The sequence below is a fragment of the Candidatus Terasakiella magnetica genome, from assembly GCF_900093605.1.
GTDB lineage: Bacteria > Pseudomonadota > Alphaproteobacteria > Rhodospirillales > Terasakiellaceae > Terasakiella > Terasakiella magnetica.
This window is the reverse complement of record NZ_FLYE01000044.1, coordinates 1-57,671: the sequence shown is the minus strand read 5'-3', so window position 1 is coordinate 57,671 and position 57,671 is coordinate 1. Positions and strand designations below refer to the sequence as shown.

Annotated in this window: 51 protein-coding genes (1 of these 51 running past the window's edge); 21 read left to right on the top strand and 30 right to left on the bottom strand. The window is 46.5% G+C overall.

Annotated features, from left to right (window positions below; genetic code table 11):
- Together MTBPR1_RS12455 and MTBPR1_RS18310 are read left to right on the top strand one after the other, a co-directional pair.
- Positions 1-664 carry the 3' portion of a hydrogenase maturation protein gene (locus MTBPR1_RS12455; RefSeq protein ID WP_240492896.1) on the top strand. It extends 848 nt beyond the left edge of the window, so only the last 664 of its 1,512 coding nucleotides appear in the window; its start codon lies beyond the left edge, outside the window; its stop codon occupies positions 662-664.
- On the top strand, positions 661-813 hold the full coding sequence (locus tag MTBPR1_RS18310; RefSeq protein WP_240492895.1) for a hypothetical protein: 153 nt from the start codon (positions 661-663) through the stop codon (positions 811-813). The genes MTBPR1_RS12455 and MTBPR1_RS18310 overlap by 4 nt, the downstream gene beginning before the upstream one ends.
- 30 nt (positions 814-843) lie before the next feature.
- Here the strand turns inward: MTBPR1_RS18310 and MTBPR1_RS12450 are convergent, their stop codons facing one another.
- Positions 844-3,957, bottom strand: a complete 3,114-nt coding sequence (locus MTBPR1_RS12450; RefSeq protein WP_069189343.1) for a PAS domain S-box protein — start codon at positions 3,955-3,957, stop codon at positions 844-846.
- A gap of 6 nt (positions 3,958-3,963) precedes the next feature.
- Positions 3,964-5,103 carry a substrate-binding domain-containing protein gene (locus MTBPR1_RS12445; RefSeq protein WP_069189342.1) on the bottom strand — a complete coding sequence of 380 codons (1,140 nt, stop codon included), beginning with the start codon at positions 5,101-5,103 and terminating at the stop codon, positions 3,964-3,966.
- Positions 5,104-5,243: 140 nt separating this feature from the next.
- Between MTBPR1_RS12445 and MTBPR1_RS12440 the strand changes: the two genes are divergently transcribed.
- Complete coding sequence (locus tag MTBPR1_RS12440) at positions 5,244-6,269, top strand: hypothetical protein (protein ID WP_069189341.1); 1,026 nt, start codon at positions 5,244-5,246, stop codon at positions 6,267-6,269.
- On the opposite strand, the gene MTBPR1_RS12435 is transcribed toward MTBPR1_RS12440, so the two are convergent.
- The 8 genes from MTBPR1_RS12435 to napF all read right to left on the bottom strand — a co-directional run bounded on the left by MTBPR1_RS12435 (position 6,266) and on the right by napF (position 15,758).
- A complete protein-coding gene (locus tag MTBPR1_RS12435) occupies positions 6,266-9,265 on the bottom strand; it encodes an FAD-binding and (Fe-S)-binding domain-containing protein (protein WP_069189513.1) in 3,000 nt (999 codons plus the stop codon). The two genes, MTBPR1_RS12440 and MTBPR1_RS12435, sit on opposite strands and share 4 nt — an antisense overlap.
- A 263-nt stretch (positions 9,266-9,528) precedes the next feature.
- Entirely contained in the window at positions 9,529-10,149 is a 621-nt protein-coding gene (locus MTBPR1_RS12430) for a NapC/NirT family cytochrome c (protein WP_069189340.1), read from the bottom strand.
- An 18-nt stretch (positions 10,150-10,167) separates the two neighbouring features.
- Positions 10,168-10,596 carry a nitrate reductase cytochrome c-type subunit gene (locus tag MTBPR1_RS12425; protein ID WP_205631247.1) on the bottom strand — a complete coding sequence of 143 codons (429 nt, stop codon included), beginning with the start codon at positions 10,594-10,596 and terminating at the stop codon, positions 10,168-10,170.
- Positions 10,597-10,616: 20 nt separating this feature from the next.
- Positions 10,617-11,534 (bottom strand): quinol dehydrogenase ferredoxin subunit NapH, encoded by a 918-nt coding sequence (napH, locus tag MTBPR1_RS12420; RefSeq protein ID WP_069189339.1) that lies wholly within the window; start codon positions 11,532-11,534, stop codon positions 10,617-10,619.
- Entirely contained in the window at positions 11,531-12,349 is an 819-nt protein-coding gene (gene napG, locus MTBPR1_RS12415) for a ferredoxin-type protein NapG (RefSeq protein ID WP_069189338.1), read from the bottom strand. The genes napH and napG overlap by 4 nt, the downstream gene beginning before the upstream one ends.
- 43 nt (positions 12,350-12,392) lie before the next feature.
- Complete coding sequence (napA, locus tag MTBPR1_RS12410) at positions 12,393-14,903, bottom strand: nitrate reductase catalytic subunit NapA (RefSeq protein WP_069189337.1); 2,511 nt, start codon at positions 14,901-14,903, stop codon at positions 12,393-12,395.
- A complete protein-coding gene (locus MTBPR1_RS12405; protein ID WP_165602671.1) occupies positions 14,900-15,196 on the bottom strand; it encodes a chaperone NapD in 297 nt (98 codons plus the stop codon). Before MTBPR1_RS12405 ends, napA begins: the two co-directional genes overlap by 4 nt.
- 49 nt (positions 15,197-15,245) lie before the next feature.
- Entirely contained in the window at positions 15,246-15,758 is a 513-nt protein-coding gene (gene napF / locus MTBPR1_RS12400; RefSeq protein WP_083223074.1) for a ferredoxin-type protein NapF, read from the bottom strand.
- A 195-nt stretch (positions 15,759-15,953) separates the two neighbouring features.
- Between napF and MTBPR1_RS12395 the strand changes: the two genes are divergently transcribed.
- Positions 15,954-17,402, top strand: a complete 1,449-nt coding sequence (locus MTBPR1_RS12395) for an ATP-binding protein (RefSeq protein ID WP_069189335.1) — start codon at positions 15,954-15,956, stop codon at positions 17,400-17,402.
- Positions 17,403-17,405: 3 nt separating this feature from the next.
- On the opposite strand, the gene MTBPR1_RS12390 is transcribed toward MTBPR1_RS12395, so the two are convergent.
- The 3 genes from MTBPR1_RS12390 to MTBPR1_RS12380 all read right to left on the bottom strand — a co-directional run bounded on the left by MTBPR1_RS12390 (position 17,406) and on the right by MTBPR1_RS12380 (position 19,525).
- Positions 17,406-18,068: a response regulator gene (locus MTBPR1_RS12390; protein ID WP_069189334.1), complete on the bottom strand. Its 663-nt coding sequence runs from the start codon at positions 18,066-18,068 to the stop codon at positions 17,406-17,408.
- A gap of 186 nt (positions 18,069-18,254) precedes the next feature.
- A complete protein-coding gene (locus tag MTBPR1_RS12385) occupies positions 18,255-18,848 on the bottom strand; it encodes a TIGR04282 family arsenosugar biosynthesis glycosyltransferase (protein ID WP_069189333.1) in 594 nt (197 codons plus the stop codon).
- A gap of 5 nt (positions 18,849-18,853) precedes the next feature.
- Positions 18,854-19,525, bottom strand: a complete 672-nt coding sequence (locus tag MTBPR1_RS12380) for a TIGR04283 family arsenosugar biosynthesis glycosyltransferase (protein ID WP_069189332.1) — start codon at positions 19,523-19,525, stop codon at positions 18,854-18,856.
- Positions 19,526-19,618: 93 nt separating this feature from the next.
- Here MTBPR1_RS12380 and MTBPR1_RS12375 point away from each other — a divergent pair, with 93 nt between their 5' ends.
- Positions 19,619-20,230, top strand: coding sequence for a ribonuclease HII (locus MTBPR1_RS12375; RefSeq protein WP_069189331.1), 612 nt, complete (start codon positions 19,619-19,621; stop codon positions 20,228-20,230).
- A 38-nt stretch (positions 20,231-20,268) separates the two neighbouring features.
- Here the strand turns inward: MTBPR1_RS12375 and MTBPR1_RS12370 are convergent, their stop codons facing one another.
- The 4 genes from MTBPR1_RS12370 to MTBPR1_RS12355 all read right to left on the bottom strand — a co-directional run bounded on the left by MTBPR1_RS12370 (position 20,269) and on the right by MTBPR1_RS12355 (position 24,535).
- Positions 20,269-20,979, bottom strand: a complete 711-nt coding sequence (locus MTBPR1_RS12370) for an amino acid ABC transporter ATP-binding protein (protein WP_276204548.1) — start codon at positions 20,977-20,979, stop codon at positions 20,269-20,271.
- A 132-nt stretch (positions 20,980-21,111) separates the two neighbouring features.
- Positions 21,112-22,215, bottom strand: coding sequence for an amino acid ABC transporter permease (locus tag MTBPR1_RS12365; protein ID WP_069189330.1), 1,104 nt, complete (start codon positions 22,213-22,215; stop codon positions 21,112-21,114).
- 1 nt (position 22,216) lies between these two features.
- The gene (locus MTBPR1_RS12360; RefSeq protein ID WP_069189329.1) at positions 22,217-23,413 is read right to left on the bottom strand and encodes an amino acid ABC transporter permease; all 1,197 of its coding nucleotides are present in this window, start codon (positions 23,411-23,413) and stop codon (positions 22,217-22,219) included.
- Between the two features lie 99 nt (positions 23,414-23,512).
- Positions 23,513-24,535, bottom strand: a complete 1,023-nt coding sequence (locus MTBPR1_RS12355; RefSeq protein WP_069189328.1) for an amino acid ABC transporter substrate-binding protein — start codon at positions 24,533-24,535, stop codon at positions 23,513-23,515.
- 512 nt (positions 24,536-25,047) lie between these two features.
- Between MTBPR1_RS12355 and MTBPR1_RS12350 the strand changes: the two genes are divergently transcribed.
- From MTBPR1_RS12350 to MTBPR1_RS12340, 3 genes are read left to right on the top strand one after another with little or no spacing between them, the layout of a single operon-like run.
- A complete protein-coding gene (locus tag MTBPR1_RS12350) occupies positions 25,048-25,920 on the top strand; it encodes an S-methyl-5'-thioadenosine phosphorylase (RefSeq protein ID WP_069189327.1) in 873 nt (290 codons plus the stop codon).
- A 23-nt stretch (positions 25,921-25,943) separates the two neighbouring features.
- On the top strand, positions 25,944-27,038 hold the full coding sequence (gene mtnA / locus MTBPR1_RS12345) for an S-methyl-5-thioribose-1-phosphate isomerase (RefSeq protein WP_069189326.1): 1,095 nt from the start codon (positions 25,944-25,946) through the stop codon (positions 27,036-27,038).
- Positions 27,039-27,044: 6 nt separating this feature from the next.
- Positions 27,045-27,749, top strand: coding sequence for a class II aldolase/adducin family protein (locus MTBPR1_RS12340; protein WP_069189325.1), 705 nt, complete (start codon positions 27,045-27,047; stop codon positions 27,747-27,749).
- 22 nt (positions 27,750-27,771) lie between these two features.
- Here MTBPR1_RS12340 and MTBPR1_RS12335 read toward each other — a convergent pair whose 3' ends face one another.
- Positions 27,772-28,140: a response regulator transcription factor gene (locus MTBPR1_RS12335; RefSeq protein ID WP_165602670.1), complete on the bottom strand. Its 369-nt coding sequence runs from the start codon at positions 28,138-28,140 to the stop codon at positions 27,772-27,774.
- Between the two features lie 146 nt (positions 28,141-28,286).
- On the opposite strand from MTBPR1_RS12335, the gene MTBPR1_RS12330 reads away from it, so the two are divergent.
- The 7 genes from MTBPR1_RS12330 to pheT all read left to right on the top strand — a co-directional run bounded on the left by MTBPR1_RS12330 (position 28,287) and on the right by pheT (position 33,940).
- Positions 28,287-28,739 carry a PaaI family thioesterase gene (locus MTBPR1_RS12330; RefSeq protein ID WP_126465217.1) on the top strand — a complete coding sequence of 151 codons (453 nt, stop codon included), beginning with the start codon at positions 28,287-28,289 and terminating at the stop codon, positions 28,737-28,739.
- Positions 28,736-29,143: a PaaI family thioesterase gene (locus MTBPR1_RS12325; protein WP_069189323.1), complete on the top strand. Its 408-nt coding sequence runs from the start codon at positions 28,736-28,738 to the stop codon at positions 29,141-29,143. The genes MTBPR1_RS12330 and MTBPR1_RS12325 overlap by 4 nt, the downstream gene beginning before the upstream one ends.
- A 28-nt stretch (positions 29,144-29,171) precedes the next feature.
- Entirely contained in the window at positions 29,172-29,567 is a 396-nt protein-coding gene (gene apaG / locus MTBPR1_RS12320) for a Co2+/Mg2+ efflux protein ApaG (protein WP_069189508.1), read from the top strand.
- A 174-nt stretch (positions 29,568-29,741) separates the two neighbouring features.
- Positions 29,742-29,939, top strand: coding sequence for a 50S ribosomal protein L35 (gene rpmI, locus MTBPR1_RS12315; RefSeq protein ID WP_069189322.1), 198 nt, complete (start codon positions 29,742-29,744; stop codon positions 29,937-29,939).
- Between the two features lie 34 nt (positions 29,940-29,973).
- A complete protein-coding gene (gene rplT, locus MTBPR1_RS12310; protein ID WP_069189321.1) occupies positions 29,974-30,330 on the top strand; it encodes a 50S ribosomal protein L20 in 357 nt (118 codons plus the stop codon).
- Positions 30,331-30,455: 125 nt separating this feature from the next.
- Positions 30,456-31,532 carry a phenylalanine--tRNA ligase subunit alpha gene (gene pheS, locus MTBPR1_RS12305; RefSeq protein WP_069189320.1) on the top strand — a complete coding sequence of 359 codons (1,077 nt, stop codon included), beginning with the start codon at positions 30,456-30,458 and terminating at the stop codon, positions 31,530-31,532.
- Positions 31,529-33,940 (top strand): phenylalanine--tRNA ligase subunit beta, encoded by a 2,412-nt coding sequence (pheT, locus tag MTBPR1_RS12300; protein ID WP_069189319.1) that lies wholly within the window; start codon positions 31,529-31,531, stop codon positions 33,938-33,940. The genes pheS and pheT overlap by 4 nt, the downstream gene beginning before the upstream one ends.
- A 67-nt stretch (positions 33,941-34,007) precedes the next feature.
- Here pheT and MTBPR1_RS12295 read toward each other — a convergent pair whose 3' ends face one another.
- From MTBPR1_RS12295 to MTBPR1_RS12260, 8 genes are all read right to left on the bottom strand, one after another.
- A complete protein-coding gene (locus MTBPR1_RS12295; protein ID WP_069189318.1) occupies positions 34,008-36,092 on the bottom strand; it encodes a response regulator in 2,085 nt (694 codons plus the stop codon).
- Entirely contained in the window at positions 36,092-36,643 is a 552-nt protein-coding gene (locus MTBPR1_RS12290; protein WP_069189317.1) for a heme NO-binding domain-containing protein, read from the bottom strand. The genes MTBPR1_RS12295 and MTBPR1_RS12290 overlap by 1 nt, the downstream gene beginning before the upstream one ends.
- Before the next feature lie 147 nt (positions 36,644-36,790).
- The gene (locus MTBPR1_RS12285; protein WP_069189316.1) at positions 36,791-37,963 is read right to left on the bottom strand and encodes a response regulator; all 1,173 of its coding nucleotides are present in this window, start codon (positions 37,961-37,963) and stop codon (positions 36,791-36,793) included.
- 11 nt (positions 37,964-37,974) lie between these two features.
- Positions 37,975-39,186 carry an HDOD domain-containing protein gene (locus tag MTBPR1_RS12280; protein WP_069189315.1) on the bottom strand — a complete coding sequence of 404 codons (1,212 nt, stop codon included), beginning with the start codon at positions 39,184-39,186 and terminating at the stop codon, positions 37,975-37,977.
- 90 nt (positions 39,187-39,276) lie between these two features.
- Positions 39,277-40,662 carry a sensor histidine kinase gene (locus MTBPR1_RS12275; RefSeq protein ID WP_069189314.1) on the bottom strand — a complete coding sequence of 462 codons (1,386 nt, stop codon included), beginning with the start codon at positions 40,660-40,662 and terminating at the stop codon, positions 39,277-39,279.
- The gene (locus tag MTBPR1_RS12270) at positions 40,662-41,861 is read right to left on the bottom strand and encodes an FIST signal transduction protein (protein WP_069189313.1); all 1,200 of its coding nucleotides are present in this window, start codon (positions 41,859-41,861) and stop codon (positions 40,662-40,664) included. The genes MTBPR1_RS12275 and MTBPR1_RS12270 overlap by 1 nt, the downstream gene beginning before the upstream one ends.
- Positions 41,854-43,701 carry a sensor histidine kinase gene (locus MTBPR1_RS12265; RefSeq protein WP_069189312.1) on the bottom strand — a complete coding sequence of 616 codons (1,848 nt, stop codon included), beginning with the start codon at positions 43,699-43,701 and terminating at the stop codon, positions 41,854-41,856. Before MTBPR1_RS12265 ends, MTBPR1_RS12270 begins: the two co-directional genes overlap by 8 nt.
- Positions 43,702-43,704: 3 nt before the next feature.
- Positions 43,705-44,865: an ABC transporter substrate-binding protein gene (locus tag MTBPR1_RS12260; protein WP_126465214.1), complete on the bottom strand. Its 1,161-nt coding sequence runs from the start codon at positions 44,863-44,865 to the stop codon at positions 43,705-43,707.
- 171 nt (positions 44,866-45,036) lie between these two features.
- Between MTBPR1_RS12260 and MTBPR1_RS12255 the strand changes: the two genes are divergently transcribed.
- Positions 45,037-45,999, top strand: a complete 963-nt coding sequence (locus tag MTBPR1_RS12255) for a DNA-binding response regulator (protein WP_069189310.1) — start codon at positions 45,037-45,039, stop codon at positions 45,997-45,999.
- Between the two features lie 24 nt (positions 46,000-46,023).
- Complete coding sequence (locus tag MTBPR1_RS12250) at positions 46,024-47,787, top strand: tetratricopeptide repeat protein (protein WP_069189309.1); 1,764 nt, start codon at positions 46,024-46,026, stop codon at positions 47,785-47,787.
- Between the two features lie 15 nt (positions 47,788-47,802).
- Here the strand turns inward: MTBPR1_RS12250 and MTBPR1_RS12245 are convergent, their stop codons facing one another.
- Positions 47,803-49,788: an HD domain-containing phosphohydrolase gene (locus MTBPR1_RS12245; RefSeq protein ID WP_083223070.1), complete on the bottom strand. Its 1,986-nt coding sequence runs from the start codon at positions 49,786-49,788 to the stop codon at positions 47,803-47,805.
- Positions 49,789-50,050: 262 nt separating this feature from the next.
- Between MTBPR1_RS12245 and MTBPR1_RS12240 the strand changes: the two genes are divergently transcribed.
- Positions 50,051-50,752, top strand: a complete 702-nt coding sequence (locus MTBPR1_RS12240) for a response regulator transcription factor (protein ID WP_069189308.1) — start codon at positions 50,051-50,053, stop codon at positions 50,750-50,752.
- On the opposite strand, the gene MTBPR1_RS12235 is transcribed toward MTBPR1_RS12240, so the two are convergent.
- Positions 50,749-53,397 (bottom strand): ATP-binding protein, encoded by a 2,649-nt coding sequence (locus MTBPR1_RS12235; RefSeq protein ID WP_069189307.1) that lies wholly within the window; start codon positions 53,395-53,397, stop codon positions 50,749-50,751. The genes MTBPR1_RS12240 and MTBPR1_RS12235 overlap by 4 nt on opposite strands.
- The gene (locus MTBPR1_RS12230; RefSeq protein WP_069189306.1) at positions 53,394-54,416 is read right to left on the bottom strand and encodes a BMP family ABC transporter substrate-binding protein; all 1,023 of its coding nucleotides are present in this window, start codon (positions 54,414-54,416) and stop codon (positions 53,394-53,396) included. The genes MTBPR1_RS12235 and MTBPR1_RS12230 overlap by 4 nt, the downstream gene beginning before the upstream one ends.
- A gap of 175 nt (positions 54,417-54,591) precedes the next feature.
- On the opposite strand from MTBPR1_RS12230, the gene rlmF reads away from it, so the two are divergent.
- From rlmF to MTBPR1_RS12220, 3 genes are all read left to right on the top strand, one after another.
- Complete coding sequence (gene rlmF, locus MTBPR1_RS12225) at positions 54,592-55,512, top strand: 23S rRNA (adenine(1618)-N(6))-methyltransferase RlmF (RefSeq protein WP_069189305.1); 921 nt, start codon at positions 54,592-54,594, stop codon at positions 55,510-55,512.
- Between the two features lie 81 nt (positions 55,513-55,593).
- Positions 55,594-55,779, top strand: a complete 186-nt coding sequence (locus MTBPR1_RS17995) for a hypothetical protein (protein WP_126465212.1) — start codon at positions 55,594-55,596, stop codon at positions 55,777-55,779.
- A 116-nt stretch (positions 55,780-55,895) separates the two neighbouring features.
- Positions 55,896-57,122, top strand: coding sequence for a KamA family radical SAM protein (locus MTBPR1_RS12220; RefSeq protein ID WP_083223069.1), 1,227 nt, complete (start codon positions 55,896-55,898; stop codon positions 57,120-57,122).
- 220 nt (positions 57,123-57,342) lie between these two features.
- On the opposite strand, the gene MTBPR1_RS12215 is transcribed toward MTBPR1_RS12220, so the two are convergent.
- The coding region (locus MTBPR1_RS12215) for an IS3 family transposase (RefSeq protein WP_165602669.1) at positions 57,343-57,671 on the bottom strand (329 nt) is incomplete at its 5' end.

The window sequence follows — 57,671 nt, the reverse complement described above, 5'->3', positions numbered from 1 at the left end:
CGGCTATCTCCATTTCCCTTTCCATAACGGCGCGATGAATACGGATCAATGCCAACGTTTACTTAAAGCCTATAAAGAGGCCTGTGCCACAGAGGCCTACACAATCGTGTTGATGGGTGGGGAAGATTTCTTTTCAAACGGCATTCATCTTAACGCCATTGAAGCCGCAAAACGCCCCGCAGAAGAAAGCTGGGCCAATATCACTGCCATGGATGATCTCTGCGAAGCGATCATCACCACAACTGATAAACTCACCATTGCCGCCCTTTCTGGTAATGCGGGGGCGGGTGGTGTCTTCTTTGCCCTTTGTTGTGATAAAACCTTTGCCCGACAGGGCGTCATTTTAAACCCGCATTATAAAAATATGGGCAACCTGTTTGGCTCTGAATATTGGACCTATCTTCTGCCCAAGCGCGTTGGCGTGGCTCAGGAAAAAAAGGTTATGGAGCACCGCCTGCCCATTGGCACGGTTGAAGCAGAAAGCCTTGGGCTGATTGATGACAGCTTTGGTAAAACTATCGCTGAATTCAGAAATCAACTGGCAGGCCGCATTACCCAGATCGACATAAATAAAANATCATTGCTGATAAAAAAGAAACCCGCATACGAGATGAAGCTGAAAAGCCACTTGCGAGTTATCGCGCAGATGAGCTTGAGAAAATGAAACTCAATTTCTTTGGCTTTGATCCAAGCTATCATGTGGCGCGCTATAAGTTTGTCTTGCGCGAGCCTAAATCTTTTACACCGCTATATCTTGCTAAACATCGCCAGCGCGCAAAAGACGGGGATGTAATTGAGGAAATTTCACATTAAAAGCACAACTGACACAGAGCTGAATTTAAATCAATCTGCCCGCGTGTAGGTCTGAATGATTTTATAAAGATCATTAATATTAAACGGCTTGGGTAAATAATCGACAAAACCTGCCTCTTTACCGCGTTCAATATCCTTATGCATGGCTTGGGCTGTTACCGCTACAACCGGAATATTTTTTGTTTCAGACTGATTGCGCAAAACTTCCATCATTTGCCAGCCGTCCATACCGGGTAAATTGATATCTAGAAAAATCAAATCTACATTCGCATTTTCAAGATACTCCAACCCTTCTTCGGCAGTGCGAATGATCTCTAATGAGATTTCCCCATAAGGTAAAAGAGCCTCTTCCATGAGCTTACTGTTGTTGGGGTTATCTTCCACATAGAGGATTTTTGCATCGCGTTCCAATTGCAGGATTGATTTTTCTGGCATCATTGAGGGTTTGCGACGTCTCTCTATTTCTTCCAAGTTATCTTCTTGGAAAATCGGAATTCTAAACCAGAAATGGCTCCCTTTACCCAACTCACTTTCAACGCCCATGCGCCCGCCCATAAGACCGACCAGCTTATGGGTAATGGTCAGGCCAATGCCTGTGCCTTCCACACCGGACATTTCCGCATTCAAACGGTTAAAGGGTGTAAAGAGCTCTTCGATTTCATCGGGGTGAATGCCCGGACCATTATCAACAACATCAAACTGAAGCATATTTTCATCAGTGCAAATTTCACAGCTGAAACGCACCTGACCATTTGGCTTGTTATATTTGATGGCATTACTGCCTAAATTCACGAGAATTTGTTTTAAACGGGTGTAATCGGCCTCAACCTGAACTGCGTTATCTTCAGTAATCTCATTAATGACCTCAATGCCATATTCAGTAGACAGGCCTTCAAGCAGGTCTGAAGCATCCCCCATCACCCGCCAAGGTGTGACGGCTTCTAAAGAGACCTGAACTTTGCGCGCTTCAATCTTGGCGAGATCAAGGATTTCGTTGATCAAATCCAACAGGTGCTGGCCTGCCTTCAAAATCTGGTTGACGAATTCTTTTTGCCCCTCATCCAGCTCAGTTTTTCGTGGCATCAAAAGAAGTTGAGCAAAGCCCAAAATACCATTAAGCGGCGTGCGCAGCTCATGGCTCATGGAAGACAGGAATTCTGATTTGGCCTGACTGGCATTTTCGGCCTCTTCCTTGGCAAGGCGCAACTCTTGAGCACGAAGATATTCATCCGTCACATCACGCCCGGAGCCCCGATAGCCCAAGAAAGTTTTTCCCGTATCATCAAAAATGGGTTTTCCGCTGATGCGAAACACCCGTTCATCCCCATGGGTATTTACAATGGTATATTCAAAGACTCTAAAGGCTTCATGGCGCTCCAAAAGGGCTTGATGTTCGCGCCATTTCTCACCCTCATTTGCCATGCGCTCAGGCGTGACCAACTCCATGCGGGTCTTGCCTAAAATATCCTTTGGCCCAAAGCCCGTTACTTTCAAGGCCCGTTCAGACATAAAGGTGAAACGGAGGTCGTCCCCCATCTCCCAGAACCAGTCAGAAGAAGCCTCGGCAATATCGCGAAAACGCTCTTCACTTTGGCGCAGCTCCGCCTCAATATGGCGTCTTTCGGTAATCTCTTCTTCCATGGCGCGTGTGCGATGCATGACGCGCAGTTCTAACTCTTCATTGACCCGATGGAGTTCTTCTTCAGCCAGTTTGCGCTGCGTTAAATCCAGACCTTGAGCTAAAATGGTTGCAACCGAATTATCCTGATGAAAGGCAACGGGTGAAATACTCCAAGACATATGATAGTCTTGCCCGCTTTTGGGGTTATTCTGTGCCATTTCCCAGTTATCAATCACGGCACCCTTTAAAGACCGATCCAAGACACTGTCTTTGTCTTTTTCAGCCAAGCCGATCATGGCGATCACCTTTTGAACGGCCATACCTTCGACTTCTGTCTGGGTGCGCCCAAAAATTCTCTCCGCTGCCCGGTTAAACTTGGTAATACGCCCCTCCCCATTCCACGCAATGATCGGGGAGTTCGCCAACTCAATCAGGTTTGTCAAATAACGTTCATTTTCATGAATGGTCGTGACCATTTCACTGACCACACCACCAATATGGTTAAACTCCTGCACCGGACCGGGGGTAAAACGTGCATGGTGGCGATGCTTTTTGATATCTGCGACATAATCAATCAAATGATCCGTACTGCTGCCAATCAGACGGCGCACCATATAAGCAATGAATAAGGCCGTGAGCAAAGCCCCGACGATCAGATAAACACCCCCTTTTGAATAAACATCAAAGAGAGAGGCCACATTATCACGGCGCAGTAACAAAATAACAGACAGCTGCGCGCGATTTTCTTCCTTAACACCCATATTAAAACGCTGGGCAATATGATCATTAACCTGAACTGTTTTACCTGCTGAAATTTGTGAAATTTCTCTTATTTTTGCGGCTGTTTTTTCATCAGGATTGGGCCCAAAGGAATGAACAAGCACATGATTATCTTGCAGCAAAAGCAACTGATCAACACCAGAGGCCTCTTTAAGCTCTTTGGCAAACAAGAAATTCTCACTAATGGCTATCGCGCTGTGAATGGCACCAATGACCCGGCCCAGCTCGGCCTCAATCACAGGCACACTAAACAACAAAGCGTTGGTTTGTTCAGCATCATTAAGCTGCACCAAGGTCCATTTCTGAAACGCCTTGGAAGATTGCGTGATCAACATTTCTTTTTTGGCATTGATCACACTTAAAGGAGAGCTCACATCCCCTAACAACACACCGTTTTCACCACTGAGCATCAAGACATCAAGGTTCTGTGTCTCTTCATGTTGCAAAATAGAGAATAAGCTTTCTTCAATAGCCTCGCGCTCATTGCTATTGATCGCTTTAATCAGCTGTTCAGAATCGGACATGGCCGACAAACGACTCGCCGCGCGGCCCAATTTTTCATCTAGGCTAAAATTAATAATGCGATGGCGAAAATCAAAGGACTGTTGGATTTCATGATCAATTAGATCACGTGCTGAAAAATAGCTCGAAATCGCAAAAAGGGTAGACACCATTAAAACGCCGCCAAAAGACAGCGCTAAAATAAAAGTCGATAAATGAAGGCCCTTTTTTGCTTCACTCATAATAGTCTAACGTCCACCAAACCTGACGACTTGATCCGTCTGGGTCTTAAAGTGATCAGAATATCGAAAGGCGCGTTTGCGCAAGGCTTCAATGTGACCCGCTGACATACCCTTTTCGATCAACTCCATATCCCCAGAATAAACTGTCGGAACAGAAGCGCCCATGCCTTGTAAATCCATAGCAATCGCATCCGCCATGGCAACACCATTATCATCATTCATGCGCATCACGGTAAAATCAAGTTCGCCAGCCGCAATGGCTTTAAGCTCATTACCGCCACCACCCCAGCCATTGACCGTAATTTGATCCAGAATGCCAAGTTCTTTTGCTGCATCAATCACCCCAAGGGCAATATCTGTTGAACAGGCATAAATAAAGGGTGGCTTATTCTCTTTCGCCAACACATTCAAAGCCGCCTTTTTGGACTTTTCACGATTGAAATCCAGATAAAAGGAATCGCTTACCTTTGCTTGCCCCTCACGCAAGACATGTTCCATAAACGTCCCGCCGCGCACAGAACTCACATAACCACGCGTCCCATAAAACAATGCATAATCGGTTTTCTTTGGGAAAGTTTTTAAGAATTTTTCAGCAAGTAAAACACTGCCCACTGCATGGTCAAATCCTACATATAAAAATGGCTGTTGTTTGGCCCAGGCGCGCACAGGGGTGGTGATATTTTGTAAAATCAGCTTAGGTCGACCGCGCTGCATAATGCGTTCAATGATTGTGCGGTGGCGAAAAGCATCCAGTGTAAAGACAAGATAATCAGGATCTTTTTGCAAAACCTGTGCAATTTGCCGTTCTTGTAATCTCACACCAACCCCAGGCTCAGTAAAGCTTGGGTGGATTTCATAAGGTAAGTTTAACTCCTGCAAGCGCGCTTCAAAGGACGATACGCTGCGCCACCAATAATCGCTAACCTGCTTACCCGGATAGACGACCGCCACTTTCACAGGCTTTTGAATATTTTGCACTTCAGAAGCTTTAGCGCGCACTCGTTGTGAAAATTTATCTGTCTTTTCTCGTTGCTCAGGATTAGCTGACATATATTCATGATAGGTCCAATAATCAGACCCGTTTGATCCTGCAAAACCCTCCCCTGCCCATACGAGCAAAAGAGATATACAGAGTATACGTATCATCTCTACCTCCCAAAAAAGCACATTTAAATGCCAATTCTTATTATTTTATATGAGTATAACCCGAAATTGCATTGCAGGGAGTCAGTTTTTTATTAAAATGCTACAATTACTTGGCGCTTTTATATGAGCAGGCCCTACAGATGACAAAACAACACGGATCAATCAAACTGGCTTGGCAGTCCCCAAATGCACGCAAAGCGGCTTGGGCAATTGCGCTGTGCAGCTTTGCCTTGGTTGTTTTGCTTGGCAGCTTGTTGCGCGAACAAGAAGAAAAGCTTCGTGAAAACAGCCTGACTAAATTTGCACGCACCCTTTCCTCCACAGCCCTAAGTGCAGGGGGAGAGGCCGATGATATGTTGCTTAAGGTCAATGACCTGCTCAATGTAGAATCTGTCTTGGGCGTGCGTCTCCTCCAAGGGCGCGATATCCCCTTAAGTGTAGGCGAGACACAAAGTGACTTTCCCCCGCTGACCTCACAAGAGTTTCAGCTGACCCATTGGGATGATACCAAGAGCGTGGTTGATATCGCCATTCGTTTAGAGCCCGAGCTGGATTTTGACTGGATTGTGCTGCGCCTAGATGGGGCAGATTTGATGCCTCACCCGTTATGGGGAACACTGATCAACTGGGGTGTCGCACCCCTTTTTGCCTTTATCCTCGCGCTTGTCTGTTTATGGCTATATGGCAGCTACAGCATCAAACCCTTACACCGCATTTCTGATTTTCTTAAAAGCAATAATGGAAAATTTGCCAGTACCCCTGTGGCGCAAGACATCACCAAATCCAAAGACGACGTAGCCCTTTTGGCAAAACAGATTGAAGCCATGCGCATTGAAATTAGCGAGGCCAAAGGTAAGTCTGATTTTGAAGCCCGCTTTCTTCATGAAACACCTTATGCCTTGCTGCGCTGTTCGGTAAATCGCAAGGTGCTTTATTCAAATGTGGCTGCGCGCAATCAAAGCGCCCTTTTTGGCGATGACACAAAAGAGTTCGTCGCCCCGGCCCTTTCTGAACTGGTGCGCAAAGCTTTTTACGAGACAAAACAAGTCTATGGCGATATCCGCTGTGGCGACACCATCATCACCTTCAGGGCCATCCCGGTTTTAGATGCGGGCTATGTCAATCTCTACGGCGAAGTCAGCCGCCATATTGACGAAGACGTTTAGGTTTTCGCCAATTCAAGTAAGACCTGAACCGGATGGCGGGGTTTGAAATTGCCATAACGTTTTGTTTGGCAACGACAGGAAAATCCTGTTGCCAACATACGCTCTGCACCCACTTTGGCCGCCTTGTCTTTCCAGCTTAGAGCAAACAGCTTTTTCGACATGTCTTCATTTTCCACCTCATGACCAAACATGCCTGACATGCCGCAACAGCCTGTTTTTTCAATGCGCAAACTTTGGTTAAAGGCGGCAAAGATATCGCTCCATTGGCTTGGTGTTTGGGGCAAAGACGTCTTTTCCGTACAATGGGCAAACAGGGCATATTCTTGGGACGAGCCTGTTTGAGGTAAGCTCAATGCGCCTGCTCTTAATTTACCATGCAGCCATTCATGAAATTGATAAACCGTATAATCCGGGCGATTTTCAAGACGCTGGTTATATTCCTGGCGCATCATCAAGGTAACAGCGGCCTCAATCCCGACCATCTCAATACCCGTGGCACTGACAGATGCATAATAAGCATCATTTTCTGTGGCAAGCGCATCAAACTCTTTTAAGAAGCCTTTCACATGCAATGGTTTACCATTGGGGCGATAGGGCGCAACAAACACCTGATAGCCCAGCTCAACCAGTAAATCATAATGCGCTATCACGACTTCGCTATCATAATGGGTTGTAAAGGTGTCTTGCACCAAAATGACCGACCTTTCCTTGGCCTCCTTAGAAAGGGCGCTCATGGCACTCAGGTCAAAAGCAGGGGCTTTGCGTTTACTCAGTTCTTTTTCCACTTTTAAGGAACTGACTTTAGGCAAATCAATTAAGCCAAAACCATTTTTCATAAAGGCTTTTACAGGGGGCAAGGCCTGCATGAAATTGCTTAAGCCTGCAAACTTCTGGGTCAGCGGTGCCAGCTTTTCCAACAGGGCAACCAGATGATCACGTCGTGGACGGTCATAACGTTCATGATAGGCATCAAGGAACTGAGCCTTCATTTCAGGGATATCCACCTTGACCGGACATTGGGTCGCACATGTTTTACAAGACAGGCACGTCTTTAAGGCCTCATAAACATCAAGGTTAAAGTCTTTACCTTCCGCCAAGGCTTTGGGTGCATCAGGCTTTTCAGCCATGGTGCGCAAACGCATCCATTCTCGCAACAAGCCTGCGCGCCCTTTTGGTGATTGCACCCGATCACGCGTGGCCTTGTAACTTGGGCACATGGGATCAAACGCATCCCATGTAAAACAAGCGCCATTACCATTACATAAGGTCGCTTTTGGATAAGCCGCCTTGATCTTGTCATCTAAGGTGCGATCAACCTGTCCACGCAACGTGGCCTTATCAATGGGCGTCAGTTCCACCTCAGGCATGGTATAAGGCGTGGCGATTTTACCGGGGTTAAACAGGTTATGCGGATCAAAAGCCGACTTGATTTTGCGCAGCTCGTCATAAAGTTCGGGTCCAAAGAATTTTGGTGAATATTCCCCACGGAAGCCTTTTCCATGTTCGCCCCACAACAGGCCGCCATATTTCTTGGTCAGGTCTGCCACACCGTCTGAGATTTCACGCAGTTTGGGCTCATCCATCACATCGGTGAGATCAAGGGTCGGGCGCACATGCAAGCAGCCCACATCGGCATGACCAAACATACCGTAATCCACCCCATGCCCATCAAGAAGCTCGCGAAACTCACGAATGTAAGGTGCGAGATTTTCTGGCGGCACGGCGGTATCTTCCACAAATGGAATTGCGCGGCGTTTACCTTGCAAGGCCCCGAGCAGACCCACTGATTTTTTGCGCATTTCCCACAGCGCTGAAATCTGCGCCGGGTTTGAGGTCGCGCGCCAGCCCGTGGCTTGACCCTCTAACTCTAAAGCATCATCCAAAAGTTTTTCAAGCTTGGCAATTTGAGCATCAACTTCTTCTTGGGAATTGCCCACAAACTCGACAAAGTTCATCCCCATGACAGGGGGCTCACCTTCTTCACCGCCCAGCATATCGCCCACTTGCGTCCAGATGATATCTTGCTGGGCCATACTCATAATCTTGTCATCCACCACTTCCACAGCAGCCGGATCAGCCTGTAAAATCAACTGCACCCCTTCCAAGGCTTCATTGAAGGTGGAATAACGCACCGTTACCAGCCCTTTATTCTTCGGCAGTGGGATCACACGAAACGTTAGTTTTTGCGTTAAACAAAGCGAACCTTCAGAGCCTGCCAGCAGATAAGACAGGTTAAAGGTGCCGTTATTATCTAGGGCATGTTCAAGGTTATAGCCTGTCAGCCCACGGTTCATTTTTGGAAAAGTCTGATCAATCAGTTCTTCATTTTCAACAATGGAATTGTAAGCTTGGCGATGGATATCTCCAACAATATCTTCGCGCGCCATAACCTCTTTCATCTCAGGCGCACTTAAGGGCTTGGACGTCCAGCTTTGACCACCAGAAAGAACCACACCCATCTCATGAATATAATCAGATGTCTTACCATAAATGCGCGAGCCTTTGCCCGATGCATCGGTCCCTGTCATGCCGCCCAATGTGGCGCGTGATGATGTGGACACCGCAGGGGGAAAGAAAAAGCCACGTTCTTTTAAATATGCATTGAGCTGATCAAGCACCACACCGGGCTGGATGGTGACCAGTTGCGCCTCTTCATCAAACTCAAGGATGTTATTCATATGTTTGGAGGTATCAACCACCACACCGTTATTAAGTGATTGACCGTTTGTGCCCGTGCCGCCCCCGCGCGGGGCAAAGGAAATGCCCCGAAACTCTTCTTGGGCACCGAGTTTGGCAATCACATTGAGGTCGTCTTCACAGACCGGATAGACCACGGCTTGAGGCATCACCTGATAGACACTATTGTCCGTTGCGCTGAGTAAACGGGTGGGATAATCCGCATAAACCTCACCTGTAAAAGATGAGTTTTCCAACGCTTTTAAAAAGCGCACAGTCACATCATCAAGGGCGCGATCGGGTGTCAATATCGGGAGCATGTTCATATATCCATCACACAACGTCATCCTCGCATGGGCAAAGATCTTTTTTCAATGAAGAGACTCCCAATCAAATTGGGAATGACGCCTTAGTTTTAAACCTGTTGCAATGGATATACGCTTGTTCAGCATTTTTTTAAACAGGAAAAAAAAGCGCCGACCCTCCCTATTTGCGAAAAACATTTGGGGAAGGGCCGGCTAAGATGGGTATTTAGGGCGATGAGGGGGTAGGTTCAGGCCCCAATACCGTCATCTATAGGCTTTTAATGTGCGTTGTTAAGCTCTTCTTCAGCCGAAAAGGCCTCAGCAGGAAGCTCATGTGCAATGCCTTTGTGACAGTCAATACAGGTCTTACCCTGATCTTGAGCCTCAAGGTGGCGATTGCGCGCACGGGAGTTTTGTCGTGACACGTCCATTGCCATGAAGTTGTGACAGTTACGACATTCGCGGCTGTCTGTTTCCTTCATGGTCGTCCATACACGTTTAGCCATAGTCAGACGATGGGCTTCAAATTTCTCTCGGGTATCAACTGTACCCAAGATTTTATGAAGGATTTCGTTTGACGCCTGGATTTTACGTTTCATCTTGTGAATCCATGGACGCGGTACGTGACAATCAGGACAAGTTGCACGAACGCCAGAAGCGTTTGTATCGTGCACTGTACCTGTAAATTCACGATACACATTCTGTTCCATCTCGTGACAAGACAGACAGAAAGTTTCCGTATTGGTCATTTCCATGGTCCAGTTAAAACCACCCCAGAAAATGACACCGGTAATCAACCCGACAAACAACAGCATACCTGCAGATGTCGTTTTACTTGGCCTTTTAATCAAGGACCAGATCCGGTTGAAAAAACCCGGTTTTTCTTCAAGTTCACTCATAGCAAGTTCCCCTTGGCCTTATTTGGTGAAGGTATTTTCCACCAGCGGCTTGGCATCCACTTGCGGTACGTGACATTGTGTGCAGAACCAGCGACCCGGTACCACATCGTCCAGAGGCTTACCTGTGCGGTGGTCTAGATAGTGAGTTTCACTGATCTTTGGCGCACCTTCTTTGGCAGCATACTGCCAGTTATGGCAACGCATACACTGGTTAACCTTCAGATTGATTTGGTATTTTTCAATCTTATGCGGGATCAGCGGTGGTTGTTGACGATAGTTTTGCGAAAAACGACCACCTTCAATCACTTGGTTAATTGAGGCTGCAGCATTTGTTTCTTCCAAATCTGCTTGGCCACGTAACGATTTAAAGTTCTCTGCACTTGCTGCATTCATCAACATGAAAACTGCAGCAAAGAAACAGACAACAGGGATTAGGACTCGTTTCACAGTCATATCTCCTTCAAGTCTCATGCCGCCCTCGTCGTGCTATCCTTAGCACTCTCTTTATGTGGGCGGACATCATCCAATTTATTTTTAGTTCGAAGCGAAAATTTAAAAACATCTTCAGAGCAGACATCCAGACAGCGACCACAGTTTGTGCAGTCCCCAGACAGGATAATCGGACCCTGATCGTCCTTTTCCCCTTTTAAAGCAGGCGAAATAACATGAGATTCTGGGCAGACGGTATAGCAATCCATACAGTCGTTACAGGCTTTACGATTGTTTGCACTTATCTTGATCAGACTGACCTTACCGATCAGGCCGTAAAAAGCCCCAACCGGACAGATGCGTGAACACCAGATGTTCTCGCCCCCGACCAATTCGATCAAGAACAACAAGAGCGTTACCAAAAAGACAGTGCCAAAACTTCCAAAAACAAGGGAACGATGCAAGATCGTCACCGGGTTTAGAAATTCCCAGGCAATGGTCCCCGTCACAGCAGATGTGAGTAAGACACCCCCCATGATCCAAAGAGCCGTCCCTCTGTTCAAACGAATACCTGTTTTCTTCCAGCCCAATTTACGGCGCAGCCATGTGGCTGTATCGGAAATCACATTGATGGGACATACAAAAGAACAGAATGTGCGACCACCGACTAAAAAATAGCCCAGCAGTACAATTCCAACGCCAATAATGGCGCTTGTTTCCATCACATGTCCGCTCATCAAGGACTGGAGGAAGATGAACGGATCAGTTAGCGGTAACACATCCAAAGTTATGGATGACGCCAACGTCCCTTTCACCAACCAGAAACCTGTCAACGGCCCAACAAGAAACACGAAAACAACCAAGGCCTGAGACAGACGTCTCAACACCAGCCACTTATGCGCAGCCAGCCAACCTTTCTTTTCAACGGCACTTTGTCCGGGGTTTTGCATACTCATGGCTTAAACCCCTTATAGCCGCCGTTTGTTGTTTTCTCAGGGAATGGTGATGCAGGGTTATATCCGCGATCTGGAAGATCAATGATGCCTTGCCCCTCAATGAGGGATTCACCTTTTTTGCGTTTTTCAACCCAGCCCCAACGATAATGCTCACCCAGTTGTCCAAGTGCGATGCGCTCAGGTAAGACACGGATAGCCGTTTCTTCCAAAACACATGCTTTTTCACACTTGCCACACCCGGTACATTTGTCGCTATGGACAGTGGGGATGAAAATCGCATGTTTCCCTGTACGTTCATTGGCGGAACGTTCCAGTGTAATTGCCTCATTAATCAACGGGCAAACGCGGTGACAAACATCACAACGCAAACCCTGATAATTGAGACAGGTCTCATGCCCAACCAATACGGCAACACCCATTTTGGCATCATCAATATTGGTCAGAGACTTGTCCAGAGCACCTGTGGGGCACGCCTCTACACACGGGATATCTTCACACATTTCGCATGGGATATCTCGGGCTGTAAAGAACGGCGTACCGGTCACATTATCAGTGCCCTGATCGGCCAAGTCCAACGTGTCGTAAGGGCAATCCCTCACACACAAACCACAACGCACACAAGCTGATAAGAAGTTTCCTTCTGCAATCGCGCCCGGTGGACGGATCGCATCAGCCGGCAGTTTACCCTCCGCTTCACGCACAGCAGTACCCAGTGCCAGACTAAACAGTCCGACACCACAGGCACCTTTGGCTGCATCACCGAGAAAATCCCGGCGTGTAACCTTTTTCTTATTTTTATGCGTTTTATAGGTCATGGCTCTCCCCTCCCTTTTTATGAGGAAGGACGGTTAATGTTTTTTAGGCTTTTTCGATTTTACAAGCACACTTCTTGTAATCAGTCTCTTTGGAAAGCGGATCAGTCGCATCCAATGTCAACTTGTTCACAAGTGCACCTTCATCAAACCACGGAATGAAGACGAGGCCTTCCGGCACGCGGTTACGGCCACGTGTTTCCACACGAACCTTAATTTCACCACGAAGCGAGGAGACTTTGACTTCTTGCCCACGACGAAGACCGCGTTTTTTCGCGTCCGTCGGGTGCATAAACACGACAGCGCTTGGGAATGCACGGTGCAATTCTTCTACGCGACGTGTCATGGAGCCTGAATGCCAGTGTTCAAGAACACGACCTGTGCAGAGCCACAAATCGAATTCTTTATCCGGGCTTTCAGCTGGTGGCTCGTATGGTGCAAAGATGATGTTCGCACGACCATCTTTTTTACCGTAGAAACGAACACCTTCGCCGGCTTTAACGTGCGGGTCATAGCCTTCACGGAAACGCCACAGTGTTTCTTTACCGTCAATGACAGGCCAACGTAGCCCACGTGCTTTATGGTATGTTTCAAACGGTGCCATTTCGTGGCCCTTTTTGATGATACCTTCAGCAGAGTTGAACATACGGTATTCTTCGAAGATCCCTTTATGAACGTAATAACCGAAGTGATCGGCATCATCGTTGTCATAAACGTTACCCGCGCCATCGGTAATTTTCTCAACAGGGTATTTGTTGATGTTACCGTTTTCATATAGCACTTCGTACATGGTCTTGCCGCGAAGCTCAGGTGCTTTTGCAAGCAGCTCTTCAGGCCAGACTTCTTCGATTTGGAAACGCTTGGCAAATTCCATCATCTGCCACATGTCAGACTTGGCTTCACCCGGTGCTTTCACCTGTTGACGCCAGAACTGTGTACGACGTTCCGCGTTACCATAGGCACCTTCTTTTTCCATCCACATTGCAGTTGGAAGGATCAAGTCCCCTGCCAAAGCCGTAACTGTTGGATATGGATCAGACACAACGATGAAGTTTTCTGGGTTACGATAGCCCGGATAACCTTCTTCGTTCATGTTTGGTGCAGCTTGCATGTTGTTGTTACACATAACCCAATAGGCATTGAGTTTGCCATCTTTCAACATACGGTTTTGCAGCACTGCGTGATAGCCTGGTTTTGGTGGAATTGTGCCATCAGGCAGTTTCCAGATTTTCTCAGCAAACTTGCGGTGAGATTCTTTTTTCACAACCAGATCGGCAGGCAGACGGTGTGCAAATGTACCAACTTCACGAGCAGTACCACAAGCAGACGGCTGACCTGTCAATGAGAATGGGCTGTTGCCCGGCTCAGAGATTTTGCCCATCAAGAGGTGAACGTTATAGAGCAGACCATTTACCCAAACACCACGTGTGTGCTGGTTAAAGCCCATTGTCCAGTATGAAGAAACCTTACGTTTTGGATCAGCATAAGCTTGAGCCAGTTTCAACAGGGACTCTTTTGGCACACCAGAAAGTTCTGCAGCGTAATCCAACGTATATTTAGCAACGGATTTAGCATATTCATCAAATGAGATTTTGTTGAATTTACCTTTACCCGGGTTCTTGGCAGCTTTTTCCAAAGCATGCTCAGGACGCAGGCCGTAACCAATATCAGTTGTTGTTGAGTTGAAGTTCACATGCTTGGAAATAAAGTCTTTGTTATATGCTTTATTTTCAATGATGTAGTTGGCGATATAGTTCAGAATAGCCAAATCCGTTTGCGGATTAAAGACCATACCGTTATCAGCCAGCTCAAAACAACGATGCTCGTATGTAGACAGGACGTGAACTTCACAACCCGGCTTTGTCAAACGAGTGTTTGTCATACGCGACCATAGGATCGGGTGCATTTCCGCCATGTTGGCGCCCCAAAGGACGAACGTGTCGGCATGTTCCAAATCGTCATAACAGCCCATCGGCTCATCAATACCGAAAGCACGCATGAACGCACCTACGGCTGAAGCCATACAGTGACGTGCGTTTGGATCAAGGTTGTTAGAACGGAAACCCGCCTTAAACAGTTTAGAGGCCGCATAGCCTTCCATCACTGTCCATTGACCAGAACCAAACATACCAATGGAAGTTGGGCCTTTTTTCTTAAGGGCTTCTTTCCATTTAACAGCCATTATGTCGAAAGCTTCATCCCAGCTTACGGGCTCGAAATCACCTTCTTTATCATACTTGCCGTTTGTTTTGCGCAACAGCGGTTGAGTAAGACGATCTTTACCGTACATAATCTTGGACAGGAAATAGCCCTTGATACAGTTTAGACCTTTGTTCACAGGTGCATCAGGGTCCCCTTGGGTTGCGACGATTTTACCGTCACGTGTACCAATGAGAACACCACAGCCTGTGCCACAAAAACGACAAGCGCCTTTATCCCAACGGATATTTCCGGGCATAGCGGCTTGGGCAGTTTTGGCGGGTAGAGAAACGCCTGCAACGGCAGCAGTCGCTGCAGCAGCATTGGCTTTCATAAATTCGCGCCGGGTCAGTTTCATGAGGAAACCTCCTCCATTTCTAGCGAGTCTTGAGATTCAAATTGATGATAGACGAGAGAGCTGTTGATAACGCCACTGGTACGATCCACTGTTGTGATCATTTCAGAAGCCAGACAGTCTTCGGTATCTTCGATGGTAATGACCAAACGGCCATCTTCGGTTTGGGTATGGACATCCACACCCTCTAGTTCATTTAATGCAGCGCACACTTCGTCGATGCGGCCTTTGGCCACATGAGCGATGAGCCCACACACATTAAAGGGCTTCTCTGGTGAGGGCATTGCACCCGGCACCGTCGCAAGCTCTTTTCCTTCAGCAAGAAAACGACTATTAACTTTCAATTCATTCCCCCTCTTCATTAAGTTCGGGTTTAATCACAATCGCTTCACTAGGACATACTGATACACAAGCACCACAGCCTGTGCATTGATGTTGGTCTAGTTGAGGCACTGCAACCGCCCCCGCAGTGAGACGAAAACGGATGGCACGGGGTTCACACTGGTCATCACAAGCCCTGCATTCGATCCCCTTCATCGCCAAACATTTCCCCTCAATAGAAATGCTTAGTGACCAAGGGGTTTCAGGATCGAGCATCACCAATGCGCCATCACGACACGATGCGACGCAATCACGACAAAAAGTGCATTCCCCTTTCGAGAAATCCACTTTGGCCAACTTACGCTCATCGATTTTGAGAATATTTTCAGGACAAGCCGTCACACACTCGCCACAGCCAGTGCATTTTTTGGCAAAAGCATCACGTTTGAGAGACCAAGGTGGACGAATGACATCGTCTTGACCGCTCAGACCGGAATGCCCAAACAACATTGTTCGTCTTGAAACTTCATTTCTCATGGGACCCCCTCCCACATTCCAAAAATCATACTTTGGATGGATGAATATCTACCATAGCACCCTGCTTTTTGCAAGAAAATCTCATACTTTAGTACTATTTAATTAGAATAATTCAAATTTCCAAGCTAAGTCCCTAAAGGTAATACCGCTTGATTTTTCCTACACAAAAAGATCAGACTCACCTATAAAGCTTATATGGAAAGATTACTCAAACCCGATGAACAGAACCCCGGTTTCTGGATGACCAAGCGCTATATTTTTGCGCTTATGGCAATTGCGATTCTGGCGGCATCTGCCTTTGGAACTGTGGGCTTATTGATTGCGGAACATAAAAGCACGCTCTCGGTTGTAAATATTTCCGGACGCCAGCGTATGCTGTCTCAGCGCACCGCCCTTTTCGTTGCCCAACTGGCTGCAGCCGACAGTTATTCAAAACAGCAAAAATTTAGAAAAGAACTGCGCCATTCCACAATCTTGCTGCAACAAGCCCACCTTGCCCTCACCGGGCGGGCAAATGCCATTAACATGTCCATCGATATGTCACCGGAGGCGCGCAAACGCTATTTTAAAGGGGCCTACCCGCTTAATGCACAGATGCGGGGCTATATCGAAGTGTTGCGTGAAATTATTGACATGCCATCAGACGAGCTTTCACCGGAGCACCCTTCCGTTAAATTCGTTCTGGAGGTAGCACCGGGTAAACTGGTTGAAGCCCTTGATTCCATGGTGAAATTTTATCAGGAAGAAGGTGAAAAAGCGTTTGATTTCCTGCGTTGGCTTGAGGCGGTTTTTCTGAGCCTGACCATATTGGTCCTCACCGTTGAAGCCTTTTTCATCTTCAGACCGATGGTGCGCCATGTGTCTTTACAGATGATGCGCATTAAAGACTTCTCCGATGGGCTTGAAGAAACCGTGACCCAACGTACCCAACAGCTTGAAGAGGCCAAAACGGCCGCAGTAAAAGCTAATGCAGCCAAATCAAAGTTTTTGGCAGCTGCGGGTCATGACCTCAAACAACCCCTTGAAGCCATCGGCATGTTTTCCGGCATGTTAGAGCGTCGCATGCCTGATGATCGAAGTGCGGCGATTATGCGCGATATGCATGATGCACAACGTTCCATGCGCTCCCTTTTAGACTCCATCCTTTCGCTTTCCAAGCTTGAGGCAGGCGTAATCGAGCCCAATCCATCGCACTTTGAGCTGCAACCGCTTCTAACCCAGCTCACCCGCGAATATCGTGTTTCTGCCCATGCCAAAGGATTGGGCTTGCGCATGGTGCCTTCAAGCTTAAAGCTCCATACTGACCCGCTTTTACTAGAAAGAATTTTGCGCAACTTCCTGTCCAACGCCATTCGCTATACCAAAGAGGGGCGTATCTTGCTTGGCTGTCGCCGTGTTGATGATCACATTAGTATCGAAGTTTGGGATAGCGGACCCGGCATCCCTGCAGAAGGTATGGATAAAATCTTTACGGAATTTTCCCAGCTCGATGATCCTGAGCGTGACCGAAGTGAAGGTATCGGCCTTGGGCTTGCCATCGTTAAACGTCTCGCCGACCTTCTTGAGTTGGAAATTTCCTGTGAGTCTGAGGTTGGCAAAGGGTCTAAATTTGCCATTCTTCTGCCCTTAAAAGAAACAGATTAAAGCTTACTTGCCAATTGCATTTTGAAACTTCAAAACCGCTTGGGTTCTATTTTCCACATCAAGGGTACGCAAAATAGCTGTCACATGGCTTTTGACGGTACTTAGGTTCAAATCAAGACGCTCACCAATTTCCTGATTAGACAGACCTTCAGCCAACAGCGCCAAAACTTCGCGTTGACGCCGTGTCAAATCGGGGAAAATATCTTTGGTTGCCATTGAGCTTGATGCCGATTGGTTTGGATTTTCCATCGCGACGCTGGTATCAAGCCCGCCCAAAACAGGTGGGACATAAGACCCGCCACTTAAGACTAGTTTTAAGATCGTTGCGATCAGACCGTCATCGGTTGTTTTAGGGATATAAGCACGCACGCCAGCAGCCAGAACCGCGCGCATTTCATCGGGGTCTTCAGAAACCGTGAACACACAAACCGGTGTTGGATCAACCCGTTCTACCACTTGGGCAATAGCCTGCCCGTTGCCATCCATACCCGGCATGCGCAAATCCAGCATGACCAGATCAAACCCTTCGCTGTTGTCATCAAGGGCTTTTAAAATATCGCCATTATTGCGCGCTTCAACAACATTAAGCTCGGGTGCCAATTCAGAGAGAACATATTTTAAAGCTGTGCGGACAATAGAATGGTCGTCAGCGAGTAAAACTTTCACGAAAGCACCTTTAATTTTTTATTTGAGCCGATAGATTATATTTAGCATTCCTCGCGGTCCAATCAAAGCGTTTCTAAGCTATTTAATATGGGTTTTTACATATATTTTCAGCTAAATTTTATTCCAAAGACTGACTTCCCCAACTTTAGATGGAAGTCTACAGACTTCTGCCAAAGTTACAGGTTCTTATCTTTTTTCACGCCAGCGCCGTAAATCATCCCCTGAATCGATATCTGAAAGCGTCTCAACAAAAGCAACTTTCTTGCCTTTCAAGTTATCAAGGCAGGCTTGCAACGTATCACTTTGTGACCAGCTTACAGATTTACCATAGGGATTGGCGAGAACAGGGTGGCGTTTTAGTCCAACCAGCCAAAAGCCGCCATCTTCTGCGGGGCCAAAAACAGCATCATTTGTGCCCAAAAGCTTAAAAGCTTTCTTGATATAATCCGCCTTGATCTCCGGTATATCTACCCCCACAACAATAAACGCCCCTTTTGGCAAGTGTTGTGCAGGCCTTATCATACGTGCACCCAAATCACCGCTGCCTTGCTTAAGATATCGCACAGGCCCTTGGCTAAAGCTTCTAAAGCGCGCGTGATCTGGACTAATGGACAGCCAAACTTGCCAGCTTTTATCCACGCTCAAACGTTTAGGTAATGCGTGCAACATTTCACGATAAAACCGCCAAGCCGCAAGCTTCCCCACATCACGGGCCAGACGTGTTTTAACCCGGCCTATGCGGGGTTCTTTAGCAAGGATAACAAGGTGTTTTTGGCGCACGCGGTTTACTCATAAATCTTCAAGATACGTTGGGGCGATAGTCCCAAGAAATAGAGCGTTAAACAAGTGGCATTTCTCATCATGCGACGCAGGTAGCCTTCTTTTTGATATTTTACGGCTGAGGTTACAGCTTTTACAGACAGCTGCTTTAAATGTTTTTTACCAATGCGGCGCACCATATCGACATCTTCCATCAGTGGGATATCACTAAAACCACCAACCTGATCATAATGATCTCGACTAATCAATAAACCCTGATCTCCATATGGCAGTCCGAGCAAACGACAACGCCATGAAACAATCTTTTCCAATCTTTTGGCTTTTTCATGCTCCTCATCCAATGCAAAGGTAAAATACCCCGCCCTTACATCTGAACTTTGTCCGGCAATAAAGCTCGCTACCTCTGCCCCCCAATGATCGGGCAAATGGGTATCACTATGTAAAAAAAGCAACCAATCCCCAGATGCAGCCTCTGCGCCTGCCTTTAACTGGGCCCCGCGTCCTTTTGGTGCTGTCACAATACGGTCAGCTAATTCTTGTGCGATCTTAAGTGTCGCATCACTTGATCCGCCATCCACAACAATAATCTCGCGCGCATAAGGTGGCGGCACGAGGCTGGCGATTGTCTTTTTTAAAGACATTGCGCTATTGTAGGTGGGGATGACTATGCTTAACATAACAACACTCAAATAAATTCATAACCTGCCTTTAATCATAACAAGCCGACAATAAAAAGGCTGTGCGCAGGAACACACATATGGAAGTTTATTATGCCTGATTTTGAACTGGAAAACGAGCAAGACGGTATCGTCTGCGGTGTGGATGAAGCCGGACGTGGCCCTTGGGCTGGCCCAGTCACAGCAGCGGCTGTCATTTTCAATCAGGAAACCCTCACCCCAACCCTTGCCCAAAGCCTCAATGATTCAAAGAAACTTTCTGCCAAAAAACGCGAAGCCCTGATCGATCAGATCAAAGGGGAAAGCATCTGGGCCTTAGGCGAAGCCAGCGTTGAAGAAATTGACGAGCTCAACATCTTACAAGCCACTTTCCTTGCCATGCGCCGCGCCGTTCAAGGCCTCTCACAAAAACCCGATTACGCTCTAATTGATGGCAATAAAATGCCGCCCAAACTGGGGGTCAAGGGGCATCCTGTGGTAAAGGGCGACGGGTTATCCTGCTCTATTGCCGCAGCCTCCATCATCGCCAAAGTGACGCGTGATGAACAGATGGCAAAACTGGCAGAAGACTTCCCCGGCTATGGCTGGGAGAAAAATGCAGGCTATGGGGTGAAACTACATCAAGAAGGATTGGCACAGCTTGGCGCCACACCACATCATCGCAAAAGCTTCAAACCCATCAAAAAGATATTGGGGATTGAATAGAAAAATGTCGCCCCCACAAAAGTAGGGGCGACATCTCCTTAATGGCCGATGATTTGGCTCAAGAACTCTTGGGTACGTTCTTCTTGTGGGTTGTTAAAGAACTCATGAGGTTCATTTTCTTCCACAATCTGACCCTCCGCCATAAAGATCACCCGATCGGCAACCGTTTTGGCAAAGCCCATCTCGTGCGTTACACACAACATGGTCATGCCTTCTTCGGCCAACTGAACCATGGTATCGAGCACCTCTTTGATCATTTCAGGATCAAGGGCTGAGGTTGGTTCATCAAACAGCATGATTTTGGGCTGCATACAAAGTGAGCGCGCAATGGCAACACGTTGTTGCTGACCACCAGAAAGCTGACCGGGGAATTTATGGGCTTGCTCAGGGATTTTTACACGCTCAAGATAATGCATGGCGCGCTCTTCAGCTTCCGCCTTGCTTTCTTTGCGCACCCACATGGGCGCAAGCGTGCAGTTTTCCAAAATGGTGAGATGCGGGAACAGGTTGAAGTGTTGGAAACACATGCCAACCTCACGGCGGATCTTATCAATATTTTTAAGATCGTTGGTGAGTTCCACACCATCAACAATAATCTGGCCCGCCTGATGTTCTTCAAGGCGGTTGATACAACGGATCATGGTTGATTTACCTGAACCAGACGGCCCGCAAATAACGATGCGCTCGCCCTTATGAACATTCAGGTTAATGTCACGAAGCACATGAAAATCGCCATACCATTTGTTCATTCCGATCAATTGGATCACGTCTTCAGGTGCCACTTCGTGGTCTAGGTTGTGACCGGCGCGCAATTCCGCTTCGGTTACTGTATCTGTAATAGCATCAGGATCTTTAGTCATATTATCCTCAAATTTCTTTGCTTAGCGTTTGTGTCCGGTGTGAAGTTTGCGCTCCAAAGCTTGGCTGTATCGTGACATGCCGAAACAGAAAACCCAGAAACAGAACGCTGCAAAAATATAACCCTCAGTTGCAACGCCGCCCCATGCAGGGTCAACGATGGAAGATTGCACGGTTGCCAAAACGTCGAGCAGACCAATGATCAACACAAGTGTTGTATCTTTAAAGAGGGCGATGAATGTATTTACGATGCCCGGAATAACGAGCTTCAAAGCCTGTGGCAAAATGATCAGCCCCATGGAGCGCCAATAGCCCAGACCAAGCGAAGCCGCAGCCTCAAACTGACCTTTCGGTATGGCTTGAAGGCCGCCACGGATCACTTCAGCCATATAGGCTGATTGGAACATGATAATCCCGATGAGTGCGCGCAGGAGCTTTTCAAAATCCCAACCTTGCGGCAAGAACAAAGGCAACATGACTGAAGCCATAAACAGCACCGAGATTAACGGCACACCACGCCACAGTTCAATAAAGGCCACACAGACCATACGAACCATCGGCATTTCAGAGCGACGTCCCAAAGCCAGAACCACACCGATCGGCAAGGCTGCAACAATACCAACATAGGATAAAACCAACGTCAGCATCAAACCGCCCCATTGATGCGTTTCAACATGTTCAAGGCCAAACATACCGCCAAGTAACAAGATACCAACGATCACCGGCAGTATCGTTAAACCAGCAATGCCCAGCCACTTTTTAACCTCGCCAGAGACCTGAGAGAAGAACTGGGGAACAACGATAAGCGCCAATAACAGGAAGCTTAAATCCACACGCCAGCGTTCCGCCTCGGTATAAAAACCATAAGTGAAGAAGCCTAATCGCGTTTTGATAAAGACCCAACAGGCCCCAGCTCCACTACAGGCTTGGGGTGAGTCACCTGCAAAATTCGCACTAAAAAATGCCCAGTCTAAAATTGGCGGGACAAACTCCCACAGCAAGTAAGCTGCAAATAAGGTCATAACCGTATTAAGCGGGGTCGATAGTAAGTTCTGTCGCACCCATGCAACCGCACCTGTTGATGATACAGGAGGTGGGAGCGCTTCTTTTTCAACAAATTTTCCCATCTCAACGCTCCTTCAACGACATGGCTTTATTATACCAGTTCATCATTACTGATAGGACCAGGCTGATGGTTAGGTAGACCGCCATGGTCATGGCCACAATTTCAACGGCTTGACCGGTCTGGTTCAAGGTCGTGCCCATAAAGACACTCACGATATCTGGATAACCAATTGCCGTTGCCAAAGAAGAGTTCTTGGCAAGATTGAGATATTGGCTGGTCAAAGGCGGGATCACCACACGCATGGCTTGGGGAATAATAATCTTGCGCAATGTCACACTACGCTTGACCCCCAAAGATTCAGCCGCTTCTGTTTGCCCATGAGGTACCGCCAGAATACCAGCGCGTACAATCTCGGCAATAAAGGCCGCTGTATAAGTTGATAAAGCCAGCAACAGTGCGATCAGTTCAGGAATAACTTGCACACCGCCTTTTAAATTAAAGCGGGTCTGTTCAGGTATTCCCCATGTTAAAGGCGCGCCCATAACCACAAAAGCCAAAAGCGGCAAACCGATAATCAAGCCCAAACCTGTCATAAAGGCGGGGAAGGGCTGGCCTGTTTCTTCCTGACGTTTACTTGCCCAACGGCTCACACCGATGGCACCAACAATACCAATGATCAAAGCGACCCAAACAGCACCAAAGCCCTCTCCGGCAATGGGTTCAGGGAAATAAAAACCACGGTTATTCAGGAAAAAAGCCTCACCTGCGCTTATACTTTGGCGCGGGCTTGGCAGGGGTTGAAGAACAGCGAAATACCAGAAGAAAATCTGCAACAGCAAAGGAATATTGCGAAGGGTCTCCACATAGACAGTGGCAATCTTTGCAATCAACCAGTTTTTGGACAGACGGGCAACACCCATCACAAAGCCCAAAATGGTTGCCACAAAAATCCCGAGTAGTGAGACCAGAACTGTATTTAACAGGCCGACAATGAAGGTCTTCCCATAGGTGTGGGAGGCATCATATTCGACCAAGCTCATTAAAATTTCGAAGCCGGCAGGATTAGTTAGAAAATCAAAGCCCGTTGTAATTCCACGGCTTTCCATATTCTGCAGGGTATTCTGGAAAATTGTCCAGCCTAACCAGATCAGAACACTAAAAAGAAGCGCCTGAAAAACAACCGCACGCACACGCGGGTCATAAAGCACCGAGGAAGTGGGTTTGGGCTCAGTGGCGTTGTCGTTCTCTTTTTGCGACATATGCACACTCCAAACTCAAAAAAAAGAAAAAGTGGGTGTGTTCGCCGAAGGTTTCTTCGAAAAAACACACCCACTCATAATCGTCTAAACCGTTAGTTCTTAGCGAACTGGCGGTGCGTATTGTAGACCACCTTTAGACCATAGCGCATTCAAACCACGAGAGATTTGCAGCGGAGTCTTTGGACCAACGTTACGGTCAAACATTTCGCCATAGTTACCGACTTGTTTAATCGCATCATATGCCCAGTTTGCACCAAGACCAAGTTTCGCACCGGCATCACCAGATGTACCAACAAGACGTTGAACACCAGGGTTTTTGCTTTTCAGCATGTCAGCTGCATTTGCAGATGTTACACCCATTTCTTCAGCGTTCACGAGAGCGAACAATGTCCACTTCACGATGTTGAACCACTGGTCATCGCCTTGGCGAACAACTGGGCCCAAAGGCTCTTTAGAAATAACTTCTGGCAGTACAACTGCTTTAGATGGGTCGTCCAGTTTAGAACGAAGCGCATAAAGCTGTGATTGGTCAGAAGTCAGAATGTCACAACGACCTGCAGCGAAACCTTGTACAGTTTGATCGGATGTATCGTAAACAACCGGGCTGAATTTCATGCCGTTAAGCTTGAAATAATCAGCAAGGTTCAATTCAGTTGTTGTACCTGCTTGAATACAAACAGACGCGCCATCAAGTTCCAGCGCAGATTTAACGCCGAGCTCTTTTTGAACCATGAAGCCTTGACCATCGTAATAGTTTACGCCAGCAAAGTTCAGACCCAGTGATGTATCACGTGTATGTGTCCAAGTTGTGTTACGTGACAGCACGTCAATTTCACCAGACTGAAGGGCTGTGAAACGTTCTTTTGCTGTCAAAGGAATGAATTTAACTTTATTTGCATCGCCCAAAACGGCAGCAGCTACTGCACGGCAGGTATCCGCATCAAGACCTGTCCAGTTACCTTTTTCGTCGGGCAGAGAGAAACCCGGCAGACCAGTAGAGGCACCACAAAGAAGCTCACCACGCGCCTTTACAGTATCCAAAGTGTTCGCTGCCATCGCAGCTGTTGCAGAAACGGCTGTTGCAACGAGTGCGCCAGTCAGGACAGATAGAGTTTTTTTCATTTTAGAAATCTCCCGTGAATTGAAAAACAGAATAATCTGACAGGTCCGATTTCATGACTTTTTTTAAGTTCATCAAAATCGCGCCTTAAAGCTCCCTAACCACTAAGTAACTTGTTTTTTATTATCAGATCATTCAACTGAAGCACCGGTGGAGGCCCTTCAATATTATTTGTTTGCACAGATGAAACACATTCTCAGTTTCAAATGCACATACTGCAGCTTTACCCTTAATTAACCGATTGGCAAGACCAAATTTTCAGAAAAACATTTTTTTTGACCAGACACTCAACATCTCTGCGTAGTAGTGGGTATATATTTTAATTTTCTGAATATATTTCAGGCACTTTTGTGCATTGCAGCGTATAATAGTGGTGAAAAATGAGGCGCAGAATGATCATTTTTTAAGCCGCTTTTAAAAAGAATCTTCCTTTTTTATTTTCATGGCTTTTTTGCTCATTCCATGGCAAAAAACTTCCCAACATAGGAAATTTTCATCAAGGGAATCATAAATTATGGCAGAAACAATTATCGGCGTTATGGGCGGCAGCGGTATTTATGAAATCGACGGGCTGGAAAACACCCGTTGGGAAAAGATCACTTCTCCCTTTGGTACAGTTTCCGATGACATCCTTTTTGGGGAGCTGGACGGCGTTCAAATGCGTTTTTTACCCCGCCATGGTCGCGGTCACCGCATTTCCCCCACAGAAGTAAACTACCGCGCCAATATCGATGCCATGAAACGTACAGGTGTTACGGATATCGTTTCGGTCTCTGCCTGTGGCTCTTTAAAAGAAGAATTGCCACCGGGGCATTTTGTGCTGGCGGATGATTATATTGATCGCACCTTTGCGCGCGAAAAATCTTTCTTCACCACAGGGTGTGTCGCCCATGTGGCCTTTGGCGAACCGGTTTCAAAACGATTGGTTGATTGCCTTGAAGACGCCTTAAAAGAAATCGGCATTGACTATACCCGTGGTGGCACCTACCTCGCCATGGAAGGCCCGCAATTCTCCACCAAGGCGGAGTCAAACCTCTATCGTAGTTGGGGCTGTTCCGTCATCGGAATGACCAACATGCCAGAGGCCAAGCTTGCGCGTGAAGCCGAGATGGGATACGCCACCGTTGCCATGGTGACCGATTATGACTGCTGGCATGAAGAACATGACGATGTAACTGTTGAACAAGTCATCAAGGTCCTGCTGGAAAATGCCGAAAAAGGCCGCTCTTTAGTCAAAGCCGCCGTTCCTAAAATTGCGGCAGCCCCCTTGCCGTGCCCCAGCGGATGCCACAACGCCCTTGAATACGCCCTCATCACCGCCCCCGATGCGCGCGACCCTGAAGTGGTTGCCAAGCTTGATGCGGTTGCAGGCCGGATTTTGAAGTAAACCAAATAATAAGGAGCTGGAAAATGAAAGTTAATGGTACATCAACGCGCCCGATCTGGCTGGATGATGATGGTTGGGGGGTTAATATTATTGACCAGACCAAACTGCCCCATGCTTATGAAATTGTGCGTATGGAAAATCTGGCGGATGCCTGTCATGCGATTTTTGATATGTTGGTGCGTGGTGCGCCTTTAATCGGCGCGACCGCGGCTTATGGCATGGCACTTGCCCTTAAAAAGGATGCAAGTGATGCAGGTTTTGATCAGGCCTATAGTGAGCTTTATGCCACGCGCCCCACAGCCGTGAACTTACGCTGGGCCTTAGATGAAATGCGCGCACAAATCTTCCCCTTGGCTGAGGGCGAACGCATTGGGGCAGCTTATAAGCTTGCCGCCCAAATTTGTGAAGATGATGTGGCGCAAAACTCCTCTATTGGTGATCATGGTCTCAAGATCATCCAAGAGATTTGGGAGAAAAAGGGCAAAACCGGCGTGGTTAACATCCTCACCCATTGTAATGCCGGCTGGCTGGCAACAGTTGATTGGGGCACCGCAACCGCGCCGATTTATAAAGCCCATGACAGTGGCATTCCCGTTCATGTCTGGGTAGATGAAACCCGCCCGCGCAACCAAGGTGCCTCGCTGACGGCATGGGAGCTCGGCAATCATGGTGTGGACCATACCTTAATTGTCGATAATGCAGGCGGTCACCTCATGCAACATGGTGAGGTCGATCTTTGTATTGTCGGCACGGACCGCACCACCGCCTCTGGGGATGTATGTAATAAGATCGGCACGTATCTTAAGGCCTTAGCTGCCCATGATAATGATGTGCCATTTTATGTGGGTTTACCCTCCCCGACCATTGACTGGACGGTTGACGACGGGGTGAAAGAAATCCCCATTGAAGAACGTGATGCAACAGAAGTCACCGAAATGACGGGCCGTTTAAAAGACGGCACGGTTGCCACAGTCACGATCACGCCAGAAAGCTGCACAGCGGGTAACTACGCCTTTGATGTGACACCGCGCAAATATATCACCGGGCTTATTACCGAGCGCGGCGTGGCAAAAGCGTCAAAAGAAGGGCTCGCCGTCCTCTTTCCTGATAAGGTCTAAGCTGTCATGTCCCTGCGCCAAGATGTCATTGATACGGCCTTGAAGATGAATGCCTTGGGGATCAACCAAGGCACCAGCGGCAATGTGTCTGCACGTTCAAAAAACGGCTTTTTCATTACGCCTTCTGGCATGGATTATGATCAGCTTGATCCTCAAGACATTGTGGAGGTACGCAAAGATGGCAGCTACCACGGCAAGCTCAAACCGTCTAGTGAGTGGCTCTTTCACCATGACATTATGAGCGCGCGCAAAGATGTGAATGCCATCATCCATACCCATTCCAAATTTGCCACCACACTGGCGTGCCTGCGTCGGGACTTGCCGCCTTTTCATTATATGATTGCGGTATGTGGCGGCAAAACAGTGCGCTGCGCGCCTTATGCCACCTTTGGCACACAAGAACTTTCAGACGTGGCCCTAAAAGCTTTGCAAAGCCGCAATGCCTGCTTGTTGGCAAACCACGGCATGATTGTGGCAGCAAGTAATCTGGATAAAGCTTTAAAGATCGCGCAAGAGCTGGAGCTTCTGTGTGAGCAATATCTCACCGCCCTACAAGTAGGCGAGCCTCATATCTTAAGTGATGAAGAAATGGATGAGGTGATGGAGAAATTCAAAACCTATGGCAAGCAAGGTGCCTTGGAGACAAAACCCAGTGTGCCAACGCGCGATCCATGGAGCCAAGGTTTTACAGGCTATAAATCACACCCTTAACATGAGGGTCCTATAGATGTAATTAGCGCAACAATGCTTTAACCGTGCGAATAAGCTCATCTGGGCGAAACGGTTTTTGCAAAATCGCATCGGCACCACAGGTCAGGGCCGCATCTAGCAAGTCCCCGCCATCTTTATCCGGCCCGCCCCCGGAAATCGCTAAAATACCGATATCCTGATGATGAGAAATGGCATGGTCAATCACGGCTAAGCCATCAATTTCGGGCATTAGAATATCTGTGATCAGCAAGTCAAAGGAAGAAGATTGCAACAGCTCAATCGCATCTTTGCCATTGGTTGCGCTTTCAACGTCAAACTGGGCATTGATCAATGCCTGTTTCATGACATTGAGCACTGACTTGTCATCATCGACAATCAAAAGTCTCCCCACGATGCTCTCCCTTAAATCAATTAACGCATAGTCCATCATTACAGCTAAACAGTAAAGAAAATCATAAGCTTCCTTTAAAAGCTATTGACAGACTGTTCGCATACCATACATTTGTTTCATCGCTTTTTGATTTTAAGGATAATCCGGTGTCCACATCCCTGCATAATTTCATGAGACAGACGGTTGAAAACCTGCCCCATTGTAAAAAACTGGGCTTAAGGTTTGAAGGCCTGTCCCAAGGTCAGGGCTGTATGTTTCTTCAACCGCGCGCCGAACTGGTCTGCAATAAAGAAAAGAATTTGCTGCACAGCGCCATTGTCACCACCTTGCTTGATACCCTATGTGGCACGGTTGCCTCTTCGGTTTATCCTGAAGGGCGCACGGTGGCGACACTTGATCTTCGCCTTGATCATTTGCGCTCCATCAAAGGTGATCAAACCCTTTATGGGCGTGCTGAATGTTTTCATTTTAATGAAGATGTGGCGTATGTACGCAGCTGGGCTTGGCAGGGTGACGAAAGCCACAAAATCGCCACCGCCACAGGCACCTTTAAAACAAACGGCACCTTCCAACTTCAGCTAGACGGAGAGAGCTCTTGAAACCGCACCGTAAACTCTCCCCCCTCAACGACATGATCCCTTATGCAGAACTTGTCGGATTAAGCCTTTTTGAAGACGACCTTGGGCTCGTGACCATCTTAAAGGAAAATGCCGATAATATTGGTAATGAGATCATTGGCGCGGTTCATGGCGGTGTGGTGGCTGGCCTGATGGAACATGCAGCCTCCTTTCACCTGCTTGACCAGCTCGGCGAAGATGCCCCTGCGCCCAAGATTATTAACATCTCGGTTGATTATTTGCGCCCTGCCCTTCATCAAGATACCTATGCCCGCGCAGAAGTGGTTAAACAGGGCAAACGCGTGGCAAATCTGCGTGTTACGGCTTGGCAAAAAGATGAAAAACGTCTCGTTGCCACCGCTCATGCGCATTTCCTTATTGCGTAATGGCAAAAGAAGCCCCATCTTTAACTCTATGAAATATCAAGAAACAACACGTATGGTGACCATCTCGGTCGAACCGATTTTTCTGGAAGACGACTCCGAGCCAGAAAAAGGCACATATGTATGGGCCTATCACATTACAATTGCCAATGATGGCTATGAAACCATCCAGCTGATTTCGCGTCACTGGAAAATCACCGATGGCATGGGGCGCACCCAAGAAGTGCGCGGCGAAGGCGTTGTGGGCGAGCAACCCACCTTGCAGCCCGGTGAGAGCTTTGAATATACCAGCGGCGTGCCCCTTCAGACCCCAAGCGGCTTTATGGGTGGATCATACGAGATGATCAGTGCGGTTGGCGAAAGGCTTAATATTATGGTCCCGACCTTTTCACTAGATAGCCCTTATGAAGCCCATACGGTGAATTAAGCTTATTGGGCATTTTCCCCTTGCAATCAGCTGGTCTTGAGTCTATAACCCGCTACCTCGTTGCTGAAATTTATGTCAGCGACGCGTATTTTATTAAAGGCATTAAATGATGACGGATGTGGCTAAGGCATGCCTAGGCGTCGGGTTTAATGTAGATATCTAAAGGATAATGAAATGCCTAAAATGAAGACAAAATCTGGCGCTAAAAAGCGCTTCAAGATCACTGCTACTGGTAAAGTACGTGGTGCTTACGCATTCAAATCCCACAACCTGCGCAAACGTTCCAATAAAATGAAACGTCAAGCACGTGGTAGCTTTGTATTGTCAGCTGCAGATGCACGCATGGCAAAATCAATGATGCCTTACGCTTAATTACAGTCGCACATATATATAAGGGTTTAGAAACATGCGTTCTACAGTAGCAGTTGCTTCTCGCGCTCGTCGCAAGAAAATCATCAAACAAGCCAAAGGTTATCGCGGTCGTAATAAAAACGTTTTACGCGTAGCTATGGAGAAGGTCGATAAAGGCCTCCAGTATCAGTATCGCGATCGTCGCACGAAAAAGCGTAACTTCCGTTCGCTTTGGATCCAGCGTATCAACGCCGGTTCTCGTCAGTACGGTGTATCCTACTCACAATTCATGAATGGCCTCAAGCTGGCTGGTATCGAGCTCGACCGTAAGGTTCTTGCTGATCTTGCAGCACGTGAGCCAGAAGCGTTTAAGTCATTGGTAGAACAGGCTCAGGCCGCTCTCGCCAAGTAAGAAAGACGCTCCTGTAAGGCCGTTGGCTTTACAGTGAAATATCTTGGAAAAGGGGACTGAAGCCTTCAAGGCTTTCGTCTCCTTTTTGCTTGTTTACAGCTTTTTCATTTTAGGAACGGAAATTAGTGGAAAATCTTGATCAGATAAAAACCGAAGTGCTGGACGCTGTTGCCGGGGCAACCGACTCCAAAGCTTTGGACGACATTCGTGTCAACGCGCTTGGTAAAAAAGGCTCCATCACCTCCATGATGAAAAACATGAAGGACCTGAGCCCAGAAGAGCGCAAAGAGACCGGACAAAAGCTTAATATGGTTAAAGGCGAAGTTGCCCAAGCCATTGAGGCGCGCAAAACCGAGCTGGCCGATGCAGAACTGAACGCCCGTTTGATGGCTGAAAAAATCGATGTGACGCTTTCAACGCGTCCAGAACAGGCAGGCACCATTCACCCGGTGAGCCAAACCATCGATGAAGCCATCGCTATTTTTGGTGAAATGGGCTTCACCGTTGCAGAAGGCCCGAACATTGAAGATGACTGGCGCAACTTTGGTGCCCTAAATATCGGCCCTGAACACCCTGCACGCCAAGATCACGATACCTTCTACCTGCCGCGCGAACAAGACGGCCACCGTATGGTATTGCGCACACATACCTCTCCTGTACAAATCCGTTCCATGCAGGAAAAAGGCGCACCGATCCGCATCGTATGTCCGGGTCGCACATATCGTTGTGATTATGATGCCACGCACACCCCTATGTTCCATCAGATCGAAGGTCTGGTGATCGATGAGAAAACACATTTTGGTCACCTTAAAGGGACCTTGATTGATTTCTGCCGGGCCTATTTTGGTGTGGATGAACTGCCCGTTCGTTTCCGCCCAAGTTATTTCCCGTTCACAGAACCTTCTGCAGAAGTAGATATTGGCTGTACCCGTGAAGGCGGCGAATTTAAAATCGGGGCTGGGGATGACTGGCTTGAGATTTTGGGTTGCGGCATGGTCCATCCTAAAGTTCTGGAAAACTGCGGCATCGATTCCACCAAATACCAAGGTTTTGCCTTTGGCATGGGGATTGAACGTATTGCCATGTTGAAATACGGCATTCCTGATCTGCGTACATTCTATGAATCTGACCTACGCTGGTTGCGTCACTACGGCTTTAAAGCCCTTGATGTGCCATCTATGGTGGGAGGGCTAAACAAATGAAGTTCACATTAAGCTGGCTCTTGGAGCACCTTGAAACAGATAAATCCTGTGACGAGATTGTTGAAAAGCTCTCTATGATCGGCCTTGAGGTCGAAGGCGTTGAAGACCGTTCTAAAGGTCTGGAAACCTTCAAGATCGCTGAAATCGTTGAGTGTGAGCAACACCCAGATGCTGATAAGCTTCGCCTTCTTAAAGTTTTTGATGGTGAAAAAGACTATCAGGTGGTTTGTGGCGCGCCCAATGCACGCAAGGGCCTAAAAGGTGTTTTTGCAACGGATGGTTCTTACATTCCGGGCTTGGATGTTACGCTCAAGCCAACCAAAATTCGTGGTGTTGAAAGCTTTGGCATGATGATGTCTGAAGCTGAAATGCTCCTGTCTGAAGATCATGACGGTATTGTTGATTTACCAGTTGAGACAGAAGTAGGCGCGCGCGCTGTTGATATCATGGGTCTAACCGATCCAATCATCGAGATTGCCATCACACCAAACCGTGGTGATTGTGCGGGCGTGCGCGGTATTGCGCGCGATCTTGCCGCAACTGGTTTTGGGAGCCTGAAACCCATCAATACCGATGCGGTTGAAGGCACCTATGAAAGCCCGGTTAAGATCAATCTGCATAATCCGGCTGAAGGCCCGGCGATCTGTTCACAATTTGCCGGTCGCTACATCCGTGGTGTCAAAAACGGTCCTTCACCAAAATGGTTACAAGAAAAACTCTTGGCTGTTGGCCTGCGCCCGATCTCTGCATTGGTGGATGTGACCAACTATTTCTCCCAAGGCCTGTGTCGCCCGCTGCATGTATTTGATGCAGATAAACTTAGTGGTGATATTCATGTGCGTCTTGCCAAAGAAGGCGAAATGCTTAAGGCACTGGATGAAAAAGAATACACCCTTGATGGTGATATGACAGTTGTCTGTGATGACGCTACACCCCATGCCCTTGCGGGTATCATGGGCGGCGAAGTCTCTGGCTGTCAGGACGACACGGTCAATGTCTTTCTTGAATGTGCCTTGTTTGACCCAATCCGCACAGCCATGACGGGTCGCAAGCTCGATATCATTTCTGATGCGCGCTATCGTTTTGAGCGAGGCGTGGATGAAGCCGCTGTTGTTGATATGACAGAAATGGCCTCTCGCCTGATCATTGAGATTTGTGGCGGTGAAGCTTCTAAGCTTGTGGTTGCCGGTGATGAGCCAAAATGGCAACGAAACATCACTTTGCGCAAAGCACGTGTTAAGCAGTTAACCGGTGTAGATGTCCCCGTTGAAGAAATGGCCCGTATCTTAAAAACACTGGGCTGTGAGCTGACTGATAAGGGCGAGACCTTTGATGTACAACCACCAAGCTGGCGTTCTGACATTGAGATGGAAGCCTGTCTTGTTGAAGAAGTCATCCGTGTTTATGGCTATGACAAAATCGAAGAAGTTTCACTCGTGCGTGAAACAAATCTTCCTGTCGTTGCCCTCACGCCCATGCAGCAAAAACGCGATGCGGCGCGACGCACCCTTGTATCACGCGGTGTGTCTGAGGCGGTGACTTACGCCTTCTTGCCAGAAAAACAAGCCAAACTCTTTGGCTGGACTGATGAGAACTTGCGCCTGACAAACCCGATCTCAACCGATCTGGAAATCATGCGTCCCTCACTGCTGCCTAACCTGCTTTCAGCCTGTCAGCGCAACAATAACAATGGCTATCCCAATGGCTGTTTGTTTGAAGTTGGCCCACAGTTTGATGGCGATACAGCAGACCAGCAACCCATTGTAGTTTGTGGTGTGCGCACAGGCCAGACAGCGCAACGCAACTGGGCTGAAAGCCCGCGCCGCGTTGATGTGTTTGATGCCAAGGCCGATGCCATGGCTGTGTTAGAAGCAGCCGGTGCGAAGGTAGAAAGCCTTCAGGTTGACCCAGAAGGCGCGCCTGCCCATTACCATCCGGGTCGCTCTGGTGCGTTTAAGCTTGGGCCTAAAAACACATTGGCCTATTTTGGCGAGCTTCACCCCGGTGTGCTTAAAAAGATGGGATACAAAGGGATTGCGGTTGGTTTTGAGATTTATCTTGATGCTATTCCTGCACCAAAAGCCAAAAAGACCGGTGCCCTGCGCCCCTTGTTGGTCTTGTCCCAATTCCAGCCGGTTGATCGTGATTTTGCCTTTGTGGTGGATAGTGATATTCCTGCAGCCAAGATCATTCAATCTGCCAAAACAGCAGATAAGAAACTGATCACTGATGCTGCTGTGTTTGATGTGTATGAAGGTGAAAATATGGAAGAGGGCAAAAAGTCAGTTGCCATCACCATTAAACTTCAACCCACAACAGAAACCCTGACCGATGAGCAGATCCAAGCGGTTTGTGATAAGGTCGTGGCAAATGTTGCGAAAAACACAGGCGGTGAGCTGCGCGGCTAAGCCGGCTTAACCGACCGAAAAAAAAGAAAAGGCGCTGACCGTTATGGTGAGCGCCTTTTTTTTCGAGCTATGAGAGAAAGCGCTTGCGGGCAGCTTTATCAAACACGTCAAAAGCACGGGAAAGATCAGCAGGCTCAAAACTGGCTGACATCTGTTCATTTTCCATCTCGCGCGCTATGTCACGAACGGCCTTTGCCCCCATAGAAGCCGCAGCGCCTTTCAGGCTATGGGCTTCGCGCTTAATCAAGGCATGTTCTTTGTTCTGCCACGCTTTATGAAGGTTTTCTACGCGTAAGATACTGTTCTCTAAAAATGCACCAAGCAGCATTTTGTAGCCATCAAGATCAAGGTCATTGATCATAGTCTGAACAATGTCTTCATCCCAGATATCTAGGTCCACATTATCTTGCGCACTCACGTCGCTTTCTGGATGAACATTCTCATCTATCCCTAAAGTCTTAAAAATACATTGGGCGATTTTTTCACGGCTGACAGGTTTGGACAGAAAATCATTCATACCTGCCAAAATACATTTTTCACGGTCCCCCGCCATGGCATTTGCCGTCATGGCAACGATGGGGATATTGGCATAATTGGCGTTCTGAGCACGGATTTCACGGGTGGCCTGATAGCCATCACATTCCGGCATCTGCACATCCATAAACACAAGGTCATAAGGCAGGCGTGAGACCGCATCAATGGCTTCAAAACCATTGCCCGCAATATCCACATAATGGCCAAGCTTTTCAATATTGCCTTTTGCCACCATCTGGTTCACCTGATTATCCTCAGCCACCAAAATACGCAAACGCACATTGGTTTGTGCTTCTTTACTCTGTTCAGACTTTTCAACAGATTTCATACTGACGGGAGCTTTGGGGAAGAGACATGAAATCAGCACATTTTTGAGAACCTGCTGGCGTATAGGTTTTGCAACAAACGCATCATAATCCAGCTTTTCACCCACATGAGGCGAAGAAGACGTCAAGATCACAGGGACTTGTTCATCAATCGGTAACTGGCGGTATTTTGAAAGGAAATGCGCCCCATCATATTGCGGGAGATTAAAGTCCAGAACCACCACATCAAAATCATCTTTTGAGATGAGTTCCAGCCCTTCTTCCACCGCATCGACAATGGTATTTTGAAAGCCCCAACTGGTGAGGTTTACATCGAAGATTTCCTGATTAACCGGATTATCATCAATGATAAGTGCGCGTTTACCTTGAAGCGCGGCCTCATCCTTGCTCGTAATCGGCTCAACATCATCATTGATGCGCTCAAGGGGTAAGACAAACCAGAACTTACTGCCCTTGCTCAGCTCACTATCGACTTTTACATCACCACCAAGGGCATTGACGATGAGTTGCGAGATGGCAAGGCCAAGTCCCGTCCCGCCATATTTACGCGTGGTGGAAGCATCAACTTGAGTGAAACGTTCAAACAGTTTATCGCCATCTTCTTTACTGATACCAATACCCGTATCTTCAATTTCAAAGGCGATTCCACCCTCAACCCCATGCACACGCAAGGCGACTGAACCTGTTGCGGTAAATTTAATGGCATTGTTAATCAGGTTTAAAAGCACTTGGCGAATACGCCCGGAGTCTGATCGGTAAGTACCATTTAAATCTGGTGAGATGATTGAGCCAAATTCAAGTTGCTTGTCCAGCGCCTTTGAGGCCATAAGGTCAACCACGCTTTCACAGACTTGAACCAGATTAAAATCTGATTCTTCCAGCTCCAGCTTACCGACTTCAATTTTTGTATAATCCAAAATATCATTAATGATACGAAGTAAGGCTTCGCCCGATTGTGAAATGGTCTGGGCGTAATGAACCTGTTCATCATCCAGATCTGTATCCATCAACAGGCCTGTCATGCCGATCACACCGTTCATGGGCGTGCGGATTTCATGGCTCATGGTGGCAAGGAATTCTGATTTTGCTTTATTGGCCTCTTTGGCTTGCTCTAAGGCTTCACTCAAAGCCTGAGTGCGCTTTTCAACAAGAACTTCTAACTCATCATGGGAATGTTTTAGCTTCTGATTGGCTTCATAAAGCTCAGCACTTTTGACTTCCAAAAGCCTCTCGGCTTCCTTGCGTGCCTTTTTTTCTCGGTCAATTCGTTTTTTATAGGTCTGCTCGTCCATTAGGCAGCACTTGTTCTGCGAATGGTGAACTCAACTTTATTTTCATCTTCTGTTGAATGATTTACACAGTCAACTGAAGCCTCTTCGCCGAAATAATCCAATGTGCCTTCGATTAAACCTTTTGCCAAAACACTAAAGGGGCGCACTGATGAATAATGCATCACCAATGTGTTTTCATCTGGTTCCTCATAGGTGAACTTTGGCAATGTGGCGTTGGGATAAAGTTTGAGAACCTCTTTATGGATATGTCCATCAACGGATTTAAAGAAATCAAACGAGTTATCCACGCTTGTGAAGAAGACCGGGTAGCGCTCACTAAAGACTGTCGCGAGATGCTTGCCAAAGGCCTTGACCAAATCATCGACCTCCATACCCGTGCGCTTACTTAAGGCGACAACCAGCGCAATGATCTCATGGTGGCTGTATGCCCCAACGGCCGTATAGGCCCCGCCGCTTTCAAGATCACAATCATCAAGAATATCATCCACCATGTCGGCAGAAAATACTTCTTCAACCATCTCTGTGAATTCTGAAAAAACAATGCCAAGCATGAGCCACCTCTATAGACAGAGCGTTAATACAATATATATCTAGTGTTTATTCTAATTTAAAAAAAATTTTAGAAAAGAAAATAAATATACGTATTAACGCTATATTCTACCTTTTTAGGGCATTTCTCACGAAAGAGCGGTTTAAAACTAAACCAACTTGCGCATTGAAGGGGCATATTTTTTCAATTGAGCCACATGAATAGAGCCTGAGACCTGTTGCTGCATGGCAATCAGTTTCAGCTTTTCAATCTGCATTGTTGATAAAACCGCCCCTTTTGAAAGCAGCTTACGCCCATCATCGGTGTTAATATCTTGCAACAAAATCTGGCGCGATGTTAGTTGCATCACAGGAATGCTCAAAGCTTCATAATGTTCTTCTAGAGAGAAGATTTTATTTAACAAGGTTGAACGCGCCACGGCATACAAAGAATTATCATACGTATCAAGATTGATAATCAGCTTATCAAAAGCATCAGGGCCAAGGCTTAATTCAGTCGTCACCCAAGACAGGTCTTCAAGGATATGTAACAAACGTGCCTCAATCGGCAATTTTGCAATTTCTTCAGGGTCTTTGATTTTGAGTGGTTTTCTCACCTGTGCAATGATTTCTGCAACTTTTTCAAGACGAGGGATTTGCATGATCATGTCATGAACGGTAGCAGCCCCATTTTGTAATATCTCATTCTCACTATCACTTAAGATATCACCGGATTTCATTTTACTCACCATTTCAGGCGGCAAGATCAAGTCACACAGGGGCAGGAGCATGGCTGAAAGCCGTAAAACCCATTGATGTTCAATCCCCAATTTAGGGGCGAGCACATCACACCATTCCTTAATATGCGTAGAACGTCCAAAAGCCTGTGGGTTGGAAAATGCCAAAAGGTCCACCAACACTTTAACTGTGCCCGACAGGGTTTGTTCAAGGAGTTCTTTTTCTGCAATGACTAAGCGATATTGACGAAAACCTGCATCAATCCCTTTTGCCAGAACATCTGCATCGCAAGGCTTGTTGTAAAACCGAAAAATCTCCCCTTCATTCACCGCATCAATGGCTGTTTGCTGATCTGCATTACCCGTTAGCATAATGCGCACCACATCAGGAGAAATTTCACGAATATGTTTGAGCGTTTCCAGCCCATCCATTTCAGGCATGCGCATATCGGTGACCACCACGCCTACATCACGATGTTCTTTCAACAGCTCAAGGGCTTGAGCCCCACTTTCTGCTGTGAGTAAATCAAAACGCTTGTGGTATTGGCGTTTCAAACCGCTTAATAGATTTGCATCATCATCAATGATCATGAGTTTATAAGTCATTATTCACCTCCTCAAGCAGCCTTAACCTTCAAAACCCCAGCCCAATCAACGTCTGCAATATCAATATGTTGTTTATTGAGAAACTCCTGATCCAATGTATCTAGAAACATCTCAAAGTTCGAATTATCTTCTTTAGAAAAACGGATCAATTCATGTGCAAGGTACACCACTGTCAACACAGGTTGGGGAACATCAGGGCAGTTCCCCGGTTGGTGTTGATATGCCACAGCCTCACATACATTAAATGAAAAGCCCCACAGGCCGAGAAAGTAGGCCCCGATCCATGCATGGTCCACACCGATCAAGCCTTGCTCAATCTTTTCAATCGGCTTGTCCTGCTTTTGTGAAAGCTGCATCACCTGTTTAAATTCTTGCGGCCAAGAAATGGCAATAACAAGTGAGCCCACATGCGATAACGTCCCTGCACAAGAAACCAGTTCACCCAACTCGGACTTATTGTACAGAAGCTTAGATAGTTTTTGCGCGACCAATGAAATTTCCAGACTGTCATCACAGATTTTTTGCATAACAGCCAATTCTTGTGCACTGCCTTTATAAGAAGAGAAGACACCACTGAGCAACGACATGCTGCGCAATGTATCCATTCCTAAAAGGCTAATCGCAGATGGCAGATCATTGACCTGTTGGGGCAACCCGAAAAAGGCAGAATTACAGATCTTCAATACTTGAGCCTTCATACCCAAGTCTTTTTCCATGACGGCTGCAATCGACTTATTGGTCGAGAAATCATTCTGCAATTCCACCATCAGTTCCTGATACACATCAGGCAGGCTTGGCAAAGATTTCATCTGCGTAATTTTTTCACGCACTTCATATTTGTCCAGATTGGCCCTAAAGGTTATGAGGCGCTCAAGTGTTGCTTCAAGCAGCTCAAAATTACAGGGCTTTGCCAAATATTGATGCGCCGCTCCAACCACACGCAAAATCGCTTCATCCTTGGAATAGCCAGATAACACTACACGGGCCGTATCTGGCGAGAGCTCGCGCACTTCTTCTAAAAGCTGTGCGCCATCCATGATGGGCATGCGCATATCTGTGACAATTACATCGATATGGTCATTGCGCACCAACTCAAGTGCTTCATGCCCACCTTCAGCAAAGCTCATCTTCCAGAGTTTACGTTTACCGTGTAAACCACGACGCAAACCCATAAGAATATTGCTCTCATCATCAACAAACAGAATATGCGGCTTCTTATCCATAGCGATCCTTTTTTATCTTATTGTATGAACAGGATTCCACATTGATGGGGCGGTTGTATACCCCCAAATGGGAACAAACAAAGATAATGTCTAGATTATTGGTAATTGAATAATAAAAGTTGTACCCACGCCTAACTCTGTATCAAAAGTCAGACTTCCATTATGCTTATTCACCACAATATCGCGTGCCATGGGCAGGCCCTGGCCCGTGCCGCGCCCGACATCTTTAGTCGTGTAAAAGGGGGTAAAAATATGGTTTTGGTGGCGCGGGGCAATCCCACTACCATTGTCTTTAAACCTGATCTCAATATGGTCTTCACAACGTTTTGTACTTAAGCTGATCTTGCCACGCTCCTGCATGTCTGCATCTTCAATCGCATGGACCGCATTGACAATCAGATTAAGGAAAACCTGATTAATCTCAGCCGCCAGACAGCTCACCGAACCAATAGTTTCGTCAAAATCAGTTTCAACCTGTGCAACATTCTTCCACTCATTTCGCGAGACCGTCAAAGTTGTCTCTAAAGAACGATTAATGTCCAAAGGCGCTTTATCTTTGATGCCGGGATGAGAAAATTCCTTCATCGCCAAGACAATTTTTGAAATTTGCTGAATGCCGGAAATTGACTGAGAAATAGCCAAGGGTAACTCTTCCATCAAGAATTCCAGATCAACATCTTCGATCACATCGCTCAGCTTCTGCGCCTCTTCTTGGCAAACGCCTTGCTGAACGCAAGCGGTGCGGAGTTCCTGAACTTGATCAAGAACTTTGCGCAAGTCTTCCTCACCTTCTTTTATAAAATGTAGATTATCCCCGATATATTGCGAGGGTGTATTGATCTCATGGGCAATGCCACCTGCCAGATGCCCAACGGCTTCCAGTTTTTGTGCATTTCTAAGTTCTTGCAGAAGATAATTTTTCTCATGACGCACAGCCGATATTGAAATCGCTTGTTTTAAGATGGGGATTAAACTTTGAAACATACCCAGCTCTGAGCGGCTAAAGACACGGCCTTGTTCACGTTCAACAAACAGGCTGTATTGCACATCTTGAGTGGTGATACCCGAAATCAACAACGCCCCTTCTTTGGAATGAAGTAATTTACAATGTTCACTTTGTTCACATGAAAATTTCGTTATATCCGGTATATTGACACAGCGCCCGCTTCTGGCTTTTCGATAAATGGCACACTCTTCACAGGGCTGGAAAGTCTCTTCATTAAACTCAGCTTGCGTTGATCGAACCGTGACACCTTTATCACTATGTTCTTGATAAAGTGAAACCACATTGGCTTCAAAAATACTTAAAATCGCCTCAAGGATCGCATTGACTTGGCCTTCATCCTCATTAAACAGCTCAAGCAGCTTTGACACCGCTTGAAGCTGCGCATCCTTTTCCTGAACCTTCTGGCTTTCGCGCTGCCTGAGATGTTCCAGTTCTGCAATGGATTCAATTAAGTCAATTTGCTCACTCATTACTGATGCCCCCACATCAAGGAAGAAACCATCAAATTCCCATGACAGTTTTCACCTGCAATAACTTGCCCCTGCTCCCCAAAGGTAAAGGCCGTAATGAAAGGGGCACCATGTAAAGTGCCTGCAATGCGTTTTTGTAAATCATCAAGATCATCGCGCACACTTAACATACAGCCTGCGCAATAAACAATAATGGCACCAGCAATATTATTTCTTTCTATATGGCCCATGCTTTTTGCAAAACTACAGACCCGCGAGGCACGGTTGAGCAACATTTCCTTATCCCCTGTCATTAAAACAAGCTCATCGCCCACTTCAACATCGGTGAAAACTGTTAAATAACCTTCCGGTGTAATGGTTTCTGGGTGAGACATTAAATACATATCCGTTCCCCCCAGCTCCCCCACACGCCGACCTAAAGGAGACAGGGTGGTCTGCCCAAGAATATTGAGGCTTTCATAGCGCTCTTTTTCCAGCTCTATGCCCACCCAATTGGCATAGACCTCCCCCGCAAGGGTGTTATCAATTTCCTTAATTGTGCGTTTTTCACAAGAGGTAATCACCGCCTTTTTCTCAGTTGCCATATAGGCACTTTGAAAACTATTACCCATCAAACCTTCATTAAATACAACGGTGACTACACAGCCATTTTGGGCAAAATTTTGCTGGTTAAACAAATGCCAGTTGCCTGCAATTTCATTATCCGCACAGGACCCACCAATAATCGGCGTATCGGCCCCCAGTTCTTTTTGAAGTGCTTGTAAGGCCTCTTCTTCAAAACCGGGGCTGCATGTTGTCCAGACGAGGTCTGGCAGTTCACCTTCACGACCAATATTTTTTAAGGCCTCATGTAACGCATCAACAGCAGCATTTCCCATTTGGTCGCCTGCTGCAGAAAAACCCACACCATAAGCAGATGCCTCATCAACCACCCCATAAAGGGCCAGCCCCGCATCTGGTGCACTAAACACCCCCTTATCCGTAATGGTGCCAAGGCAAGAAGTTGCCCCGTGGATTTGACAATGGGGCCACAAGCTGTGCAAATAAGGCCTGACCACATCCACATCAAGGGCCGCATTCATCTGCACCATGACATAGTCTGGGTTCTCACCCAACTCTATGCGCAAATCATGTACGGCTTCTTGAACGGCTTTTAAGGTATCGGAGTGACTATTACCTGCTGTTGCAATTTTAACCACTGTCTCTCTCCTGCTCTTTTGCGACCATCTCACCACACGGCAGGCGCACTATAAAGCTACTACCGACCCCTTCTTGTGTTTCAAATGATAGGCTTCCATTATGTTTATTCACCACAATATCATGTGATAGTGATAACCCCTGTCCCGTCCCGCGACCGACTTCTTTTGTGGTAAAGAACGGGTTGAAAATCTGGTTTTTATTCTCAGTCTTAATGCCATTGCCGTTATCTTTAATGCGGACTTCAACCATGTCGGCCTCACATTGTGTTGAAACGGTAATCCTCCCCTCACCGCCCCGACCTGCCTCCTCAATGGCATGGGCGGCATTGACAATGAGATTAAGAAAGACCTGATTAAGCTCCCCGGCATGGCATAAAACATGCGGTAAACTCTGATCCATCTCATTTTCAATCGTGGCGAGGTTCTTCCATTCATTTTTAGAAACGGTCAGCGTGGTTTCCAGCGCATGATTAAGATCAATCATCTTTTTCTCTTTTGAGCCCGGATGTGAGAATTCTTTCATCGCCAAAACAATGCTGGAAATCTGCTTAATTCCATCAAGAGACTGCTGGGTTGCCAATCCGGTTTCTTCCACAAGAAACTCCAGATCAATATCCTCAATCATACGATCAATGCGCTCCACACGCTCGCGACAAATCCCATGCTCTTTACATTCTTCTTTCAAGGCTACCGTCTGATTGATCAAACCGATCAGGTCTTTTTCGCTATCCAGTAAAAAACTTAAATTATCCCCGATATATTGGGACGGCGTATTAATCTCATGGGCGATGCCCCCTGCAAGCTGACCAATGGCTTCGAGTTTTTGCGCCTGCTGCAATTCTTTTTGCAGTTCGGTTTGTTCTTGCAGGGCATTTTCAAGCTTGCCTGCCATATGGTTAAAAGCATTGGCGAAATGTTCAATTTCGCGGGGGCCTTGCGTTTCCAAACGAATAGTAAGCCCATCCATATCACTCACAGAAGCAATGGATTTTGCAAAACCGTTTAAGGGGCGCGAGATTAAATAGGCACATAAGACAACCAGCCCCACCGCCAAGGATAAAAAGATCACCAACCCAGCTAACTGAATAATCTGAAAGGTGCGCAAAGAACGCGCGGCTTCTTCAAGAGAGCTTGCAACGATCACACCTGTGTTATTCACAAACAGCTTGTTTTTAACCTGTACCCAACCCTCTAAATTCTCATCGGGTATGGTCCCAAGGCCGGCAAGCTCCGTGTTTGAAGAATAAATAACACGGCCTCTTCCATTGATAATAAAGACTTCATTACTGAAAGAGTTTCTTTCAAAAATTTCGTCAAACGCCTCAATGGGATATTTCAGGACAATCGCCCCTTCAGCAGAACCTGCATAATAAACCGGCTGAACAATCACAATGCCGTGTTTATCCAAAATAAGGCTCTCCATATCGTAATAGCTCGGCACATTTTCCATATCAAAAGCGTCCGATTGGTGCGAGGCAATCAAGCGGCCTTTATAATCCACCAGATACATCACCCCAGCAGGCGAACCTGGTAAAGATAAAGAGCGGAAAAAAGCAGGAAGATAAGAAGCGTTTCCTTGGCGATCAATAATCCCGTTGATGGTCAATTCATTTTCTGAAATTGCGCGGGCAAATTCCTGTAAATCATCAAGACGTTCTTGAATTGTATCGGTTTCTAAAATACCGATTTCTTTCATATGTTGATCAAGCTGATCGCGCAACGTCATTTCCAAAAATTGACTACCCGCAAACCACAATGCCACCATAAAGGCGATACCGATGGGCAGCACATAACGCAACGGGTAAATGAAAATAGAAGGTGCGCGAGACTTTCTGACCATGCTTTATTCCAACCCTATGGGGATAATGGCACCGGCTTTATCAAATTTTGATAGATTAAAATCACTCACATCCAGCGCATCATGTTTTTTCGCACTAAACGGACGTGCATAACGGCGCACTAAGCCGTTATGGGGCGGAAGTTTTTCCAGCGCTTCATGGACTTTTGCCCGATCTATCGTGCCTGCCTGTGTGATCGCTTTTGCCAAAATATGAACAAGGTCATAGGCATGGGCCGTCCCCACAGGGGCATAAATATCGCGCACATTATCGGCATCAGGATAGCGCTTTACATACGCGTTGATCACTTGCCTTGCGCGTCCTTCATCCATACGATCAATAAAGGAATAGGTTTGTAAAAAGGTCAAATCAACTTTGGAGATCGCCTCTTTTGCCTCCGCAAAAAAATTCCCTCCGGTTACCCCCCAATGGGAAATAATCGCAACGCGCTCACTCTCCTCACGCTCTGCCATAGCTTTCACGATAGCCTTGCCTTCTGGTGCATTGGCAACCAGCAAAATCACATCCGGCTTTGAGCGCACTAAATCCCCTAAAGCTTCTTTGGCAGTACCTGTACCCCAGTGAAACCACGAAACGGCAACCGGATTATAGCCCTTTGCCTCCAAAGCGGTCTTCATAGCGCGTTCATTTGAGCGCCCCCACCCGGTATTTTCCAGTGCAAGCGCGATGCGTTTAAAGCCACGTTTCAGGGCTTTTTCCACAAGAAAGCCACCTGCATATTCATCGCGCACAGACAGGCGAAAAACATAGTTGGGGTCATAGCCATTTTCAACAACAGGCGTACCTGCTGCCCAAGGGCTGAGATAAATCATCTTATATTTATGAATATTTTTAAGTTCATAAAGCGCAACGGGTGTATGCAAGCCCCCCAAGACCGCGACCATATCGTCATCTTTAGCAAAATCTTCAATATTGTCAGCTCCGCGTGCCGGGTTGCCATGGTGGTCTTTGACCACAAGCTTTAAAGGGCGCCCTAAAACACCGCCTGCTTGGTTGACTTCTTCAATCGCAAGTTCAATCCCGCGCTTAATGGCAATACCAGAACGCGCCGAGCCCGAACTCATATCCGCATCCAGCCCCAGCAATATGGGCGTTTGCGCAAAAACATCAGCGGCAAAAACGCATGTCAGTAAAAATAAACTCAATATCAATGACTTGACCTGATCCACCGCCCATTTTCCTTTTTTTCAAAGAATTAACTTTATACTCTAGAACAGTTTTGCTTCTTTCTTGAGAATTATCTATTCCCAAATGGGAACAAAGCAAATCTTGTTTTTCTAATTTTATCGGTTAATCTGTGGCTAAGAGGAGAATATATGCCACAAATAAAACCCCGCATTCTTTTTGTTGATGATGACCCCTTACTGCTGGATGCCTTAAGGCGCGCCTTTATGCGCTCTCATAAAGGGCAGTGGGATATGTCGTTTGAAACATCGCCTGAACAGACCATTGAACATCAAAAAGAAAACCCGTTTCATGTGGTTATCACCGACCTGAAGATGCCTAAAATAAATGGCCTTCAACTGGCGACACACCTCTTTGAGATTGAGCCTGCGACACAATTTGTCATGCTCACCGGTACGGCTGATCTTAATACAGCCATGGATATTATCAACAACACGCCAATTTTTCGTTTTTATACAAAACCTTGTCCCACACCGGATTTGGGCAAAGGCATTGAAGATTGCTTAAAGCGTTTTGAAGATATGAAATCACCTGAAAATGCCGGTGACCTTATTGGCCTGCATGTTCTAGACCGCTTACAAGTAGGCGTGATCATCTGCGAAGAAGATTCCCATGTGGTGCATATGAATCAGTTTGCTGCTGAGATTTGTAGTGAACAAGATGGCCTCTCACTTGATGGCGGTAATTTTGTTAGATGCCTGTCCAATGCAGCGCGCAGTGAATTACAAGATGCCATCGCCCAAGGCGCCACAACAGAAAGTGCCATTTCCATTGAGCGTCAATCATCAGAGACTTCCCTTCGGGTCATCATTTCCTCAATTGACGATAAAATCCTCATACTAGTATCTGATCCAGAAAAACATAACCCGCCCAGCGTGGAAAACTTACAAGACCTCTATGACCTTGCCCCATCTGAAGCCCAGTTATTGCGCCTGATCATTCAAGGCTATTCCCTGCAAGAAGCGGCCCCCATCCAAGGAATTACGGAAGGTTCTGCACGGACATACCTGAAACGTATTTTCTCAAAGACAAATACCAGCGGCCAGCCTGAGCTCATTAGAACGGTCCTTCTCACACCAAGTTTTAAAGACTAAGTCCTAAAGAGAGGGGAACACAGAGTGCGTAAATTTCTAATTCTGGCCGTCTTGTGCTTTAGCACTCTTGCCCTTTCTGCCTGTCAAACCATTACAGATGAAGAATTTGACCAGACAGGTCCGAAATATTTTATTGCGTCTTACACCTTCACACCTGCGACCAAAAAAGAAGCTGATGTTAATTTAGCCCATGCCATCACCGATGGGTTTGACAGTTTTCTTAATCAAAAGCCGACCCTTTTGTGGAAGTCAAATTATGGTTTAGCCTCCATCAATGCCAAGGGCCAAAAGCCAGATGAATTTGATCCCCATACAAAAGCTGGGCGAGATGAGTTTAAACGCTGGGGCGCAAACTGGGTGCTCACAGGTAAAATCAGCCACGAGCCCATGCGCCAGTTGAGCCTTGAGATCCTCAATCCATCACTTGAAAACGATCTTTGGTCAACCACACTGCCTATTGAAAAAGATGTAGATATTGCCCCGGCTATTCAACAGTTGATCCGCCAAGCAATGGGCTATCTTGATATGCGTTTAACACCACGCGATCATGCCTTTATTGAGCGTGATTGGCTGGCGACAAAAGATGGGCTCAACAGTTTTGGGGCGGCGCGCAAGGCCTTTAAAGAACAACGTTTTGATCAAGCCGTCACATTTTATGAACAAGCTGCCAAACAAGAGCCCAAAGTAAGCGACATTTATAACAACCTTGGTTGGCTGGCTTATCAAAACAATCAAAAAGACAAGGCTGCTGCCTCTTTTAACAAAACCATTTCACGTCATGAGTTTTTCTTTGATCCCCACTGGGGGCTTTATCAAAGCACACGTGAGGATAAAATTTGGCAAAAGCTGTTAAGAGAACATAGCGGCCATGTGGAAGTGATCAAAGAGCTGGTCAAAAAGTCCCAAAAAGAACGCGATATTGAACGTGCCGTTGAGGCTTTTAAAAAGATGATCGACCTTTATGGCACGGGGGCCTATCAGGATTATGTTTTCATCCAGCAACTCACCAAGCTCAATTGCCTGCTGTCAAAAACAGATAAATGCCGCGAGATTGCCGCCAGAGAATATTCCATCACCAAATCCCTTTTTGGTGAAGAACATTTACGTTCTTACTGGGCTTTAGAAACTTTTGGCTATAATCACCTGACGCCCAAACAAGCGGAAAAAGGGCTGGAGTATATGCTTCATGTCCATAAGTTTTATCGCGACAGTGGCTATCGCAAGGATGAAGAACGCGTCTTTCGCTCTCTCCAACAGATCAATGATAACGCCCCGCAAGATGCCAAAGATAAAATGATCCTTGCCCATCTCAATATGGCCCATACCTATCAAGAACATAAAGAATTTGGTAAAGCAGAAGTTCTTTTGCAAAATATCGTCGATATGACAGATGAAAAAAGCGACAAAAAAGAAGTTTTTATCAATTTGTTAGGCGAAAATTACAGCAAACAAAAACGCTATCGCAAAGCCATTGAGACTTTTTTACGGGCCGCTGATATTTCCCGGGAAAAACAAGGCAAAAAATCACCCCAGCTTATCCATATCATGGAAAACATGGCTACTGCCCAGCGCTTGATGAAAGACCTGCCCAAAGCGGAATTTACCTATAAATATGCACTCTCACTCTATGCTGCCTTGCCCAAGGATAAATGGAACGGCGTTAAAACCCACCATTTCCCCAAAACCTTAAAAAACTTATCAGAGGTTTTACAAGAGCAGGATAAAAAAGAGGAAGCCAAGCGCATGATGGATAAAGCCATTGAATTTGAAACAACGCTTAATAAATAACAGACGAGTCCCCCTTTACAAGAAGGCCGAGATATCAACCTCGTCAATCTGTTCTGGCTTTAAGAAACGCTGTCCATATTCAATATGCAGGCCTTTTTCCAAGAAGAGCTTAAACAGGTCTTTATCAATATGCTGGTCTTTCACCATAAAGCCCATAATACGCACCGCTTCACTTAAGGTTTTCGCCTTTTTATAAGGGCGATCAGCAGCAGTTAAAGCCTCAAAAATATCAGCAACTGCCATAATGCGCGCAGGTATAGACATTTCTTCTTTAGTGAGTTTGCGCGGATAGCCCGTTCCTATCATCGTTTCATGATGACCTCCGGCATATTCAGGGATTTTTGCCATATGTTTTGGGAAAGGCAGGCGTTCCAGCATCATGATTGTCTGGATCATATGTTCATTAATTTTAAAACGCTCTTCATCATTAAGCGTACCGCGCCCAATTTTAAGGTTATAAAGCTCTCCCTTATTATAAAGCGCCTCAGGGACAGCCATTTTAAAGCCATGGTCTTCTAAAAACTCTGCCATGCCCGCTTCTCTTGGCACCACATGTTCCAGACGATCACTTAAAAGTTTTTCTCGTGCGGGCAAATCAACTGGCGCAATGTCACTTAAGGCCAATTCTTCTTGCTGTGAAAGCCCAAGACGGTCATCAAAATATCGCGTCCATTCAACTTCAGCAATTTGTGCCAGCCTAGCCACGCGCTCATCAGACATAAATTCACCGCCCACATTACTCTCAGCAACAAAGGCATAATCATCTTCAAGCTGGGCAACTTGCTCTTTAAAGCGTGCAATGGCGCTTGATCCATCCTCACCTTTTAACTGGGCATTTAGACAGTCTATTTCCGCATCCCGGCGCAAGACCTCAAAACGGGTGCGGACCTCGTGGATACGGTTATAAATGGTTTCAAGCTTGGTGGCTTTATCCACTACATATTCTGGTGTGGTGACCTTACCGCAATCATGCAGCCAAGCCGCGATTTTAAACTCACGCCACTCTTCTTCATCCGTAAAGGCGAAATCATGAAAGACACCGTCTGTAGCCTCACTTGCGGCCTCACACAGCATTAAGGACAGCTCCGGCACACGCGCACAATGCCCGCCCGTATAAGGCGACTTGGCGTCAATTGCGCCGGCAATCAGCTCAATAAAGCTATCCATCAAGACACGTTGGGCATCCATCAAGCGCTGATTATCTAAAGCAACCGCTGCCTGTGAAGCAAGCGCTTCAACAAAGCTGACGATCTCTTCACTAAAGGGGATAATATTGCCTTTTTCATCTTGTGAGTTGATCAATTGTAACGCCCCGATCACTTCACCACCGCGCGGCATTAAAGGCACGGTCAAAAAAGAGGAAGAGCGATAATTATTAGCTTCATCAAAAAAACGCGTGCCAGAAAAATCAAACCCACAATCATCGGTCAGGCAAGGATCATAAGCATCATCAATACGAATGGTCTCGCGCGAAAGCACACAATGGCTGACTACGTTGCTATGATTGGGGGCACCATTTTCCGTATTATACATATGCACAGGCGGGATGGTGACCTCACCGCCATCCACACCGCCCATATAAAAGCCAAGACTGTCCGTTTTGACAATTTCAAAGGCAAGCTTGTTTTCATCATGGCGTAAATAGAGCGAGCCACCATCAGCATTTGCCAGTTGCTTTGCCCCATCAAGGATCATTTCCAAGAGCTTGATCTCATCACGCTCAGCCGCCATGGCGATACCGAGTTTAACAAGACGCTCCAGCTTGGCTTTTTCAAAGTCCAGCTCTTTGGTTCGATAAGCCACCACTTCTTGCAAGCGCTGCTCTGAGCGATCACTCATTTTGAGCAAGCGCTTTGTTTCACGCAAAGACTTCTTATAGCCTTTTGCCAAATGCTTGATCGTCTCAATCAACTTCTCTTTACTGGCGCCCTCGGCCTCTTCCAGCATATCGCTAGCTTCTTGAAGCAGTTTTTCTTCCTTGGTGAATAAATCGTAGCTCATCTGACCTCTATTCCTTATACAAAGCGATTATTGCCTTAAATCATTTAGATACCAAATGGTTTATGCAAATTCGTGCATTTCAGTGGAATTTACAAAGAAACTGATATTAACACGATGTAAACATGAGCAATAAAAAAACCTACATGACATTTTGCCAGAAGCTTTTCACGCTATACTGTATTAATATCTAATTTGCCGACTTAAATCAGGTTCTCGGGACACACCTGTCTAAGTATTGCGCAAACTAGGGGGCTCAAGGCACATGCCAAATGATAAAAAAAACAAGATCTTAATCCTCGAAGATGAAGAAGTGGCACGCTATCTCAATGAAAACATCCTCGCAAGCGAGGGCTATGAGACAACCGCCACCTATAATGTGGAAAACACCAAAGAGCTTTTAAAAGATCATGTCTTTGACCTGCTCGTTCTGGATTTAAAGCTGCCTGATGGCTGCGGGCTGGAGCTGATCAGCTGGGTGAAAGACCTACATCCCAACTTACCGATCATCATCGTCTCGGTCCTTCATAAACCTGATGACCGCGCAAAAGGGCTTAATATTGGTGCAGATGACTATCTCATCAAGCCCTTCCATCCTTATGAGCTGATCCATCGTGTAAACAATCTTTTACGCCATTCTCAAACCCGTAATACATACATGATTGATGGGCATCAAATTGGACAGCTTGTGCTCAATACAGGCCATCGAAAACTCATTACTGCTGAGGGGGAAGAAATTTCCTTAACCCGCGGTGAGGCCATTTTAATGGAGCGGCTCAGTCGCTCTATCGGTCAAGATGTCAGTCGCGAGATTTTACAAGAAATTGTCGCGCGCAATAAAGACGGTCATCCACGCACTGTTGATGTGCTGGTTTCACGCCTGCGGGCGAAATTAAAAGAAAATGACTTGAACATGATCCGGATTTCATCTGTTCCCGAAATTGGCTACCGCTTGGATTTGCATTAACGCTTCTCAATGAAGCGAACCGCCTCTTGATAACTTGCTTCAACTTGGGGAAAGAGTTTCTCAACCTCTGCCCAATCCCCTGCCAGGCCAGCCTTTTCCATGTGTAAGCATCCCTGTGCAAGGCGCTGACAGCGAATACTAGCAGCAGCAGAATGAAATTTGTGACTATAGCTTATCACCTGTTCACAATCTTTTTCACGAAAGGCCCGTGCCAAACCTTGTGCGATTTGCTCTGTACTGCTGACAAACAACTCCAGAACCGTCTGGAGTTGCCCATTGCCAGAACCAAAAAAGCTCTCAAGAACGACTAAATCAATAATGTCGTCATCCACCTCATGGTTTTGTGCAATGACCGCGGGGCGCGCTCCTGTATTTTCCCAACCTGCTTGATGCGCGCACCATTGATCCATCACCTCTTGCAAGTCTGTAAGCTCAACTGGTTTTAACAAAAAGCCCTGTACATCGAGCTCCCTAAACTTCTTTTGCGTCAAGTCTGCCGTTGCCGCGGTCACCGCAAAAACAGGCAGAGAAGCCCCCTGATCTATCTCCTCATTCTCGCGTAAGAGTGTAATGAGCTCGAACCCGTCACATTGGGGCATGTGGATATCCGTAAAAAGAATACCGTATTTATTTTCTTTCAATTTCTCTATGGCCTCAAGACCATTTGACACCACATCAACGCAATAGCCCAACCAGTTCAACTGACGGGCAAACACCTCTTGATTAACCAGATTATCTTCCGCAATCAGCACAAGCTCACCATTTTTTTCCGCCTCATCACGAGAAGACAGATGCTGGGAAAAATCTGCAAGCTTAGCGCTAGATCTAATGGGCTGAAAACGTTCAACCAACAGGCCCAACTCCGCAAGGAATGTCCTGCGCGTCAACGGCACCTCATTAATACAATGAACATGGGCGGGCACCTCTGCTGCCGATACATGGGATTTTTCCCCAATTAAAACAATCGGTATGGCACAGGCTGTACATTTATTGAAAAACACCTGACAGGCTTCAGGCGTTTGGGTATTGAGCCAAGCTTCATCAAGAATAATACTATCAAAATCCAGTTCGTTCTCATTTAAAAAAGCATCCACTTCAAAGAACCCTTTAAGGGATGAAACAGCGCCTCCCCAATATTCCAAATAAGTGTTCAAGCTTTTTTCCTGTCGGGCATTTCCAGCCATTAACAAGAATTTCAAGCCAGAAAAATCATTACATTCATCTTCATGAAGCGGGCTTTTCTCATTTACCTTAAAGCCGAGTTGAAAAGAAAAATCACTGCCTTTACCCGGTGCACTTTGCAGCTTTATCTGCCCCTTCATCAAGCTGACCAATTGCTGACAAATATAAAGGCCAAGGCCCGTCCCACCATATTTACGCGTTGTTGTGGCCTCGGCCTGCGCAAAGGGTTGAAACAGTTTGGGCTGGTTCTCTTTTGAAATACCAATGCCATTATCTTGCACATTAAAACACAAACGCACGTGCCCATCAGGGCTAAACGCCTCTAATTGGACACTCATCAGCACCCAACCGCCCTTACCAGTAAACTTGATGGCGTTATTGGCAAGATTCAATAAAACTTGGCGCAAACGAATGGCGTCACATTCCAGTTGATTAGGAATGGCAGGATCAATATAGATCTGAAAATTCACCCCCTTATTTTTTGCCTCCGGCCCTAAGGTTTTCGCCACATCTTCAAAAAGGTCGCGCAAGCAATAAGAAGCCACATCTAATTCAATCTGATTGGCTTCAACTTTTGAGACATCAAGAATATCATCAATGATACGACGCAAGAGCGTGGCTGAGCTTCTAATCGTCTGGGCCATTTTATACTGGCTGTCATTCAAATTAGAATTTTGCAAAAGTTCCGCCATACTGACCACCCCGGTCATGGGGGTTCGAATTTCATGGCTCATGGTTGCGAGGAACTCAGACTTGGCATTATTGGCTTCTTCAGCTTCTTTTTTCTTTTCTTGTAATTTCGTGACTAAATCCAAAATAGACAGACGCGCCATCTCCAGCGTTTGCCCTAATGTGGAAACCTCGTCATGCCCCTGCCACTGGACTTCCTTATCAAGCTTGTTATCGCGAAAACGTGAAGCCTGTTGCGTTAGTTTTTGCAGCGGACGCACCACCTTCATATAAAGAAGGGGGAACATGATGGATAATAAAAAGAGCGAGATCAAAATGAACGCTGTTTCAAGCAAGCTTTGACGCTCAATATTTTCTGATCTTAAGACATGGTCACTATAAACAACCCGAACCCAGCCCAATTCCTCACCTGATCCGCTTGTCACAATCGCATGAAATTCATGTGTTTTCCCCACTTCGCGGTCAGGCACACGGTAATGTAAAAACGGCAGGTCATTAAAGGTGTCATAAACCTGAATTTCTGAAATGAGCGGGTTTTTCTTCGGCAATTCTAAGACAATGGAGCCCCGACTTGGGTCAAACGTAAGGATGGGGTCAACCATGGATAAGGCGATATTATCAACCATATCCTGACCTTGCTGATAAAACTTTGCGTAGCCTTGTTCTTTTTGGTCTTCAATCAAAAACCATTGGGCAAAGCCCAAAGGCAAAGCCACAGATACAAACAATCCTAAAAAGACCCAAAGCGCGATGGAGGAAAACGGGTGTTTCATTTAAAAAGAGTTTTTCCGTTCACAAGACATTCTTTTGCCCCTTCATAATACGGCACAGTAACTTTCCCCAAAATGATATCAGACTCCAATTGCTCGATCTCTTTTTTCAAGGCGCTGGGGATCAGCCCTTCATTATGTTGATCAAATGCAAGCTCAACACCTTTTTCCTGAAGCCCCATAACTTTTCTCTGCTCCCCCCAGATGTTGCGATGGGCCGTCATTAAGGCTCTGTAGGCTGCATTATCTACGCGCACCATCACAGAGGTTAAAATACTGCCGGGATATAAATGGTTTTGGTTCATATCAACCCCGACCCCCAGAACTGATTTTTCATGGGCGGCCTTTAAAGCCCCAATAGAGCTCCCCCCTGAAGGTGAGAAAATCACATCGGCCCCTCGTTCAATTTGCTCAAGCGCAATTTCACGTGCCCGATCCGGACGGGTCCAAGCATTTGAGTCATGACCCACATAGGTATGTTCAACCTGAATATCGGGGTTTTGGTATTTCGCCCCGGCAATATAGCCACAGAGGAAATTTTTAATCGTCGGTATTTCCATACCGCCAATAAACCCAAGCTTGCCGGACTTGGTTTTTGCCGCACTTAAATACCCTGCCAGAAAAGAAGAGGTATGATAAGAAAATGAGAAATAATAAGCGTTGGGAAGATTAAAGATCCCATTGAAAATGATAAACCTCGTTTTAGGGTGATCAATCACCGCTTTTCTGATTTTCTTCTGGGTTAAAATACTGCCACTGAGCAAAATCGGGTTATAGCCCTGTTTCGCAAAATCATTCATCTTTTGCGTATGTTCATCATAGTTGCGCGCAATTTCGATTTTTACAGGAACACCTGTTCGCTTTTCAAATTTCTTGATCCCTTTTAAAATGGCTTCATTCCAAGAGCCATCCATGATCAATTCAGTATCATAAATAATAGCGGGTCGCACCTCTTGGGCCCCAAGAGAACCTGCTGTAAAAGAAAGGCTCAAAAACAAGCCAAATAAAAACCATCTAAACATACTTTTTTCCCAGCAAGGTTCCTCAATAAAACGATTATTGCAGGTCTATATTGCCACGTAAACTATGATCTGAAACACCGATCACTTGTGGAAGTTTTTTTGACCTCCATTCCCATTGTAAGCTATGTTGCCCCATGACCTGTTTACGAGAACGTAAACTCATATAAGGCTTATCATGAACAGTAAAACCAAACTGCACCCGCGCAATAAACATAAAGAAGGGTATGATTTCACACGTTTAGTCGCGAAATCACCTGAACTTGAGGCTTTTACAACAAAGAACCCAAGGGACCAAACCACCATCAATTTTCAAGATGTGCAGGCTGTTCGCGCACTTAACCGGGCCTTACTTAAAACAGATTACAATGTCGATTTTTGGGATATCCCAGCTAATTATCTCTGCCCGCCCATTCCCGGCCGTGTAGACTATATCCATTATCTGGCGGATTTACTGGCTGCTGATAATAATCAAAAAATCCCGTGTGGGCACAATATCAAGGTGTTAGATATCGGCACGGGCGCAAATTTAGTCTATCCGCTTATAGGCCAAAGCGAATATGGCTGGCATTTTACAGGGGTTGATATAGACCCTGTCGCGATTAAAGCTGCCCAAGAAATCAACCAATTGAATAAGCTGAACATAAAGCTTAAACGACAAAAGAATTCTGAGCATATTTTTAAGGGTGTGATTGGTCCACATGATTTCTTTCACCTCACCCTGTGCAATCCCCCGTTTCATGCCTCGCTTCAAGCCGCCCAAAAAGGCACCAAACGCAAGTGGAAAAACCTCGGCCATGGGCAGTCCAAAAAGCTCAACTTTGGTGGACAGAATAGTGAACTTTGGTGCCCGGGTGGCGAGATGGGTTTTATTGCCCGTATGATTGAAGAAAGTTCAGAATTTTCTGAGCAATGTTTGTGGTTTACCACCTTGGTCTCAAAAAAAGAGAACCTCAAACCCCTTCAAAAAATATTAGGGAAAACCAAAGCCCTTGATGTTAAAATAATCGACATGGCGCAAGGACAAAAAGTAAGTCGCTTTCTGGCATGGAGCTACATTAACAAAAGCCAACGCCAGTTGAAACTCACCCAGAAATAAACAAATTCCTCATTCTGCTTTCTTCAATAAAGCCGGGCATAATTTGACATTCATACGGGTATCTGCGATTGTATGTGCCATATGTCAGATACGAATCACAGCATTATAGAAGTTGAAACACTTGTTAGTGAAGAGGCTGAGACCTCTTTGCGACAAGAAGCGCTTGATACGCCTATGTGCCTGTGCGGAACACTTCCGCCAACCTGGGCCTTTACAGGCCAGCATGCCATGCCGTGCTCTGAACATCTCATTCCATTTCGAATTTAGGCTTCGCTTAAGCGCACCTTCTGCCAACAAAAATATTGGCACGCTTACATAAGTAAACGTGTGCGCACCCTTTTGCATATCTCCCAGCTTAGCTTATTAAAAATGGACAGCCTCAAATGCCACACGAAACCACTACATCTAAAACCAGCACGCCCTCAATTGATAATGATACATTCTCAAGCCCTGCCATCGATGAAGATTTTGGCACTTCAGACTGGGCGCGTGAGCTTCAAAACAATATCCGCACAATTGACGAGCTTAAAGAGCATGTTGTCCTGAGCGAAAAAGAAGAAGCGGACCTGCGCCAAGTGGTGGGGGCTCACCCCATGAACATCCCGCGCTATTACCTCAACCTAATTGACAATAACGATGAGAACGACCCAATCCGTAAACTCTGCATCCCGCGCTCTGATGAGTTGGTGGTTGCGGGCTCCATGGGCGAAACTACGGGTGATCCTTATGGTGATGACAAGCATGATAAGGGCAATGGCGTTTTACATAAATATGACTATACAGCGCTCGTTGTCGCCACAGAATATTGCTCCATGTATTGCCGCCATTGTTTCCGCAAACGCCTTGTTGGGATGTCAACTGAACATACGGTAAAAAACTTCCTTGGTGCAGCGGAATATATCAAATCCCATCCTGAGATTACCAATGTGGTTATCTCTGGGGGGGATCCCATGTTGATGAAAACAAGCGTGCTTAAAAGAATGCTTGATTCACTGCGCGATATTGAACATCTCAACTACGTGCGAATTGGCACACGTGCCCCCGTGGTGTTCCCCGCACGCCTGTTAGAAGATGAGCTGATTGACTATTTAGCTGATTTCAACCGGGATAAAACACTTTATGTGCCCACCCATTTCAACCATGTAAAAGAAATCACGCCACAAGCCACTGAGGCAGTTGCGCGCTTGCGCGGGGCAGGCATTACGGTCAACAACCAAGCCGTTTTACTACGCGGGGTGAATGATAGTGCTGATGCTTTGGAAGACCTGATGAATGGCCTGTTGCGCATTGGAGTGAACCCTTATTATCTTTACCAATGTATGCCTGTTTCCCAAGTGCGCCACCACTTTCAAGTGCCCCTAAAAGAAGGTATCGACATGATTGATGAGACACGTCGCCGTCTTGATGGTTATGCCAAACGCTTCAAATTCATTATGGGTCACGATATTGGAAAGCTGGAAATTTGTGGGCGCATTGAGGATAAGCTTATCCTCAAACAAATTCATGCCCGTGCAGGCCACAATGAAGAAGCCTCGCGCATGCTGGTTCATCAACTCACAGAAAATGGCGGCTGGTTAGACGACCTCCCAGAAGTCGACCTTGTCGGCTAAATCTTTTTCTGCCTCTGCAATTCTCTCTTTTTCTATTCATCTTGGCATAAGATTAAGAGAAAGAGAGAATTGACGCTTTCTCACAATAGCGTCTGTCAAACTCGACAGGAGACAAACTGTACATTCATCTACTTCCAAAATGGTTGAAGCACCCCTTAGGATACCATTTTGAATATTCCCTCTATCCAACATAATATCATTCTGGCAAGCCCCTAGTTTGTTAGACAGTTGATAGCTTCTCAAAATACCGTCTTTCAAACTCAACGGGGGATATCCCATCATTATTTCCGTGACGGCGGCTCGGGTTGTAAAATAGCTCGATATAGTTAAATATCTCAGATCGAGCTTCATTGCGGGTTTTATAAATTTTGCGTTTAATCCGTTCTGTCTTCAGTAAAGAGAAAAAGCTCTCAGCAACCGCATTGTCATGACAATTACCTCTGCGGCTCATGCTTGCTTCTAGATTGTGATCGGCAAGGAACTTACGCCAATCAGAACAGGTATATTGAATGCCTTGGTCAGAATGTATCAACACTTTCCCTTTGGGTT

Bases quoted from the DNA above. Each gene is read 5' to 3' on its own strand.
- MTBPR1_RS12295 (WP_069189318.1), bottom strand. From the start codon at position 36,092: ATGGACGAGCAGACCTATAAAAAACGAATTGACCGAGAAAAAAAGGCA.
- MTBPR1_RS12275 (WP_069189314.1), bottom strand. From the start codon at position 40,662: ATGAGTGAGCAAATTGACTTAATTGAATCCATTGCAGAACTGGAACAT.
- apaG (WP_069189508.1), top strand. From the start codon at position 29,172: ATGAAATATCAAGAAACAACACGTATGGTGACCATCTCGGTCGAACCG.
- MTBPR1_RS17995 (WP_126465212.1), top strand. From the start codon at position 55,594: ATGTCAGATACGAATCACAGCATTATAGAAGTTGAAACACTTGTTAGT.
- MTBPR1_RS12430 (WP_069189340.1), bottom strand. From the start codon at position 10,149: ATGAGTGAACTTGAAGAAAAACCGGGTTTTTTCAACCGGATCTGGTCC.
- MTBPR1_RS12360 (WP_069189329.1), bottom strand. From the start codon at position 23,413: ATGTCGCAAAAAGAGAACGACAACGCCACTGAGCCCAAACCCACTTCC.
- MTBPR1_RS12450 (WP_069189343.1), bottom strand. From the start codon at position 3,957: ATGAGTGAAGCAAAAAAGGGCCTTCATTTATCGACTTTTATTTTAGCG.
- MTBPR1_RS12280 (WP_069189315.1), bottom strand. From the start codon at position 39,186: ATGGATAAGAAGCCGCATATTCTGTTTGTTGATGATGAGAGCAATATT.
- MTBPR1_RS12440 (WP_069189341.1), top strand. From the start codon at position 5,244: ATGACAAAACAACACGGATCAATCAAACTGGCTTGGCAGTCCCCAAAT.
- MTBPR1_RS12370 (WP_276204548.1), bottom strand. From the start codon at position 20,979: ATGAACAAATGGTATGGCGATTTTCATGTGCTTCGTGACATTAACCTG.
- MTBPR1_RS12245 (WP_083223070.1), bottom strand. From the start codon at position 49,788: ATGAGCTACGATTTATTCACCAAGGAAGAAAAACTGCTTCAAGAAGCT.
- napG (WP_069189338.1), bottom strand. From the start codon at position 12,349: ATGACCTATAAAACGCATAAAAATAAGAAAAAGGTTACACGCCGGGAT.
- MTBPR1_RS12435 (WP_069189513.1), bottom strand. From the start codon at position 9,265: ATGCTCCCGATATTGACACCCGATCGCGCCCTTGATGATGTGACTGTG.
- MTBPR1_RS12340 (WP_069189325.1), top strand. From the start codon at position 27,045: ATGTCCCTGCGCCAAGATGTCATTGATACGGCCTTGAAGATGAATGCC.
- MTBPR1_RS12255 (WP_069189310.1), top strand. From the start codon at position 45,037: ATGCCACAAATAAAACCCCGCATTCTTTTTGTTGATGATGACCCCTTA.
- MTBPR1_RS12380 (WP_069189332.1), bottom strand. From the start codon at position 19,525: ATGTTAAGCATAGTCATCCCCACCTACAATAGCGCAATGTCTTTAAAA.
- MTBPR1_RS12235 (WP_069189307.1), bottom strand. From the start codon at position 53,397: ATGAAACACCCGTTTTCCTCCATCGCGCTTTGGGTCTTTTTAGGATTG.
- MTBPR1_RS18310 (WP_240492895.1), top strand. From the start codon at position 661: ATGAAACTCAATTTCTTTGGCTTTGATCCAAGCTATCATGTGGCGCGC.
- rplT (WP_069189321.1), top strand. From the start codon at position 29,974: ATGCGTTCTACAGTAGCAGTTGCTTCTCGCGCTCGTCGCAAGAAAATC.
- MTBPR1_RS12285 (WP_069189316.1), bottom strand. From the start codon at position 37,963: ATGACTTATAAACTCATGATCATTGATGATGATGCAAATCTATTAAGC.
- napF (WP_083223074.1), bottom strand. From the start codon at position 15,758: ATGAGAAATGAAGTTTCAAGACGAACAATGTTGTTTGGGCATTCCGGT.
- MTBPR1_RS12395 (WP_069189335.1), top strand. From the start codon at position 15,954: ATGGAAAGATTACTCAAACCCGATGAACAGAACCCCGGTTTCTGGATG.
- mtnA (WP_069189326.1), top strand. From the start codon at position 25,944: ATGAAAGTTAATGGTACATCAACGCGCCCGATCTGGCTGGATGATGAT.
- MTBPR1_RS12220 (WP_083223069.1), top strand. From the start codon at position 55,896: ATGCCACACGAAACCACTACATCTAAAACCAGCACGCCCTCAATTGAT.
- MTBPR1_RS12265 (WP_069189312.1), bottom strand. From the start codon at position 43,701: ATGGTCAGAAAGTCTCGCGCACCTTCTATTTTCATTTACCCGTTGCGT.
- MTBPR1_RS12230 (WP_069189306.1), bottom strand. From the start codon at position 54,416: ATGTTTAGATGGTTTTTATTTGGCTTGTTTTTGAGCCTTTCTTTTACA.
- MTBPR1_RS12240 (WP_069189308.1), top strand. From the start codon at position 50,051: ATGCCAAATGATAAAAAAAACAAGATCTTAATCCTCGAAGATGAAGAA.
- MTBPR1_RS12355 (WP_069189328.1), bottom strand. From the start codon at position 24,535: ATGAAAAAAACTCTATCTGTCCTGACTGGCGCACTCGTTGCAACAGCC.
- MTBPR1_RS12290 (WP_069189317.1), bottom strand. From the start codon at position 36,643: ATGCTTGGCATTGTTTTTTCAGAATTCACAGAGATGGTTGAAGAAGTA.
- napH (WP_069189339.1), bottom strand. From the start codon at position 11,534: ATGAGTATGCAAAACCCCGGACAAAGTGCCGTTGAAAAGAAAGGTTGG.
- napA (WP_069189337.1), bottom strand. From the start codon at position 14,903: ATGAAACTGACCCGGCGCGAATTTATGAAAGCCAATGCTGCTGCAGCG.
- rpmI (WP_069189322.1), top strand. From the start codon at position 29,742: ATGCCTAAAATGAAGACAAAATCTGGCGCTAAAAAGCGCTTCAAGATC.
- rlmF (WP_069189305.1), top strand. From the start codon at position 54,592: ATGAACAGTAAAACCAAACTGCACCCGCGCAATAAACATAAAGAAGGG.
- MTBPR1_RS12375 (WP_069189331.1), top strand. From the start codon at position 19,619: ATGCCTGATTTTGAACTGGAAAACGAGCAAGACGGTATCGTCTGCGGT.
- MTBPR1_RS12445 (WP_069189342.1), bottom strand. From the start codon at position 5,103: ATGATACGTATACTCTGTATATCTCTTTTGCTCGTATGGGCAGGGGAG.
- MTBPR1_RS12350 (WP_069189327.1), top strand. From the start codon at position 25,048: ATGGCAGAAACAATTATCGGCGTTATGGGCGGCAGCGGTATTTATGAA.
- MTBPR1_RS12365 (WP_069189330.1), bottom strand. From the start codon at position 22,215: ATGGGAAAATTTGTTGAAAAAGAAGCGCTCCCACCTCCTGTATCATCA.
- pheT (WP_069189319.1), top strand. From the start codon at position 31,529: ATGAAGTTCACATTAAGCTGGCTCTTGGAGCACCTTGAAACAGATAAA.